At 69.6% G+C, this 56,486-nt stretch carries 50 protein-coding genes and 1 pseudogene (2 of these 51 cut by a window edge); 27 read left to right on the forward strand and 24 right to left on the reverse strand.

The window, feature by feature from the left end:
- The 3 genes in view from ACEN9G_RS25890 to ACEN9G_RS25900 are tightly spaced (at most 9 nt apart) and all read left to right on the forward strand, a layout consistent with a single transcriptional unit that may run on beyond the window.
- Positions 1-816, forward strand: the 3' portion of a protein-coding gene (locus ACEN9G_RS25890; protein ID WP_413385726.1) for a PilW family protein. 354 nt of this gene lie to the left of the window's left edge; the window shows 816 of its 1,170 coding nt (coding positions 355-1,170); its start codon lies off the left edge, out of view; the stop codon is at positions 814-816.
- A complete protein-coding gene (locus ACEN9G_RS25895) occupies positions 813-1,400 on the forward strand; it encodes a pilus assembly PilX family protein (RefSeq protein WP_413343209.1) in 588 nt (195 codons plus the stop codon). The genes ACEN9G_RS25890 and ACEN9G_RS25895 overlap by 4 nt, the downstream gene beginning before the upstream one ends.
- A gap of 9 nt (positions 1,401-1,409) precedes the next feature.
- Positions 1,410-6,065: a PilC/PilY family type IV pilus protein gene (locus tag ACEN9G_RS25900; protein ID WP_413343207.1), complete on the forward strand. Its 4,656-nt coding sequence runs from the start codon at positions 1,410-1,412 to the stop codon at positions 6,063-6,065.
- A gap of 6 nt (positions 6,066-6,071) precedes the next feature.
- Here the strand turns inward: ACEN9G_RS25900 and ACEN9G_RS25905 are convergent, their stop codons facing one another.
- Positions 6,072-6,815 (reverse strand): DUF3108 domain-containing protein, encoded by a 744-nt coding sequence (locus tag ACEN9G_RS25905; RefSeq protein WP_483127187.1) that lies wholly within the window; start codon positions 6,813-6,815, stop codon positions 6,072-6,074.
- 309 nt (positions 6,816-7,124) lie between these two features.
- Positions 7,125-7,484 carry a MarR family transcriptional regulator gene (locus tag ACEN9G_RS25910; RefSeq protein WP_075791842.1) on the reverse strand — a complete coding sequence of 120 codons (360 nt, stop codon included), beginning with the start codon at positions 7,482-7,484 and terminating at the stop codon, positions 7,125-7,127.
- 51 nt (positions 7,485-7,535) lie between these two features.
- Between ACEN9G_RS25910 and ACEN9G_RS25915 the strand changes: the two genes are divergently transcribed.
- The 8 genes and pseudogenes from ACEN9G_RS25915 (at position 7,536) to ACEN9G_RS25950 (ending at position 16,950) form a co-directional block, all read left to right on the forward strand.
- Positions 7,536-8,144, forward strand: a complete 609-nt coding sequence (locus ACEN9G_RS25915; protein ID WP_413345036.1) for a hypothetical protein — start codon at positions 7,536-7,538, stop codon at positions 8,142-8,144.
- A 138-nt stretch (positions 8,145-8,282) separates the two neighbouring features.
- Positions 8,283-9,332: an NAD(P)-dependent alcohol dehydrogenase gene (locus ACEN9G_RS25920; protein ID WP_413345034.1), complete on the forward strand. Its 1,050-nt coding sequence runs from the start codon at positions 8,283-8,285 to the stop codon at positions 9,330-9,332.
- Positions 9,332-10,516: an MFS transporter gene (locus ACEN9G_RS25925; protein WP_483127188.1), complete on the forward strand. Its 1,185-nt coding sequence runs from the start codon at positions 9,332-9,334 to the stop codon at positions 10,514-10,516. Before ACEN9G_RS25920 ends, ACEN9G_RS25925 begins: the two co-directional genes overlap by 1 nt.
- 20 nt (positions 10,517-10,536) lie before the next feature.
- Positions 10,537-11,427 (forward strand): LysR family transcriptional regulator, encoded by an 891-nt coding sequence (locus tag ACEN9G_RS25930; protein ID WP_413345654.1) that lies wholly within the window; start codon positions 10,537-10,539, stop codon positions 11,425-11,427.
- A 137-nt stretch (positions 11,428-11,564) separates the two neighbouring features.
- Positions 11,565-13,343, forward strand: a complete 1,779-nt coding sequence (gene dxs / locus ACEN9G_RS25935; RefSeq protein WP_483127189.1) for a 1-deoxy-D-xylulose-5-phosphate synthase — start codon at positions 11,565-11,567, stop codon at positions 13,341-13,343.
- Between the two features lie 13 nt (positions 13,344-13,356).
- Positions 13,357-14,205 carry a presqualene diphosphate synthase HpnD gene (gene hpnD / locus ACEN9G_RS25940; protein ID WP_483127190.1) on the forward strand — a complete coding sequence of 283 codons (849 nt, stop codon included), beginning with the start codon at positions 13,357-13,359 and terminating at the stop codon, positions 14,203-14,205.
- A 14-nt stretch (positions 14,206-14,219) separates the two neighbouring features.
- Positions 14,220-16,215 (forward strand): annotated as a pseudogene (shc, locus tag ACEN9G_RS25945) (squalene--hopene cyclase).
- A gap of 129 nt (positions 16,216-16,344) precedes the next feature.
- On the forward strand, positions 16,345-16,950 hold the full coding sequence (locus ACEN9G_RS25950; RefSeq protein WP_483127192.1) for a phosphorylase family protein: 606 nt from the start codon (positions 16,345-16,347) through the stop codon (positions 16,948-16,950).
- Here the strand turns inward: ACEN9G_RS25950 and ACEN9G_RS25955 are convergent.
- Together ACEN9G_RS25955 and hpnN are read right to left on the reverse strand one after the other, a co-directional pair.
- A complete protein-coding gene (locus ACEN9G_RS25955; RefSeq protein ID WP_413346095.1) occupies positions 16,908-17,657 on the reverse strand; it encodes an MlaA family lipoprotein in 750 nt (249 codons plus the stop codon). The genes ACEN9G_RS25950 and ACEN9G_RS25955 overlap by 43 nt on opposite strands.
- Positions 17,654-20,281, reverse strand: coding sequence for a hopanoid transporter HpnN (gene hpnN / locus ACEN9G_RS25960; protein WP_483127193.1), 2,628 nt, complete (start codon positions 20,279-20,281; stop codon positions 17,654-17,656). The genes ACEN9G_RS25955 and hpnN overlap by 4 nt, the downstream gene beginning before the upstream one ends.
- Before the next feature lie 113 nt (positions 20,282-20,394).
- On the opposite strand from hpnN, the gene ACEN9G_RS25965 reads away from it, so the two are divergent.
- On the forward strand, positions 20,395-21,009 hold the full coding sequence (locus ACEN9G_RS25965) for an MlaC/ttg2D family ABC transporter substrate-binding protein (RefSeq protein ID WP_413346022.1): 615 nt from the start codon (positions 20,395-20,397) through the stop codon (positions 21,007-21,009).
- On the opposite strand, the gene ACEN9G_RS25970 is transcribed toward ACEN9G_RS25965, so the two are convergent.
- From ACEN9G_RS25970 to ispH, 6 genes are read right to left on the reverse strand one after another with little or no spacing between them, the layout of a single operon-like run.
- Positions 20,991-22,016, reverse strand: a complete 1,026-nt coding sequence (locus ACEN9G_RS25970; RefSeq protein WP_483127194.1) for a lysylphosphatidylglycerol synthase domain-containing protein — start codon at positions 22,014-22,016, stop codon at positions 20,991-20,993. The two genes, ACEN9G_RS25965 and ACEN9G_RS25970, sit on opposite strands and share 19 nt — an antisense overlap.
- Positions 22,013-22,900: a hopanoid biosynthesis-associated protein HpnK gene (gene hpnK / locus ACEN9G_RS25975; RefSeq protein WP_483127195.1), complete on the reverse strand. Its 888-nt coding sequence runs from the start codon at positions 22,898-22,900 to the stop codon at positions 22,013-22,015. The genes ACEN9G_RS25970 and hpnK overlap by 4 nt, the downstream gene beginning before the upstream one ends.
- Entirely contained in the window at positions 22,897-24,327 is a 1,431-nt protein-coding gene (hpnJ, locus tag ACEN9G_RS25980) for a hopanoid biosynthesis associated radical SAM protein HpnJ (RefSeq protein WP_495605568.1), read from the reverse strand. Before hpnJ ends, hpnK begins: the two co-directional genes overlap by 4 nt.
- Positions 24,328-24,362: 35 nt before the next feature.
- On the reverse strand, positions 24,363-25,541 hold the full coding sequence (hpnI, locus tag ACEN9G_RS25985; RefSeq protein WP_483127750.1) for a bacteriohopanetetrol glucosamine biosynthesis glycosyltransferase HpnI: 1,179 nt from the start codon (positions 25,539-25,541) through the stop codon (positions 24,363-24,365).
- On the reverse strand, positions 25,541-26,683 hold the full coding sequence (hpnH, locus tag ACEN9G_RS25990; protein WP_413344566.1) for an adenosyl-hopene transferase HpnH: 1,143 nt from the start codon (positions 26,681-26,683) through the stop codon (positions 25,541-25,543). The genes hpnI and hpnH overlap by 1 nt, the downstream gene beginning before the upstream one ends.
- A 16-nt stretch (positions 26,684-26,699) precedes the next feature.
- On the reverse strand, positions 26,700-27,644 hold the full coding sequence (ispH, locus tag ACEN9G_RS25995) for a 4-hydroxy-3-methylbut-2-enyl diphosphate reductase (RefSeq protein ID WP_413344565.1): 945 nt from the start codon (positions 27,642-27,644) through the stop codon (positions 26,700-26,702).
- Between the two features lie 143 nt (positions 27,645-27,787).
- Between ispH and hpnA the strand changes: the two genes are divergently transcribed.
- Positions 27,788-28,792 (forward strand): hopanoid-associated sugar epimerase, encoded by a 1,005-nt coding sequence (gene hpnA / locus ACEN9G_RS26000; protein ID WP_483127196.1) that lies wholly within the window; start codon positions 27,788-27,790, stop codon positions 28,790-28,792.
- A 106-nt stretch (positions 28,793-28,898) separates the two neighbouring features.
- Here the strand turns inward: hpnA and ACEN9G_RS26005 are convergent, their stop codons facing one another.
- From ACEN9G_RS26005 to ACEN9G_RS26015, 3 genes are read right to left on the reverse strand one after another with little or no spacing between them, the layout of a single operon-like run.
- Positions 28,899-29,348 (reverse strand): hypothetical protein, encoded by a 450-nt coding sequence (locus ACEN9G_RS26005; RefSeq protein ID WP_413345315.1) that lies wholly within the window; start codon positions 29,346-29,348, stop codon positions 28,899-28,901.
- Positions 29,349-29,406: 58 nt separating this feature from the next.
- Positions 29,407-30,405 (reverse strand): ferritin-like domain-containing protein, encoded by a 999-nt coding sequence (locus ACEN9G_RS26010; protein WP_413345318.1) that lies wholly within the window; start codon positions 30,403-30,405, stop codon positions 29,407-29,409.
- 43 nt (positions 30,406-30,448) lie between these two features.
- A complete protein-coding gene (locus ACEN9G_RS26015) occupies positions 30,449-31,237 on the reverse strand; it encodes a helix-turn-helix transcriptional regulator (protein WP_483127197.1) in 789 nt (262 codons plus the stop codon).
- A 99-nt stretch (positions 31,238-31,336) separates the two neighbouring features.
- Here ACEN9G_RS26015 and ACEN9G_RS26020 point away from each other — a divergent pair, with 99 nt between their 5' ends.
- Positions 31,337-32,098: a class I SAM-dependent methyltransferase gene (locus ACEN9G_RS26020; RefSeq protein ID WP_413345621.1), complete on the forward strand. Its 762-nt coding sequence runs from the start codon at positions 31,337-31,339 to the stop codon at positions 32,096-32,098.
- Here ACEN9G_RS26020 and ACEN9G_RS26025 read toward each other — a convergent pair.
- The 5 genes from ACEN9G_RS26025 to ACEN9G_RS26045 form a co-directional block, all read right to left on the reverse strand.
- A complete protein-coding gene (locus ACEN9G_RS26025) occupies positions 32,095-32,889 on the reverse strand; it encodes an ABC transporter permease (RefSeq protein ID WP_413345619.1) in 795 nt (264 codons plus the stop codon). The genes ACEN9G_RS26020 and ACEN9G_RS26025 overlap by 4 nt on opposite strands.
- Positions 32,886-33,506 carry an ABC transporter ATP-binding protein gene (locus ACEN9G_RS26030; RefSeq protein ID WP_483127198.1) on the reverse strand — a complete coding sequence of 207 codons (621 nt, stop codon included), beginning with the start codon at positions 33,504-33,506 and terminating at the stop codon, positions 32,886-32,888. Before ACEN9G_RS26030 ends, ACEN9G_RS26025 begins: the two co-directional genes overlap by 4 nt.
- Entirely contained in the window at positions 33,494-33,754 is a 261-nt protein-coding gene (locus ACEN9G_RS26035; RefSeq protein WP_413344194.1) for a hypothetical protein, read from the reverse strand. The genes ACEN9G_RS26030 and ACEN9G_RS26035 overlap by 13 nt, the downstream gene beginning before the upstream one ends.
- A gap of 70 nt (positions 33,755-33,824) precedes the next feature.
- Positions 33,825-34,370: a DNA-binding protein gene (locus ACEN9G_RS26040; RefSeq protein ID WP_413344196.1), complete on the reverse strand. Its 546-nt coding sequence runs from the start codon at positions 34,368-34,370 to the stop codon at positions 33,825-33,827.
- 25 nt (positions 34,371-34,395) lie between these two features.
- Complete coding sequence (locus tag ACEN9G_RS26045; protein WP_413344198.1) at positions 34,396-35,604, reverse strand: cation:proton antiporter; 1,209 nt, start codon at positions 35,602-35,604, stop codon at positions 34,396-34,398.
- 166 nt (positions 35,605-35,770) lie between these two features.
- Between ACEN9G_RS26045 and ACEN9G_RS26050 the strand changes: the two genes are divergently transcribed.
- The 9 genes from ACEN9G_RS26050 (at position 35,771) to ACEN9G_RS26090 (ending at position 47,041) form a co-directional block, all read left to right on the forward strand.
- Complete coding sequence (locus tag ACEN9G_RS26050; RefSeq protein ID WP_413344200.1) at positions 35,771-37,360, forward strand: AAA family ATPase; 1,590 nt, start codon at positions 35,771-35,773, stop codon at positions 37,358-37,360.
- Positions 37,357-38,316 carry a hypothetical protein gene (locus ACEN9G_RS26055; RefSeq protein WP_483127199.1) on the forward strand — a complete coding sequence of 320 codons (960 nt, stop codon included), beginning with the start codon at positions 37,357-37,359 and terminating at the stop codon, positions 38,314-38,316. The genes ACEN9G_RS26050 and ACEN9G_RS26055 overlap by 4 nt, the downstream gene beginning before the upstream one ends.
- A complete protein-coding gene (locus ACEN9G_RS26060) occupies positions 38,316-40,100 on the forward strand; it encodes a VWA domain-containing protein (protein WP_483127200.1) in 1,785 nt (594 codons plus the stop codon). Before ACEN9G_RS26055 ends, ACEN9G_RS26060 begins: the two co-directional genes overlap by 1 nt.
- A gap of 159 nt (positions 40,101-40,259) precedes the next feature.
- Positions 40,260-40,652 (forward strand): hypothetical protein, encoded by a 393-nt coding sequence (locus ACEN9G_RS26065; RefSeq protein ID WP_495605475.1) that lies wholly within the window; start codon positions 40,260-40,262, stop codon positions 40,650-40,652.
- Positions 40,649-41,965 carry a capsule biosynthesis protein CapK gene (locus ACEN9G_RS26070; RefSeq protein ID WP_413345152.1) on the forward strand — a complete coding sequence of 439 codons (1,317 nt, stop codon included), beginning with the start codon at positions 40,649-40,651 and terminating at the stop codon, positions 41,963-41,965. The genes ACEN9G_RS26065 and ACEN9G_RS26070 overlap by 4 nt, the downstream gene beginning before the upstream one ends.
- Entirely contained in the window at positions 41,958-43,025 is a 1,068-nt protein-coding gene (locus ACEN9G_RS26075; protein ID WP_413345150.1) for an AAA family ATPase, read from the forward strand. Before ACEN9G_RS26070 ends, ACEN9G_RS26075 begins: the two co-directional genes overlap by 8 nt.
- Positions 43,026-43,187: 162 nt before the next feature.
- Entirely contained in the window at positions 43,188-44,027 is an 840-nt protein-coding gene (locus ACEN9G_RS26080; protein WP_483127202.1) for a creatininase family protein, read from the forward strand.
- 156 nt (positions 44,028-44,183) lie between these two features.
- Positions 44,184-45,302 (forward strand): YncE family protein, encoded by a 1,119-nt coding sequence (locus tag ACEN9G_RS26085; RefSeq protein ID WP_413344908.1) that lies wholly within the window; start codon positions 44,184-44,186, stop codon positions 45,300-45,302.
- A 146-nt stretch (positions 45,303-45,448) separates the two neighbouring features.
- Positions 45,449-47,041: a methyl-accepting chemotaxis protein gene (locus tag ACEN9G_RS26090; RefSeq protein WP_483127203.1), complete on the forward strand. Its 1,593-nt coding sequence runs from the start codon at positions 45,449-45,451 to the stop codon at positions 47,039-47,041.
- Positions 47,042-47,062: 21 nt separating this feature from the next.
- Here the strand turns inward: ACEN9G_RS26090 and ACEN9G_RS26095 are convergent, their stop codons facing one another.
- Positions 47,063-48,238, reverse strand: coding sequence for a PEP-CTERM sorting domain-containing protein (locus tag ACEN9G_RS26095; RefSeq protein WP_483127204.1), 1,176 nt, complete (start codon positions 48,236-48,238; stop codon positions 47,063-47,065).
- A gap of 210 nt (positions 48,239-48,448) precedes the next feature.
- Positions 48,449-48,874: a hypothetical protein gene (locus ACEN9G_RS26100; protein ID WP_483127205.1), complete on the reverse strand. Its 426-nt coding sequence runs from the start codon at positions 48,872-48,874 to the stop codon at positions 48,449-48,451.
- Positions 48,875-49,243: 369 nt separating this feature from the next.
- Between ACEN9G_RS26100 and ACEN9G_RS26105 the strand changes: the two genes are divergently transcribed.
- Together ACEN9G_RS26105 and ACEN9G_RS26110 are read left to right on the forward strand one after the other, a co-directional pair.
- Positions 49,244-49,465: a hypothetical protein gene (locus ACEN9G_RS26105; RefSeq protein ID WP_413339532.1), complete on the forward strand. Its 222-nt coding sequence runs from the start codon at positions 49,244-49,246 to the stop codon at positions 49,463-49,465.
- Between the two features lie 89 nt (positions 49,466-49,554).
- Positions 49,555-50,838: a glycoside hydrolase family 28 protein gene (locus ACEN9G_RS26110; RefSeq protein ID WP_413339533.1), complete on the forward strand. Its 1,284-nt coding sequence runs from the start codon at positions 49,555-49,557 to the stop codon at positions 50,836-50,838.
- Between the two features lie 19 nt (positions 50,839-50,857).
- Here the strand turns inward: ACEN9G_RS26110 and gudD are convergent, their stop codons facing one another.
- Both gudD and ACEN9G_RS26120 read right to left on the reverse strand, forming a co-directional pair.
- Complete coding sequence (gudD, locus tag ACEN9G_RS26115; protein WP_413339534.1) at positions 50,858-52,198, reverse strand: glucarate dehydratase; 1,341 nt, start codon at positions 52,196-52,198, stop codon at positions 50,858-50,860.
- Positions 52,199-52,297: 99 nt separating this feature from the next.
- Entirely contained in the window at positions 52,298-53,182 is an 885-nt protein-coding gene (locus ACEN9G_RS26120; RefSeq protein WP_413339535.1) for a LysR family transcriptional regulator, read from the reverse strand.
- Between the two features lie 111 nt (positions 53,183-53,293).
- On the opposite strand from ACEN9G_RS26120, the gene ACEN9G_RS26125 reads away from it, so the two are divergent.
- Positions 53,294-54,034, forward strand: a complete 741-nt coding sequence (locus tag ACEN9G_RS26125; protein ID WP_413339537.1) for an SDR family NAD(P)-dependent oxidoreductase — start codon at positions 53,294-53,296, stop codon at positions 54,032-54,034.
- A gap of 46 nt (positions 54,035-54,080) precedes the next feature.
- Here the strand turns inward: ACEN9G_RS26125 and ACEN9G_RS26130 are convergent, their stop codons facing one another.
- Together ACEN9G_RS26130 and ACEN9G_RS26135 are read right to left on the reverse strand one after the other, a co-directional pair.
- Positions 54,081-55,379, reverse strand: a complete 1,299-nt coding sequence (locus tag ACEN9G_RS26130) for an NAD(P)/FAD-dependent oxidoreductase (RefSeq protein WP_413339538.1) — start codon at positions 55,377-55,379, stop codon at positions 54,081-54,083.
- 109 nt (positions 55,380-55,488) lie between these two features.
- Positions 55,489-55,902 carry an HAD family hydrolase gene (locus ACEN9G_RS26135; protein WP_413339539.1) on the reverse strand — a complete coding sequence of 138 codons (414 nt, stop codon included), beginning with the start codon at positions 55,900-55,902 and terminating at the stop codon, positions 55,489-55,491.
- 106 nt (positions 55,903-56,008) lie between these two features.
- Between ACEN9G_RS26135 and ACEN9G_RS26140 the strand changes: the two genes are divergently transcribed.
- Positions 56,009-56,486, forward strand: partial view of a LysR family transcriptional regulator gene (locus tag ACEN9G_RS26140; RefSeq protein WP_056124866.1) — the 5' portion only. It continues 455 nt past the right edge of the window; 478 of the gene's 933 nt are visible here — the first part of the coding sequence; the start codon lies at positions 56,009-56,011; its stop codon lies beyond the right edge, outside the window.

The raw sequence follows: 56,486 nt of genomic DNA on the forward strand, positions 1-56,486 counted from the left end.
GACCGGATCTCGTTCTATGCCGGCACGTCGGTCGGCGGCACGCCCACGCTGCGTCTGACCAGCGACGCTGCGGCCGGCGCCACGCAGCTCGACGTGGACCGCATCGTGTACGGTTTCAGCCAGGGCGACGTGCTCGTCGTCGCGCCCGAGCAGCCGGGTGCCGACTGCCGTCTCGTCCAGCGTTCCGACAACGACCAGACGGCCACGCGCGTCCTGCTGGCGTCCGGCGGCGGCATGCGCTTTAACGACAACACGTCGACGGCCACGTTCAAGGGCTACGCCGCGCGCGTGTTCGACCTCGGCCCGGCCGGGAACCTGGCGTTTCGCTCGTGGTCAGTGGCGGACGGCTACCTGCAGCTGCAGGCGGCGGCGCCGGTGGACGCGGCGGGGCAGCCGTCGACCGTGGCCGAGGACATCGTCTCCATCAAGGCCCAGTACGGCATCGACACCCGCACGGGGAGCGCGTTCCTGCCGCAGAACGGCTTGCAGGTGAACCGCTGGACGGCCACGATGATCGATGCGGACGGTTCGGGCACGGTGGGCGACGCGGGCGACTGGCAACACATCGCCGCCGTGCGCCTGGCCGTCGTCGCGCGCAGCAAGGCCGTCGAGCACCCTGCCGCCGGCGCGGCCTGCACGACCACGACGGCGCAACCGGTCGTATTCTCGAGCGCCGCGCCTGCCGGCGTGGCCGGCGTGCCCATTACGGTGAACGTCGCCGTGACCGGCGATCCGCTCGACTGGCGCTGCTACCGCTACCGCGTGTTCGAGACCGTGGCCACGCTGCGCAATGCGGGATGGAGGCCGAATCCATGAGAACGCGGCCGAACCTGCGGGCCCACGGCATGGCGCTGCCTGTCGTGCTGATCATCCTCGCCGTGATGCTGCTGGGGAGCGTGTACCTGCTCCGCTCCGTCAACTCCACCGCGCTCACGACCGGCAATCTCGCCTACGACACCACCCTGAGCCGCGAAGCCGACCTGGGCTTGCACACGGCGTTTGCCTGGCTGAGCCAGACCGCGCAGACCAACAAGGCGGCGCTGAACCAGGACGACGCGGCCAGCGGCTACGTGGCCACGTGGGACGCCGCCAGCCAGGCGCGCGACGCCGCATTCTGGAACGGCAGCCGCACCATCACCGGCGACGACGGCACGAGCATCGAATACGTGATCCACCGCCTGTGCGCGTCGGCCGGCGCGTACAGCGGCACGAACCGCTGCATGCAGACGGCCGCCAATACGGCGACGGCGGGCAGCACGGTGGCGATGGGCGACAGCCTGGCCTCCGACGCGCCGTCGTATGCGGGTACGCCCCAGCTGCATTACGTGATCACGGCACGCATCACCGGCGGCCGCGGAGCCAACGTGACCAACCAGATGATCGTCCTGATCGGCGCCTGACCTACCATCATGAATAAACTCCTCGTCATCCTGGGCTTCGTTGCCCTGACGCTGGCCGGCACCGCCGGCGCGGCCGTGACCAGCATTGCCCAGCTTCCGCTCCTCAACGTCGACGGCACCGGTAACGTCAAGCCGAACCTGATGCTGCTGTACGATAACTCGGGCTCGATGGCGAGCGCCTTCACGCCGGACTATATCGACGACAGCACGACGTGCCGCTCGCGCGCGCTGATGACGGGCGGGACCCGCGGCTGCACGGTCGGGCACCCGCCATTCAACAGCGCGGACTTCAACCGCCAGTACTACGACCCGAAGGTGCGCTACACGCCGCCGGTGCGCGCGGACGGCACCTCGTACACATCGATGACGCGCAGCGCAACCAGCGACTGGACGTCCGTGACGACGGACGGCTTCGGCGTAAACCGACGCGACCTGCTGGGGAACAGCGCCGCCAGCACGAACCTCGCGACCGGATTCCCCGACCTGCGCTGGTGCGACTCGAACAGTGCCAATTGCGTCTACAACTCGGCCACGTACACGTATCCGAACGATGTGCGCTATACCGCGAAGGCGTACACGACCAACCCCTACTACTATACGATCAACGTTGCCGAGTACTGCACGACCGCCGCGCTGACGACGTGCGTGACGACCGCAGTGGGCGCACCGGCACCCAACGGTTATCCGTTCCCTGCCAGGGTGCGCTGGTGCGACAGCACCGCGCTCACCAACTGCCAGGCGAAATACGTCGGCAACTTCAAATACCCGCGTTTCTCGAATCCGAACGGCGGCGTCGTCGCCGCTTATGGCACGATCACGATCGGCACGTCGGCCTCGAACGGTGCCATCACGATCAATGGCGTGTCGGTCGCCGAGTCGGGGGGCAACGTCGTCATCACGAACAACGCGGTGACTGCCGCGTCGGGCACCAATACGGTCGGCAAGCAGCAGACGGTAGCGACCGCGCTCGCCGCGTCGATCATCGCGAAGACCGGGCTGACGAACCAGTACCTCGCCTGCGTGCGCACGCCGGCGTCGGGCTACGGCGTGCCGGCCTGCTCGACCTACGGCATCACGCTCGGCACCGACAACGTCGTGGCCGTGATCCCGATCGACTGCGCCAGCGGCACGAGCGGCAAATCCATGGGCGTCTGCTCGGTCCTGACGGACAGCAGCCGTTCCGGCTGGGCCATCACGGTGGACGCGCCGGCGGCCATCGTCCAGGCCGCGCAGCCGGCAACGGCCCTCATCACGGTGTCCGGCACGGCCAGCAATAGCAAGAATTCCAGCAGCCGCACCGTGCTTGCCGGCGGCACGAAGCTGGGCAGCAAGACCATCATCGCATCCGACATGACGTTCGGCAGAGGAGCGAGCAATACTGCGGTCGCTTCGGCCATCGCGGGTGCGATCGGCACGCAGGGCACCATCACGGCTTACGCCGGCGGAAACGCCGTCACGACGGCCTGCGCGGGCAAGGGCGCCGCCACGGTCTGCGTGGCCGACACGGGCGCCAGCGCGGGCGGTGCCGCGATCACGATGGGGGCGCTCACCAACAACGGCGGCAACATCAGCTTCGCGCTGACGCCGGCGTCGGCGCCCGTGCCCGCCGTGTACGACACGATGCCGGTAACGACGACACCGCTGGGCAGCGGGGCCGCCGTATTCGTGCGCACGGACATCGTGCCCACCGTGACGAGCTACCCGAAGGCGGCCGGCCGCACCGACTGCGCCGGCGACACCTGCACGTACGACGAGGAGATGACGAACTTCGCCAACTGGTATGCCTACTACAAGACGCGCAACCAGATGATGAAAACCGCCGTCGGTCTCGCGTTCCAGGCGCTGACGTCGAACTACAACGTCGGCATCGTCGCGCTGTCCGCCGCTGCGGCCGAGGGCACGATGACGGCGCCCCAGCAATTCACGGGCGACGCGCGCACGACGTGGTACTCGACCCTGTACGCGATGGACGGCAGCCAGTCGACGCCGCTGCGCCCGGCGCTGCACGCGATCGGCAAGATGTACGCCAACCTGAGTCCCTACGTGGCCGCGGCCGGATCGGAAGTGGTGCAGTACCCGTGCCAGCAGAATTTCACGTTCATCACGACCGACGGATACTGGAACGGCGGGGCCGCGTCCACGGTCGTCAACAACGACAACGTCGAAAGCACGGCGCGCTTCTGCACGCGCGGCACCGGCTGCTACGATCCGAGCGCCCAGAGCTACAACACGCTGGCCGACGTCGCGCTGTACTGGTACAACGGCGGCTCGAACACGGCCTCGTCGTCGCTGCGCTCGGCGCTGGAAGACTGGACGAAACCTGGTCTCGTACCCGCGCAGGCGGGAGAAAACAGCCGCCTGCACATGAATACCTATGCGCTCGGCCTGGGCGTGGACGGCGTCATGAACTACGAGCCGAAGTACGATTCGGCGCCGGTGCCGGGCGGCGATTTCTACAACCTGATTACCGGCGCGGCGACCGGCTGCCCGTGGAACGGCAACGGCGCGTACGTCTGGCCGGATCCGAAGACGAGCGACTCCAGCGGCTCGGCCGCCTACCAGTCGCGCGTGGACGACCTGTGGCATGCCGCCATCAATGGCCACGGCCACTATTTCAGCGCGTCCGATCCGACCCAGGTCGTCCAGGGCCTGTCCTCGGCGCTGTCGGCGATCCAGGTGCGCATCGGCGCCGCGTCGGCGGCCGCGACGTCCACGCCGAACATCTCGCAGCAGGACAACGACATCTTTTCGTCCACGTTCACGACCGTGCGCTGGTACGGCGAACTGTCGGACCGCAAGATTGATCCGATTACCGGCGCGGTCTCGACGACGGCCGCGTGGACGTCGTCGGACACGGTCGGCCGCCTCGTCGGAGACAGCAGCGATATACGCACGATCTGGATGCAGGACACCGTGAACGGCGGCCTGAAGCCGTTTACCTACGCGAACCTGACGGCGACCGAGAAAACCTGGTTCGACAACAAGTGCACGGGGCTGGCCCAGTGCGCCAGCCTGTCGGCGACCGACCGCGCCACCGTCAACGCCGGCGCCAACATCGTCGACTGGCTGCGCGGGCAGCAGCAGTACGCGGACGGGACGGTCCTGCGCGCGTACTCGCGCACCGACCACAACCCGCCCGGCCTGACGACGACGATCCCGATCGTGCTGGGCGACATCGCTTCTTCGAAACCGGCCTACCTGCGCGATCCGCGCAAGGGCTATTCCATCGCGGGCTATGCCGATTACAAGGCCGCCAACGCGACGCGCTCCCCGACCGTGTTCGTGGCCGCGAACGATGGGATGCTGCACGCTTTCGATGCGGCGGCTGGCTCCGAACTGTGGGCCTACGCGCCGCGCATCACGATGAAGAAACTGTACCTGCAGGCCGGCACGACCTACGGCACCAACCACCAGTTCACGACGGACGGCGCACCCGAGGTGGCCGACGTCAAGATCGACGGCACGTGGCGCGCCGTGCTGGTGGCCGGCCTGAACGCGGGCGGCCGCGGCTACTACGCGCTGGATGTCACCGATCCCGCGCATCCGCATGCCTTGTGGGAATTATGCGCCGATCCGGCCGTGTGCAGCGGTACGGCGTACGACGCCGACATCGGCCTGACGTTCGGGAACCCGCAGTTCGGCACGTGGAAGGACAGCGGCGGGACCGAACACTGGGTCGTGTTTCTCACGTCGGGCTACAACAACGTGCCGGGCACCGACGGCGTGAACGGCGGCAGCGGCGCGGGCTACCTGTATGTGGTCGACGTCGCCACGGGCCAGGTGCTGAACAAGGCCAGTACGGGCAGCGGCGACACGACCACGCCGTCCGGCTTTACGCGCATCACGGCGATTACCGCGAACCCGCTGACCGATCCGCTCGTGACATATGTGTACGGGGGCGACAACCAGGGCAAGATGTACCGCTTCGACTACACTGCGGGCGGCGCGCCGGTGGTGGTTCGGATGGCCGATGCCGGCAGCGCGCAGCCCGTGACTTCGCGGCCGGAGATCACGCAGTGCCAGGCGAACGGCACGGATGCGCAGGGCAATACGACGACGGCCGTCCGCACGATGGTCGTGTACGGGACGGGGCGGCTGCTGGACCTGACCGACATCGCGAATACCGACACGCAGAGCGTTTACGTCCTGAAGGATACGGGCACGGGTATCTCCGCCGTGGACTGGCGCACCGCCACGAAGATGGCGCAGATGCGCCTGACGAAGAGCGCGGCCGGCGGCGGCGACACATACGCCATCAGTGGCACGACCGTCAACTGGGGGACCCAGGCGGGCTGGTACATGGACCTGGACCAGAACAGCGGCGAGCGCGTCAACCTGGACCCGAAAGTCGTTTCCGGCACGCTCAACGTGGTGGCCAACCTGCCGACGTCGTCGTCCGCCTGTTCGGTCGGCGGTACGAGCAATCTGTACCAGCTCGACGTCTGCACGGCGCAGCCGTTGCTGGTCGATTCCAGCAACCAGCCCATCGTGGGCCGCGCCCTGTCGAATACGTCGGCGGCCGTCGGCTTCATCATCGTGCGGCTGCCGAACGGCGCGCTGAAGCTGATCGCGACGACTGCGGACGGCAAGAACACGCCGTTCGATCTGCCGGCCGCCACGGCGCAAGCCGCACGCAAGGCCGGCTGGCGGCGCGTGCGCGACTGAGCCGCGTTACGGCAGCGCGGGGGCGGAGTCCAGCGCCGACAGCGTTTGCGTGGCGCTTCCGCCCGCATCTTCCACGCGCAGGCGCACGGGCAGCCAGTTTCGCTCCGGTGCGAGCCAGATGTCCAGCCGTGCCATGCCGGGAGCGGCCAGTTCCGCGAGATGCCAGGCCGCGAGCGTACCGATGCCAGTCGCGACATCTTCCCGGCCCAGCACCTTGAACCGCGCGATGCGCAGGTCGCGCGCGCCGGCCACGACGACGTCGAGCGTGTCGCGGACCTGGTCCGGTTCCGCAAGGCCGATGCCGGCGAGCTGCATCAGCAACGATGCGCGGTCCTGGATACCGACGTTGTCCGGACTTTCGGCGCCGGTTGCGCGGAACAGCACGCGGTGGCCGTCGGCGTCGAATTCCGTCACGAGCGGACCCGCGTCCGTTTCCTCCAGCGCGCGCCGCGGTGCGATGCCGGCGTCGCCGCTCGCCCCTTCGCTGTGCAGGCGTCCGAGGGCGCCGTCCAGGTCGAGTGCGTACCGGTCGCCATCCGTGCGCCAGGTCAGGCGCGCCGGGCCGGCCGGCGCCGGGACGCCGCCCGCCGGCTGGCGCACGAGGTCGTAGGTGAGCTGGACCGGGGCGGGCAGGCGGACGCGGTAACGGCCCGGCATCTGCAGCAGCGGCGGCCCGGTGTCGGACGGCGCGGCGGATACGGTGCCCGGCGCATCCGGGGCTGGACGTTGCGCGTCGGCGGGTGGTGGCACGGGCGTGGCTGCCGACGGCTGCGCGGGTCGCGGGCGTGCCGGTGCTGCGACGGCTGCCGGTGCCGCGGGGGATGGGGAAGTCGGCGCGGCCAGGGCGGGGACCGGAGCAGTCGGCGCGAGCCTTACGCTGAGTCTGCTTTCAGCCGCGGCCGGCGTGGCCGGGAACTCTCCGCGACCGCGCGCGGCGAGCAACTTCAGCAGTGCGAGGTGCGCTGCCGCGGAACACACGCACAGAACCAGCAAACGCCGGTGCCGGGACAGGAAGGCAAGCTTCATGCCGCTAGTGTAGCAGTGCGCTGGTGGCCTTCCTCAACCCGTCTTCTCGACTGCCTTGACCATGCACTTCGACAGCTTGTCGAAGTGCGCCAGCGCCGCCTGCGTGAGCGTTACCTGCTTGCGCCTCGTGTCCTCGGTATCGGTCAGCATGATCCAGCCCTTCTCGCGCATCGACGTCAGGCGGCTGTGGACGGTGGCCGGCGCACCGAGTTCCTTCTTGGCCATCATGTCGCGCACACACAGGCGCTCGCCGTCCTGCATGGCGCGCGCGACGGTGCCGAGGATGCGTTCTTCCAGCGGGTCGAGCGAGGGCAGGGACGGCAGCCCGCGCAAGGCTTCCGCGAGTTGCAGAAAGCGCAGATAGATGTCGGCGGGACGGGTGGATTTGCTCATGCGCAGATTATAATGCGATAGCCACGCGAACTCCATCACCTACAAACCCTCATGTCATCCCCTTTAACTCCTGGTAACCACGCTGGACCGGGCGTATCCGACCGCGCCCGCGTCGCCTGCGCGAGCGTCGTCGGCTCGGTGGTGTTCTATCTGCTGCTGGCGCGGTTGCAGGACTGGGTGTTCCCCAACGTCGAGTTCATGCGCGGGGTCGGCTGGATCTACCTGCCGGCGGGCGCACGGCTGCTGTGCCCGTTGCTGCTGGGCTTGCCCGGCGCCGTCGGCGTCCTGGTGGGGTCGTGGTGCGAATGCTTCTTCCACCTGTATCCGGACGATCCCGTGCGCTCCTTCGCCGGCGGCATCAGCTCGGCGCTCGCGCCCTACCTGGTGTACCTGTTCGCGCTGCGGGTGCTGGGCATGCAGGCGTCGCTGGCCAACCTGACGTCGCGCCGCCTGCTGCTGCTCGTGCCGCTGTTCGGCGTGGCCAGCCCGCTGATGCACCACCTGTGGTTCTGGATGCATGGCGACCACGTCGACCTGGCGCAGGGCTTCGCCGTCATGGCGGCCGGCGACATGCTGGGCGCGCTGGTGGTCCTGTACGCCCTGAAGGGCATGCTGGGGCTGCTGCCGGCGCCGGCACCCCGCCGGGAGGATCTTTCATGACGCGACGGACATGATTCCGCCGCGGATTCATGAATCCCATTCATAAGGTCAAGCAATCCCCGCCGGTCCCGCGCGGCAGGTTTGCCGTTACCATCGTCGTCCCGCGATGCAAACGACAACCTTACGAAAGGATCATCCATGACCGTCAAGGCCTATGGCGCCCATGCCGCCGACAAACCGCTCGAATCCCTGGACATCGCCCGCCGCGCGCCGGGTCCGCACGACGTGCAGATCGAGATCGCCTATTGCGGCGTGTGCCACTCCGACCTGCATACGGTGAAAGCCGAGTGGGCCGGCACCCTGTATCCGTGCGTGCCGGGCCATGAGATCGTCGGCAGGGTCTCCGCCGTCGGCGCCCACGTGAAGGATTTCCGGGAAGGTGACCTGGTGGGCGTCGGCTGCATGGTCGACAGTTGCCGGCACTGCACGGACTGCGAGGAGGGCCTCGAAAACTATTGCGACGGCATGGTCGGCACGTACAACGGCCCGACCGCGGACGCACCCGGCCACACCTTGGGCGGCTATTCCGAGCGCATCGTCGTGCACGAGCGCTACGTGCTGCGCGTGCGCCACCCCGAAGCGCAGCTCGCCGCGGTCGCGCCGCTGCTGTGCGCCGGCATCACGACGTACTCGCCGCTGCGCCACTGGAACGCGGGCCCGGGCAAGACCGTGGGCGTCGTCGGCATCGGCGGCCTGGGCCACATGGGCATCAAGCTGGCCCGCGCGATGGGCGCGCACGTCGTCGCCTTCACGACGTCCGAATCGAAGCGCGCGGATGCCGAGGCGCTGGGCGCGCACGAGGTGGTCGTGTCGCGCGATGCCGATGCGATGGCCGCGCGGGCGAACAGCCTGGACCTGATCGTCAACACGGTCGCCGCGCCGCACGACCTGGACGCCTGCCTGAACCTCCTGAAACGCGACGGCACGATGGTGCTGGTCGGCGCGCCCGCGACGCCGCACCCGTCGCCGCAGGTGTTCAACCTGATCATGAAGCGCCGCGCGCTGGCCGGCTCGATGATCGGCGGGATCGCGGAAACGCAGGAGATGCTGGACTTCTGCGCGCAGCACGGCATCGTCGCGGACATCGAGATGATCCGCGCCGACGAGATCAATGCCGCGTACGAACGCATGCTCAAGGGCGACGTGAAGTACCGCTTCGTGATCGACAACGCGACGCTGGCCGCCTGATGCAGCCACAAGTCTCATCGCTCCCGAACGGCGTCGCGCAGGACGCGCAAGCCGCATGGGGCGCCGTGTTCGCGCTGGCACTGGCCGCGTTCGCGCTCGTCGCGTCCGAGTTCATGCCGGTCAGCCTGCTCAGTCCCATCGCGTCGGACCTGCGCATCAGCGAAGGCCAGGCGGGGCTGGCGATAGGCGTGTCCGGCGCGTTCGCCCTCGTGACGAGCCTGTGCGTCGCGCGCCTGGCCGGACGCCTCGACCGCAAGGTGCTGCTGCTCGGCCTCACGTTGATGATGATCGTGTCCGGCACCATCGCCGCGTTCGCGCCGAACTACGCCGTGTTCATGGCGGGGCGGGCGTGCATCGGCGTGGCGATCGGCGGGTTCTGGTCGATGTCGGCGGCGACCGCGATGCGGCTCGTGCCGGACCACCTCGTGCCGCGCGCGCTGGCCATCGTCAACGGCGGTAACGCGCTGGCGACCGTCGTCGCGGCGCCCGCCGGCAGCTTCCTCGGCGCGCTGGTCGGCTGGCGCGGCGCGTTCTTCGCGATCGTGCCTGTCGCGGCGCTGGCATTCGCGTGGAAGTTCGTGAGCCTGCCCGCTTTGCCCGCGGCATCGGACGCGACATCCGGCAGCGTGTTCGCGCTGCTGAAGCGCCCGGCCGTCGCGTACGGCATGGCGGGCGTCAGCCTGTTCTTCATGGGGCAGTTCGCGCTGTTCACGTATCTGCGGCCGTTCCTCGAAACGGTCACGCACGTGAGCGCGACGACGCTGACCGGCATGCTGCTGGCGATCGGCATCGCGGGCTTCATCGGCACGACGTGCATCGGCGCGGTCCTCGACAACCACCTGTACCGCACGCTGGCCGTCATCCCGCTCGTGCTGGCCGTGCTGGCCGGCGCGCTGGTGGCATTCGGCGGGTCGACGCCCATCGTCGCGATGCTGCTTGCCGTGTGGGGCCTCGTCGCGACGGCGGCGCCGGTAGGCTGGTGGACGTGGCTCGCGCGCACCTTGCCGGACGATGCGGAGGCGGGCGGGGGCCTGATCGTGGCCGTCGTCCAGCTGGCGATCGGCCTCGGTGCCACGTTGGGCGGCGTGCTGTTCGACGCCTGGGGCTTCCGCGCGACGTTCGGGTTGGCCGCGCTGCTGCTCGTCATCGCCGCGGCGCTGGCCCGCAAGGCCGCGCGCGCTTAGTTCAAGCGTAGAATCACGGCATGGCACGCGATAATCTCAGCGACATCCTCGTCTTCCTCGCGGTCGCGCGCGAACGCAGTTTTACGCGCGCGGCGGTCAAGCTGGGCATGACGCAGTCCGCGCTTAGCCATACGATCCGCGCGCTGGAAGCGAGACTGGGCGTGCGGCTGCTGACGCGCACGACGCGCAGCGTGTCGCCCACCGAGGCCGGCGAACGGCTGTTGCAGAATGTGGCACCGCGGCTGGAAGAGATCGACGCGGAGATCGCCGCCGTCAGCGAGCTCGGTGACCGGCCCGCCGGCACCGTCCGCATCACGGCCACGGACCACGTCATCGACAACGTGCTGTGGCCGCGCCTGGCCGCCGTGCTGCCGCAGTACCCGGACATCCACCTGGAGATCAGTTCCGAATACCGCATGGTGGACGTGGCGGCCGAACGCTACGACATCGGCGTGCGCTGGGGCGACCAGGTCGAGAAGGACATGATCGCCGTGCGCCTCACGCCCGACACGCAGACGATGATCGTCGGCGCACCCGAGTACTTCGCGCACCGTCCCGTGCCCGCGTCCATCGACGACCTCATGAAGCACGAATGCATCCGCCTGCGCCTCGCCGGCGGCGGCGTCTACGCGTGGGAGATGCTCGATCGCGGCGCAGCCGTCGACGTGCGCGTGCGCGGACGCTACACGTTCAACGGCGTGTACCAGATGCTGAACGCGGCGCTGTCCGGCTGCGGCCTCGCCTACATGACCGAAGACGTGGCGGTACCGCACCTGCGGGCCGGCCGCCTCGTCAGCGTGATGGCGGACTTCTGCCCCAAATTCCCCGGCCTGCATGCGTACTATCCGAGCCGCCGCCACGCGTCGCGCGCACTGGCCGTCGTGCTCGATGCGATCCGCCACAAAGGCTGATTTCTGCCGGGATTTTTCGTGCGTACCATATCTCCGAAGAGGCCGGCGCACGGTTGAAGCGAATACCTGAACGGATGGCCGGGATGTTCTAGAATGGGTCGCCTGCGGTGCCTGTCGCACGCCGCATGGAGGACCGCATGGACCTGCTCGAGGCAATCAACGATCCCGCCGCCTTGCGTGCGCTACCCCGCGCACGCCTGGAGACGCTGGCGCGCCAGTTGCGCCGCTTCCTGCTCGACACGGTAGCGCGCACCGGCGGCCATCTCGCGTCGAACCTGGGGACCGTGGAACTGACGATCGCGCTGCACTATGTGTTCGCCACGCCGCGCGACCGCATCGTGTGGGACGTCGGCCACCAGAGCTATGGCCACAAGGTGTTGACGGGCCGGCGCGCGCAGATGCACACCCTGCGCCAGGCGGGCGGCCTCTCGGGCTTCCCGCGCCGCTGCGAGAGCGTGCACGATTGCTTCGGCACGGCCCACTCGTCGACCGCATTGTCCGCCGCGCTCGGCATGGCGCTGGCCGCCAGACTGCAGGGCGACGACCGCCATGCCGTGGCCGTCTGCGGCGACGGCGCGCTGTCCGCCGGGATGGCGTTCGAGGCGTTGAACAACGCCGGCGTCGATCCGTCGCTGCGCCTGCTCGTCGTCGTCAACCACAACGGCATGTCCATTTCGCCCGCCGTGGGCGCGCTGGACCGGCATCTGTCCGATCTCGCCACCGGCCGCGTGCGCAGCGGCGCATCGCTGTTCGAGGCGCTCGGTTGCGCGTATGCCGGTCCGGTGGACGGCCATGATCTCGACGCGCTGATCCCCGCGCTGGAGGCCGCCCGGGGGCGTCCGGGTCCGCAGGTGCTGCACGTCGTCACGCGCAAGGGGAAGGGCTATGCGCGCGCGGAGGCCGCGCCCACGCTGTACCACGGCACCGGGCGCTTCGACCCCGCGCAGGGCGTGGCGGACGGCGCCCGCGGCCGGCCGGCGTACACGGACGTGTTCGGCGACTGGCTGTGCGACATGGCCGCGCACGACCCGCGCCTCGTCGGCATCACGCCCGCCATGCGCGAAGGGTCCGGCCTCGTGCGCTTCGCCCGGCGCTTCCCCGACCGCTACGTGGACGTCGGCATCGCGGAGCAGCACGCGCTGACGTTCGCGGGCGGCCTCGCCGTCGAAGGCATGAAGCCCGTCGTCGCGATCTATTCCACCTTCTTGCAACGTGCCTACGACCAGTTGATCCACGACGTCGCGCGGCAGAACCTCGACGTGACGTTCGCGCTCGACCGCGCCGGCCTCGTCGGCGCGGACGGCGCCACCCATGCGGGCAACTACGATATCGCCTACCTGCGCTGCGTGCCGAACATGGTCTTGATGGCGGCGTCCGACGAGGCCGAGTGCCGGCGCATGCTGACGACCGCCTACCGCCATCCGGGGCCGGCGGCCGTGCGTTATCCGCGCGGGCCGGGCCCCGGGATCGTACCGGCGGCCGAGCTGGACACCATTCCGTTCGGCCGCGGCGAGGTGCGCCGGCGCGGGGCCGGCATCGCGATCCTTGCCTTCGGCCCGATGCTGGCGCCGAGCCTCGAGGCGGGCGCGGAACTGGGCGCGACGGTCGCCAACATGCGGTTCGTGAAGCCGCTCGACGCGGACCTCGTGGCGGCACTGGCGCGCGACCATGCGCAACTCGTGACGGTGGAGGAGGGCGCCGTCATGGGCGGCGCGGGCGCGGCCGTCGCGGAGGCGCTGGCCGCGGCCAGCCTCCAGCGCCCGCTGTTGATGCTGGGCCTGCCGGACCTGTTCATCGAGCATGGCGACCCCGCCGCGCTGCTGGGTGCCGCAGGGCTCGACGCGGCCGGCATCGCCGGCGCCATCCGCCAGCGATATCGTGCCGATGCTCCTTTGCTCGTAGCGAATAGTAGTTAGCGAGAGGTACCCCATGCTTCCCGAGACGGATGCGCTCACCGTGCCGGACCACACGCCGGCCAGTTCGTTCGGCCTGGCCATGCGCGTGCTGCCGGCGCCGCGGCGGGCCGCGATGTTCGGCATCTATGCATTCTGCCGCGCCGTCGACGACATTGCCGACGGCGCGGCGCCGCCCCGTGAACGCCGCGCCGCGCTGGAGCGGTGGCGCGCCGACGTCGACGCCGCGTATGACGCCGGCGGATCCCCGCGCCTGCGCGCGCTGGCGCCGCACATCGCCGCGTACGGCCTCGCGCGAGCCGACTTCCACGCGGTGATCGACGGCATGCTGATGGATGCGGAGGACCGGCCCATCTGCGCGCCGCCCGCCGACACGCTCGACCTGTACTGCGACCGCGTGGCCGCCGCCGTGGGGCGCCTGTCCGTGCGCGTGTTCGGCCTGCCGGCGGACGACGGCATCCTGCTTGCCCACCACCTGGGCCGCGCGCTGCAGCTGACGAACATCCTGCGCGACATCGACGAAGACGCCGCCATCGGCCGTGCCTACGTGCCGCGCGAACTGCTGCTCGCGGCCGGGGTCGAGCCGCGCGTGTGCGCCGCCGGCGCGGACGACATCGCCGCGCATCCGGCGCTGCCCCGTGCATGCGCGGACCTCGCCGCGCAGGCGCGCCGGCATTTCGCTGCGTCCGACTTCGTGCTGCGCCGCCACCGGGGCAGCGCTGGGCGGGCGCCGCGCCTGATGGGGGCCGTCTACGCGGCGCTGCTCGAACGGCTCGCCGCGCGCGGGTGGAGCCGGCCGCGCACGCCGGTCCGGCTGGGCCGGCTGGCCAAGGTCGGCATCCTCGTGCGGCACGCGCTGCTGTAGCCACGGGGGATGCCATGCACGACTCGTCATTCCGGTCCACGGCGCCGGCCGGCGCCATCGAGGCGGAACGCACCATCGGCAGGCGCGCGCGGCTGGAGACGGCCATCGACGCGGCGCTCACGGCGGTACTGGCCGACCAGCGCGGCGACGGCCACTGGGTCTACGAACTGGAAGCGGACGTCACCATCCCCGCCGAATACGTGTTGCTGGTGCACTATCTTGGCGAGACGCCGAATAGGGACCTGGAACGCAAGATCGGAACGTATCTGCGCCGCCGCCAGGGCGAGCATGGCGGGTGGCCGCTGTTCCACGGCGGCGCCTTCGACCCGAGCGCAAGCGTCAAGTCGTATTTCGCGCTGAAGATGACCGGCGATCCGCCCGACGCGCCGCACATGGCGCGGGCACGCACTGCGATCCGGGAGCACGGCGGTGCCGAGCGCAGCAATGTGTTCACGCGCATGCTGCTCGCGCTGTTCGGCGAGATGCCGTGGTCGGCGGTGCCCGTGATGCCGGTGGAGATCGCGCTGCTGCCGCGCTGGTCGCCGTTCCACCTGTCCAAGGTCTCGTACTGGACCCGCACCGTGCTGACGCCGCTGCTCGTGCTGGGCGCTCTGCGGCCGCGGGCGCGCAATCCCCTTGGTGTGGGCGTCGGCGAGTTGTTCCTCGCGCCGCCGGAGAACCTCGGGCTGGCGCCGCGCGCGCCGCACCAGGACCGCGTGTGGTTCGCGCTGTTCCGCACGCTGGAGTCGCAGATGCGGCTGCTGGCGCCGCCGCAGGCGCGCGGTGGAGCAGGCGGCCGCGTTCGTGCGCGCGCGCCTGAACGGCGAGCACGGCTTGGGCGCCATCTTTCCCGCGATGGTCAATGCCGTGCAGATGCTGGACGTGCTCGGCTCGCCGCCGGACGCGCCCGAGGCGTCCGCCGCGCGCCGCGCCATCGACCGGCTGCTCGTCGACCACGGCGCCGAGGCCTATTGCCAGCCGTGCCTGTCGCCAGTGTGGGACACGGCGCTGATGTGCCACGCACTGCTGGAAGCGGGCACGCCGGCCGCATTGTCTGCCGCACGCCGTGGCCTCGACTGGCTGCTGCCGCTGCAGATCCTCGACCGGTCGGGCGACTGGGCGGCACGGCGGCCGGACGTGCGCCCCGGCGGCTGGGCGTTCCAGTACGAAAACGCCTGCTATCCCGACGTCGACGACACGGCGGTCGTCGCGATGGCCATGCACCGGGCCGCGCACCTCGAACCGTGGCCGCTGCCGGACCGGTATGCAGACGCCGTCGCCCGCGCCCGTGAGTGGATCGTCGGCATGCAGGGCAGGGGTGGCGGCTGGGGCGCCTTCGAGGCCGACAACACCCACTACTACCTGAACCACATCCCGTTTGCCGACCACGGCGCGCTGCTGGATCCGCCGACGGCCGACGTGTCCGCGCGCTGCCTGTCGATGCTGGCCCAGCTCGAGCCCGGCGCCTGCGCGCGGCGCCGCGCGCCGGCCGCGCGGGCGCTCGGTTGGCTGCTGCGCCGCCAGGAAGCGAATGGCAGCTGGTACGGACGCTGGGGCGTGAATTATGTCTACGGCACGTGGTGCGCGCTGTGCGCCCTCGCGGCGGCCGGCCTGCCGCCGGAGGCGCCGCCTGTCGCGCGCGCCGCCCGCTGGCTCGCCTACGTGCAGAATCCGGATGGCGGCTGGGGCGAAGGCGGCGACAGCTACCGGCTCGACCACGCGGGCCACGCGTGGGCGCCGTCGACGGCATCGCAGACGGCGTGGGCGCTGCTGGGCCTGATGGCGGCGGGCGCCGTCGAGACGCGGGCCGTCACGCGCGGCATCGCCTGGCTCGTCGACCACCAGCGCGGGGATGGCCTGTGGGACGAGCCGCAGCACACGGCCACGGGCTTCCCCCGCGTGTTCTACCTGCGCTACCACGGTTACGCCAGGTATTTTCCGTTGTGGGCGCTGGCCCGCTACCGCAACCTGCGGGCCGGCGGCAGCGGCCGGGTCGCGTTCGGGATGTAGACCGTGCCTTCGGCGCCGTGCGTGCTCGCCGTCTGCGGCATGCCGTTCGAGGCGGCGATCGCGGACGGGCCCGGCGTCGCCAGCGTGTGCGGGCCCGGGCCGTGGCGGGTGGCGCAACGGCTGCACGGGATGCTGGAGGGACCCGGTCAGGCGCGACCCGGTCAGGAGCGACCCGCTGGCTGGGCTGGCATCATCAGCTTCGGCTGTGCGGGCGGCCTGGACCCGGACCTCGCGTGCGGCGACTGCGTGGTGGCCACGGCCGTGCTGACGCCGGACGGCCTCGTCGCGACGGACCCGGACTGGTCGCGCGCCTTGCTGGACCGGCTGCCCGGTGCCCGTCCCGGGCTGCTCGCGGGCGCGGACGCGCCGCTCGCCACGCCGGTCGCCAAGGCCGCGCTGTGGCGTGACGCGGGTGCCGCCGCCGTCGACATGGAAACGCATGCTGCCGCGCTGGCCGCGAGGCGGCACGGCCTGCCGTTCGCGGCTTGCCGCGTCGTGCTCGATCCGGCTCGGCGCACCGTGCCCGCGGCCGCGCTGGCCGGCCTGGACACGGGCGGCATCTGGCCCGTGTTGCGCGCTCTGGCCCGTGCACCGGGGCAGGTCGCCTCCGTGTGCGTGCTGGCGGGCGAGGCGTGGGTGGCGCGGCGTGCCCTGCAGCGGGCGCGTGCGCGGCTCGGGGCGGGGCTGGGGTGTCATTGTTCGCCGTCCTCTTTGCCGCCATCTTCCTTGTTGTAATCCGGCAGCGGCCCTTCCTTGCCCTCGTCGAGCAGCGAGCGGCGGCGGCCCAGGTAGGCGTCGCGCACGAACAGATAGCGGTCGAGCGCGGCCTGCTCCAGCAGATTGGTCGCGTTCAGGTAACGGGCCCGCGTGCTGACGAAGTCGACGCCCCACAGCGTGTTGCGCGAGGCCGGCTTCGCGTAGGTGATGGGCGAGGCGTACTGGTCGACGCCGAAGCCCGCCGCGTCGCGGAACGTGCTCGGACCGAACAGGGGCAGCACGAGATAGGGGCCGGCCGGCACCCCGTAGTGGCCCAGCGTGAGGCCGAAGTCCTGGTTGCGCTTGGCGATGCCGGCAGGCGTGGCGATGTCGAGCACGCCCAGCAGACCGAACGTGGAATTCACAGCGACGCGCATCAGGTCGTTCATGCCGTCCATCAGGCGCAGCTGGGCGAAATCGTTGAGCATCACGGGGACATCGCCCAGGTTGGAAAAGAAATTGTCCACACCGGTGCGGACGAAGCGCGGCACGGTGCGGTTGTACGTGCGCGCGACCGGTTGCGCGATGTGGCGGTCGAGCGTGTCGTTGAAGCGGAACGTGGCGCGGTTGAGCGGTTCCAGCGGATCGGCCGGATCGCGCCCGGGGCCCGTGGCGCAGCCGGACAGGAGCGCGAGGGGCGTGAGCAGCAGGGCGGCAACGATCCGCCGCGGCGGCGGGTGGGTCATGGCGGACCTCGTTCGGCAGGTGCCGGGGCACGGGGCTGCCCCAGCAGGACGGGCTGGAAGAACACGGCGCCGATCAGGGTGCAGACCAGTGCCAGCACCAGCAGCTTGCCCATGCTCGCGGTGCCGGGATGGTGCGACAGCCACAGGCTGCCGAACGCGGTGCCGGTGGTCGCCGCGCTCAGGACGATGGCTTGCGTCAGCGGATGCTCCAGCCGGGCCGGCTGCCCGGCGCGCCACGCCATGATGTAATAGATTTTGAAAGCGACGCCGACGCCCAGCAGCAGCGGCAGCGCGATGATGTTCGCGAAATTCAGGTGGATGCGCAGCAGCACGCAGGCCTCCAGCGTGACAAGGCTCGACACGAGCAGCGGCACCATCGTCAGCAGCACATCGCCCACGCGCCGGAACGCGATCCACAACAGCAGCGCGATGGTCGCGATGGCCAGCAGCGCCGCCTGCACGAACGCGGCGATGATCAGGTCGGCCGCGTGGCGCACGGAGATCGGGCCGCCGGCCGCATCCGGTGCGATGCGCAGGACGGCATCGGCAAAGCGGCCCAGCCGGCTGTCGTCGCCGAGGCTCGTCCCCGTGGGCCGCTTCGGACTGATGTCGACCAGCGCGCGGCCGTCGGGCGCGATCCAGTTGCGGCGCATCGCGGCGGGCAGGGTCGCCAATGTGATGGGTTCCGGCCGGAGGGCCAGCCGCAGGGCGTCCAGCGCGAGCCGCAGCGTACCCGCCAGCGCCTGGTCGGCGCGGTCGCGGGCGTCCGGTCCCGCGCGCGCCAGGGCAGCGAGCGCCCGCGCGAGCCGCGACGCCTCGGCCGCACCGGGACCTGGATGATCGAGCGCCGCATTGTGCAGCGCTTGCGCGGCCGTGCGCAGCGCCGCCGTGCGCTGCGCATCCGACGCCGGCGCGACAGCCGGTGCCGCTGCGGGCCGCTCCAGCACGGGCAGCAGGCGGGCGGCCGCGGCCGCGATGGCATCCAGTTTTTCCGGCTGGCGGTCGGGCACGAGGCTGGCGGCCGTCAGCGCATGGGCCACGTCGGGCAGGCGTTCCAGGCGGGCCGCCAGGGCCGCGGCCCGTGCCAGCGACGGGGCGAGCACCTGCACGTTGTCGAGTCCGATGTCGGTGCCGCGCGCGAGCGACGTCAGCGTGGCCATCGATTCGCTGCCGGGATTCTTGAGGTGCAGCGGATCGAAGTCGAATTCGAGGCGCCACAGCAGCGGAATGCCGGCCGCGACGAGCGCCAGCGTGGCCGCGAGCACGGTCCTGCGGTGGGTCTGCAGCGCATGGTCGATGCCGGCGAGCCACGGGTAGCCGGGCGCGAGCGCCCCCGCCGGCGGATCGGTGATGCGGATCAGTGCGGGCAGCACGGTCAGGCAGGCGGGCAGGGCGACGCACAGGATGCCGACGCCCGCGATCTGCCCCAGCTCGGCCACGCCGCGGTACGCGGTGGGGAGGAACGCGAGGAAGCCGAACGCCGTGGCCGTCGCCGCGAGCGTGAGCGGCAGCGCGAGCGCGCGCGCCGTCGCCAGCAGGGCCGTGCCGGTGCCGGGCCGGACGCGCCGCAGTTCGCGGAAGCGCATGCCGAACTGGATGCCGAAATCGATGCCGAGCCCGACGAACAGGATCGCGAACGCGATGGAGATCAGGTTCAGCGCACCCACCATCATGAGCCCCAGCGCGGCCGTGAGCGCGAGGCCGCCCAGCATCGTGATGCACAGTGCCAGCACGAGCGGGGTCGAACGCACCGCGCGCCACAGCAGCACGAGCACGATCGCGACGGGGATGCTGCCGACGAGCGGCGACCCTTCCTGCAGTGAGGCGAACTCGTCGTCCGACAGGGGCACCGGCCCCGTCAGCGAGACGTGCGCGCCATAGCGTTCGGCCAGGCGCAGGTCGGCGGCGGCCGCGCGGATCGCGTCGCTGGACGCGGCGCCGGGCAGCAGGGCGGCGTAGTCCAGCACCGGGCGGACTTCCACGAGGCCGGGTTCGGCCGCCACACCGGCGGTGGCGAGATCCTGCCAGGACAGCGCGGTGTTTCTTCCCGCGAGGACGCCCTCGACCGTGGCGGCGCTGCGCGCCAGCAGCGGCGCCATCTGCGCGAGCGTGACCTGGCCCGTCAGCAGCGGCGTGCCCAGCGTGACGGCCAGCAGGTTCGCGACGCCCCGCAGGGACGGGTCGCGCGCGAGCGCACCGAGCAGGGGCCGTGCATCGACGAGGCGCGCCGCCAGGTCGCGGACCTCGTGCGCGTCGAGGTACAGCAGGCCGTTGCGGCGGAAGAATTCGGCGCCCGCGCCGAGGTCCACCGCGCGGAACAGGGCGGGCCGCCGGCGCAGGCGGTCGGCCAGTTCGCGCGCCGCCTGCGCCGCGAACTCGGGCGCGGGCGCACGGATGACGGCCAGGGTGGTGTCGCCCCGGTTCGGGAACGCGGCGGCGATGGCGGCGTCGCGCCGGGCCCATGGCGCATTCGCGTCAATCAACTGCCCGACGTCCGTATTGATCGCGAAATGGCGTGCCACATAAAGCCCGGATCCAAGTACCAGCAGCGCAAACGCCCCGAGCACCGCCCATGGGTGGCGACACGACAGGTGGACGAGCCTGGCAATCTGGTGGGTCAGCATGGTGTGCCCATTAGAACGGATGCGGTGCGGGTGACCGTATGATCTGGCGCAGCCGTGCGCGGGAACACGGACGGCCGGGAGATGGTCATATGGATGTGCCGATCGAGGATCCCATGAAACCGTCCTTATTTGTGTTTGCCCTGGTCTGTGCCATGCCGCCGCCGGCCTGTGGCCAGCAGGTGGCGGAGCGTACGCCGGAGCAAACATTGAGGAGCACGATCGACAAGGTCATGAGCGCCATCCGCAGCGATCCCGGCGCGCGCGCAGGCGACCCCGAACGAACCCTCGAGATCGTCCGCCGCGACTTCCTGCCGTCCACGGACTTCATGCTGACGACCCAGTACGCGGTGGGCAGCGCGTGGGCACGGGCGACGCCGGCCCAGCGCGAGGCGCTGTTCCGCGAATTCCAGACCTTGCTGGCGCGCACCTACGCGATCCAGCTGACGCAGATCCAGCAGGAGAACACGCAGTTCCGCTACGCCCCCGCGACCCGTTCCGCCGCGAACGCCACCGATGCCGTCGTGAAGACGACCGTGGTCACGGGCGCCGACGCGATGCCGATCGACTACCGGATGCACAAGACGTCCGCCGGCTGGAAAATCTACGACATCAACATGATGGGTGCGTGGATGATCCAGGTGTATCGCCAGCAGTTCGCCGCGCGCCTGGCGACGGAGGGCGTCGACGGCCTCATCCGATACCTGGCGGCTCATAATCGTGGTCCCTGAGCGCGGTCGCCGAACGGACGCAGGCGGCGCATTTCGAACCAGTGCCACGAGACGAGAGCCGGCACGCCGGTCGCGAGCTCGCGCATCCGTTTGACGAGCGCCAGCGACAGCGCCACATCCCCGCCCACGCCGGCCAGCTGGCCGAACAGCAGCACAGCGGCTTCCTGCACGCCCAGGCCGGCGGGCACCATGAAGCCGGCGTGGCGGACGGCTTGTGTCAGCGCCTCGATGGCGAGCGCGGCCTGCAAGCCGACGGGGTGGCCGAGCAGGGACAGCGCGTACCACGTTTCGAACGTGCCCAGCACGTTGGCCAGCAGCGACCACATCCCGGCGCGGGCGAGACGGCCTCGTTGCCGGAACAGGCGCACGACGGCCGCGTCGATGCCCGCGCCGTCCAGGTGCAATGCGATGACGTTCTGCGGCCCGAGCAGGCGCAGTACCCAGCGCTCCAGCCGCGCGAACGGCGCGCCGTGGCGGAGCAGCCACCAGGCGAGCACGGGCAGCGGTAGCGACAGCAGCAGCGCCGCCACGACGATCCCGACGAGGCCGGGCCCGGCCGCCAGCGTCAACATCAACAGCGCGCCGGTGCCGCAGAACAGGTAGAGCACGACGATCGTCAGCACCACTTCCACGACGACACTGGCCGCGACGCCGGCCGTGTCGGGCACCCGCAGGCCCGCGAGCCGTACGCCGGCGACTTCGCCGCCGATGTTTGCCACCGGCAGCAGCCGGTTGACGGCCTCGCGTACGAATGCCACCCACAACAGGAACAGCGGCCCGGCGGCGCGCCCGGGGTCGAACGGCGCGAGCAGGATGCGCCATGCGCGCACGTCGAACAGCTGCGTGACGACTCTTGCCGGCACGACGAGCAGCAGCGCCCAGCCGGCCCGCTCGAATGCGGCCACGATGCCGGTCCAGCCTTCGGCAGCGACGAGCGCCGCCACCAGCGCGAGCCCGGCGAGCGATGCCGTCCAGGCCAGCCGGCCCATCGTGCGGGTGTGGTTCATGGGCTGCTGCGGTTGTCCGCCCCGTCGCCTGTTGCGGCGACAAGGTCGGCGAATCCACCGAAGCGCCACCCCTGCGCGCCCAGGGCGCCGCACACCGCACGCACTTGCGGCGAGAGGAGTGCCGCGAACTCGTCGGCGTGGCGGTAGCCGCGCATCGATGGCGCGATCGCCGCGCCCGACGCGAGCGCCGGATGCAGGTACAGCTCGCCGATGCCGGACGGCGGCAGGTTGCACAGTGCATCCAGCAGGGCCGCCTCGTCGAAGCGCCCGGACTGGCGGATGCCGGCCACGTAGTCGTTGTGGCCGATGCGGGCGGCGTCCAGCCTGGCTTCGAGCAGCGCCAGCCAGGGCCGCAGCCAAACGTGGGGTGCTTCCCCCGGCGGCCCCGTCTCGCGCGGCAACCTGACGGCTTGCAGCCCGAACGCGCGGCCGATATCGAGGATGAGCGTCAGGATCGTCGGGTGCAAATGAAAATGCTTGTGCGCGTTGACGTGGTCCAGCGGCAGGCCGCTGGCGGCGAACGCGTCGAACTGGGCGCGGATCTCCAGCGCCAGCTGGCGGCGTACCCGCGGCAGGCAGAAGTACCGTGCGCCGTCGCGTGCCATGCGCCCCCCGAAGCGGCCCTGCGCGTCGACGAGGTCGGGGATGTCCCGCGGCGGCAGCACGGACGCGCCGTCGGCCAGGACGAGGTGCAGGCCCACCCGCAGTCCCGGCAACCCGCGCGCGCGCGCGATCGCATCCTCGGCGGCCGGCGCGCCCACCATCAGGCTGGCCGCGGTCAGGATGCCTTCCCGATGCGCGCGCTCGACGGCCGCGTTCACGCTCGGGTGCAGGCCGAAGTCGTCGGCCGTGACGATGAGGCCCCGTCCAAACGGCGCGCTCATGAATGGGACGCGCCGTGGGCGCGCAGGAAGTGGAAGAATTCGACGCCTTCGCGCAGGCGGCGCCGGGTCATGTCCCAGCTCTGCAGCATCTCGCCGACGATTTCCCAGATCTTCGAAGGCCGGAAATAAAAACTGCGATAAAACTGTTCCACGCCGTGATAGATCTCGTCGCTCGACAGGTGCGGATAGCTGAGCGCGGCCAGTTGCACGCCGCTGCCGTCGACGAGCGGGATGGTCTTGTGGGCCGGTAGCCAGTCGTTCTCCAGAGCCTGTTCGTACAACCGGGTACCCGGGTACGGCGCCGCCAGCGAGACCTGGATCGTGTGCGGGTTGATTTCCTTGGCGAAGGCGATCGATTTCGCGATCGTCTCCCGTGTCTCGCCGGGCAGCCCGAGGATGAACGTGCCGTGGACGGTGATGCCGAGCGCGCGGCAGTCGGCGGCGAAGCGCCGCGCGATGTCGGTTCGCAAGCCCTTCCTGATGTTCAGGAGGATCTGGTCGTCGCCGGATTCGTAGCCCACGAGCAGTAGCCGCAAGCCGTTTTCCTTCATGATCTTGAGCGTCGAATAGGGCACGTTCGCCTTCGCATTGCACGACCATGTCACGCCCAGCTTGCCAAGACCCCGCGCGATCTCCTCGGCGCGGGGGCGGACGTCGGTGAACGTGTCGTCGTCGAACATGATTTCCTTCACTTCCGGCATGTTCTCGCGGATCCATCGGACCTCGGCGAGCACGTTTTCCGCCGACCGGGTGCGGTAGCGGTGGCCGCCGACGGTCTGCGGCCACAAGCAGAACGTGCAGCGCGAGCGGCAGCCGCGGCCCGTGTACAGCGACACGTACGGATAGTTCAGGTAGCCGATAAAGTAATTGCGGATGTTCAGGTCGCGCCGGTAGACGGGCGCGACGAACGGCAGCGCGTCCATGTCTTCGATGATCGCGCGCGGCGGGTTCTGCCGGATGGCACCGCCGGCATCGCGCCAGCTGATGCCGTCGATGTCCGCGAGCGGCCCGCCGACGGCGACGTCGCGGCAGGTGTAGTCGAATTCCTCGCGCGCGACGAAATCGACGGCAGCGGCCGCCCGCAGCGATCCGCCCGGATCGACGGCGACCTTGGCGCCCACCATGCCGATGCGTATCGCGGGATGCGTTTCCCTGAGCATCCCGGCGAAGCGTACGTCGCCCGGAAACGAGGGTGTGCTCGTGTGGATGATCACGAGGTCGTAGTCGCGGGCGATGTCCAGCGTCTGCGCCACGGAGAGCCCGTCCGCGGGCGCGTCGAGCAGCCGGCTGCCGGGCACGAGGGCGGCGGGCTGGGCCAGCCAGGTCGGATACCAGAACGAGCGGATTTCGCGCTTCGCCTGGTAGCGCGAGCCGGCGCCGCCGTCGAAACCGTCGAACGACGGCGCCTGCAGGAACAGGGTCTTCAGCATTGCGGTATGCATCGCGGTGGTGTCCATGATCGCTATCGCCAGGATGGCCGGTCATGCGACGCGGGCACACCGCTGGGCCGGCCGGGGCCCGCCGCCCGGCCCGTATCGATGGGCAGGCGGTGCCGCCGCCAGTGCGTCGTCGTACCGGCAAAGGCGCTCGCCCACTCCAGCATGAGCAGGCAGTCGCGCAGCGGGGCGAGCCAGGCGTGACCGGGTGCGGGGATGTCCGGCGCCGGCCTCCGCCAGTGCAGGCCGAGGCGTGCCGCCGCGCCGCACAGTGCCGGCGCCATGTTCCACGCTGTCGGCGCGAGCCACAGCCCGAGCGCCAGCATCGGCAGGGTGAAGGTGATGAAGGACAGCGCGTAGCCGAGCGGATTGAGCGAGCGGATCGTCTGCATCCAGCGCCGCTCTCTCGACCACAGCGCGCGCAGGCCGGTTTCCGTCACGTCGGTCCCCACGTTCACGTCGGCCAGCACCGTCTCCAGGCCCAGACCGCGCACGAGTTCGCCGAGCCGGTAGTCGTCGGCCAGGCGGTTCTTCAGCACCTCGACCCCGCCAACGGCCGCGAGCGTCGCCGCGCGCACCGCGATCGTCGCCCCGAACGCGAAGGCGCTGGTGCCGCCGCTGCTCGCGACCCGCACGGAGGGGGCGAACCAGGTGTCGATGAAGAGTGCGCCGATCCGCGGCCAGACACCGTCCAGCGGCCGGCCGTGGTACAGGCAGGTGACGATGCCGACCTGCGGCTCGGCCAGCGGCGCCGTCACGCGGGCGACGTACTCGGGCCCGACGCCGATGTCGCTGTCGGCCAGCACGAGCCAGGGATGGCGTGCAGCCGGCATCATGTTGATGAGGTTGCTCACCTTGAGGTTGCTGCCGTGGATGCGCGGATCGACGACGAGCCGCATGTCGACGGCGGGGAAGCGCCGGGCGAGGCGTTCGACGACGGCGATGGCCGGGTCGGCGGGATCGCGGACCCCGAACACGAGCTGGACATGCGGGTGCGTCTGGCCGCACAGGCCGGCGAGATTCTCTTCCAGCCGGGGCTCGGCACCGCACAGGGGCTTGAGCACGGTGACAGGCGTCCACACGGGTGGCCGGTGCGCGCGCGCGACGCGGATGCGGATGCGGCCACGGCAGAGCAGCGCCGCCACCGCGTAAAGCGTGGCCAGCACCGTCAGCGCCGAGCCGGCCAGCGTGACAAAAGACGGCATCATCGGGCTCCTCCATTCAGCCCGGCCTTGCGGCCCCGGATCTCGTCGAGACGGATGGCGACCTGTTGCGCATGCACGTGTTGGGCGGGCCGCTGTCCGCCCAGCGGAATGTCGGGTGCCATCGGCCCGTCGGTGGCGACGCCCCGCAGCGCGACGCGGGCGGCCGCGACAGGATGGGCGAGCGTATCCCGCACGGCGCTCGCCTCGTAGCCGCTGTGCACCATGCAATCCGCACATTTCTCGTAGCGTCCCGTGCCGTAGGCCTCCCAGTCGGTGTCGTCCATCAGTTCCCGGAACGATGCGGCATAGCCTTCGCCGAGCAGGTAGCACGGACGCTGCCAGCCGAATACGGTCCGCGTGGGATTGCCCCATGGGGTGCAATGATAGGTCTGGTTCCCCGCGAGGAAGTCGAGGAACAGGCTGGACTGGCTGAACGCCCAGCGCCGCCCCCCTGCGCCGCGCGCGAGTATGTCCCGGAACAATTGCCTCGTCCGGTTGCGCGTGAGGAAATGCTGCTGTTCGGGTGCGCGTTCGTAGGCATAGCCCGGGGACACGGTGATGCCGTCGACCTCCATCGTCTTCAACGTATCGAAGAAGCTTGCCACCCGCTCCGGACGGGCATCGTCGAACAGCGTGCAGTTGACGTTGACGTGGAAGCCCGCCGCCTTGGCACGCCGGATCGCGGCCACGGCACGCCGGTACACGCCCGGGCGGCAGACCGAGCGGTCGTGCATGCCCTCGTCGCCGTCGAGGTGCACGGACCATGTGAAGAACGGGCTCGGGCGGTACTGGTCGAGCTGCCGTTCCAGCAGCAGCGCATTCGTGCACAGGTAGACGAACTTGCGGCGTGCGACGATGCCGGCGACGATCGCGGGCATGTCCTTGTGCAGCAGCGGCTCGCCGCCCGCGATCGAGACGACGGGCGCGCCGCATTCGTCGACTGCGCCGAGGCACTCGTCCACCGACAGCCGCTGGTCGAGGATCTCGCCCGGATAATCGATCTTGCCGCAGCCCGCGCACGCCAGGTTGCAGCGGAACAGCGGCTCGAGCATCAGCGCGAGCGGATAACGTCGTTCGCCGGCGAGGTGCTTGCGCAGCACGTAGGCGCCGACGAGGACTTTCTGCAGGAGGGGAATGGCCATGCTCGTGTCCCCGTCGTCAGTGCGTGCCGGCTTCCGGTCCGTCGGCGAGCGCGCGCGGCAACCGGAATTCGATGTGTTCCTCGATCCCGTCCAGCGTCGACACCTCGATGGGCCCGAGGCAGCGCAGGGCAGCGATCACGTGCTCGACCATGGCCTCCGGTGCGGACGCGCCCGCCGTGATCCCGACCACCGCCGCGCCTGCGACCCAGGCTGGGTCGAGCTCGCTGCCGTCGGCCAGCAGCCAGGTCGGCGTGCCGGTCTCCGCGCCGATTTCGCGCAGCCGGTTCGAGTTCGAACTGTTGGGCGCCCCGACGACGAGCAGCACGTCGACCTGGCGGCACAGGTCGCGCACGGCGCGCTGGCGGTTCTGCGTGGCGTAGCAGATGTCGCGCACGTCGGGTCCGACGATGTCCGTGAAGCGCCGCCGCAGGGCCGCGATGACGCCGCGCGTGTCGTCCACGCTGAGCGTCGTCTGCGTCACGTAGGCGACCGGCGTGTCGGGCGGCAGGTCGAGGGCCTCGGCCTCGCGTGCGTCGCGCACCAGCAGCACGCGGCCGTCGATCTGCCCCATGGTCCCCTCGACCTCCGGGTGGCCGGGATGGCCGATGAGGATCACCGTCCGGCCGCCGGCGGCATACTGGCGCCCCTGGATGTGGACCTTGGCGACGAGCGGGCAGGTCGCGTCCAGCACCCGCAGGGCGCGCGCGCCGGCATCGGCCTCGACCGTGCGCGCCACGCCGTGCGCACTGAAGATCGTCACCGCCTGCGGCGGCACTTCGTCCAGGTCTTCGACGAACACGGCGCCCTTGGCGCGCAGGCCGTCGACCACCGCCTTGTTGTGGACGATTTCGTGGCGCACGTACACGGGCGCGCCATGCCGTTCGAGCGCGCGCTCGACGATCTCGATGGCTCGGACGACGCCCGCGCAAAACCCGCGCGGCTGGGCTAGGATCACGTGCATGACGGTTCTCTGCGGTGCTTTCCGTTCGGTGCAGATTGGAGTCCCGGCCGGCGCGCAAGTTCGCACGCGGCGTTTGATCCAGATGCGTATGCACCTCGCATATGCGATTAGAATGCGCTGCAGATGAATGTTGGAAGGAGGCCATGGTGGCGCGGAGCGACCTCGTGCTGGTCACGGGCGCGGCCGGATTCGTCGGCGCCGCCGTGGCGCGCGCGGCGCTGGAACAGGGGTATGCCGTCCGTGCCCTGGTGCGCGCGAGCAGCCCGCGCCGCAATCTGGCGGGGTTGGCCGCCGAGGTCGTCGTAGGCGACATGCGCGACGCGGCGGCGGTCGGGCGCGCGCTGGCCGGCGTGCGCTTCCTGCTGCATGTCGCAGCGGATTACCGGTTGTGGGCGCCCGACCCCGGCGAGATCATGCGCAACAACCAGGAGGGAACGGCGACCGTGATGCGGGCGGCGCTGGCTGCCGGGGTCGAGCGCGCGGTCGTCACCAGCAGCGTGGCCACGTTGCGGGTGAGTCCGTCGACCGTGGCGGCCACGGAAGACGAACCGCTGGCGGAGCACGAGGCCATCGGCGTGTACAAGCGCAGCAAGGTGGCGGCCGAGCGTCTCGTCGAGCGCATGGTCGCGCAGGAAGGCTTGCCGGCCGTGATCGTCAATCCGTCGACGCCGGTGGGCGCGCGTGACGTGCGGCCGACCCCGACTGGGCGCATCATCGTCGAGGCGGCCCGCGGCCGGATGCCGGCGTTCGTCGAGACGGGGTTGAACGTCGTCGACGTCGAGGACGTGGCGCGCGGGCATCTGCTCGCCCTCACGCGTGGGCGCGTGGGCGAGCGCTACATCCTCGGCGGGCAGAACGCGATGCTGCGCGAGCTGCTGGGCGAGATCGCGCAACTCGTCGGGCGCAGGCCGCCGCGCGTCAGATTGCCGGCCGCTCCCCTGGTGCCGCTGGCGCACGCGGCCGAGGCGGTCGCGCGCCTGCGCGGGCGCGAGCCGTTCCTGACGGTGGACGGTTTGAAGATGTCGCGCAACCGGATGTTTTTTTCGTCGGACAAGGCGGAGCGGGAACTTGGCTACCGGCCGGGACCGTACATTGGCGGCGTGCAGGCGGCGGTCGCGTGGTTTGGGCGGGAAGGGTATCTCGACTAGGGCTCGACCGCGGCATGCCCTGTTCGGCCTGTTCGAAGGGCCGTCGTCGGCCAGGGCAGACGGTGATAACGACCGGGGGAAAGCGAGTCAGGGGCGGGGATTGCATTCAGTGCCACGAGCAAACGTGTACTGTCGCCGGGCCGTCCTGCTTCCATTCGCCATTGGGTGTACGCGCGAGAAAAATATGCGATGAGTGACGGCAGTCTCCGGCTCGATGGACTTTGGGATAGACACTCCCCGTCAGAAATTCGATTCGGTCGCCCTGCAGCCGGAACTGGAACACGCGGAGATAAGCCGGCGTTGAATACGCCATGTCGCGATCGGGCACGTCTGCCAGGGCGACGACGCTTCCCACGCTTCCCAAAGCGTGTCGTGCTTCTGCAGACAAGCCGTCATCGACAACAAACGTCACCGCCTCCATGCGGCTCGTCAGCCTGAGCGCAGCCTTTGCCACGGAAAGCCAATCGGCATCGGCCAGTTCCACGGATGTCCGGCCTTGCGCGGCCACCGTGCAGATTGACGCCATGAACAACAACAGCAGTACGGATTTCCTCATCTTGATCAGGTCCAGGTCGTGTTGGCCTTCAGCGGCGCATTGTCGAGCAGCATAGCACTCAGCGTGGCCAATCGAACGGTCTGGACAGCCGCAGCGCGAGCCGGGCCAGGCGCGGCACCGTGCGGGGACGCAGCAGCCGTTCGTCATAGCCCGCAAAGCGCCGGTTGTTTTCTGCAAGGCATAGCGCGAGCAGGTCACAGACGCCGACGCCATCGTCCGCCACTGATTGCGCCCCGTGCAGCGTGAAATTATTGTCCTGTGCGCGTGCGCCTCCGTCCGCGTCGACGGCGCGCGCGAGGCTGATCCGTTCCCACGCGAGGAATGCCCACACCGCGGCGACCTTCGCTTCGAAGCCCACGCGGCGCAGGAAGGACAGGCGCGCGCGGTGCCAGGCGGCCCAGTTGGCGAATAGCAGGATGTGCCGGCACTCTTCCTGCATCACGGGCTCGAACGTGTCGACGAGCGCCGGCGGGAACAGGCCGGAACGCCGCGCCAGCTCGAACAGGCCGAAGGCGAAAAAGCTGTCGATGCATTCGCTGTAGCCGGTGACAAGGTAGGCCCATTCCGGATCCCGGGGCGGGTGCTGGACGGGTTCGGGCGCGAGGTCGATGCCGTACGCCGCCACCATCCGCGCGAGCACGTCCTTGTGGCGCTGCTCTTCCCACGCGTTCAGCGCGAGGGCGTCGCGCATGGCGGGGTCGCGCAGCGTGCCGGCGTAGGCCGCCATGCGCAGGCGCGCCTTGCCTTCGGTCTGGACCGCGATGTCCCAGATCGGCAGCGCGACAATGCGGTCGCGCACTGCCGGTTCCAGCTCGGGCCAGTCCAGCACGGCGGGGCGGTAGGGGTTGAAGGTGTCGCGGAACATGCGGCACGTGGCGTCGCCGTGGCGGTCCGAGCCGGGAACCAGCGGACCGTCGTCCGGGTCGCGCCAGTGCCGCATGCGCGCGTCGGCCGCGGCGAGTTGTGCAGCGCTTTGGCCCGGTACAGGCTGCGGCGGGGGCTGGAAGCCGGGCACCAGGCCGGCAACGTCGAAGGCGTCGGTGGCATAGCCGTCCATGCATGTCTCCCAGACGTCGATCAACATCCAGGTATCGACCGGCTCAGACGGCAGAGGTTCCCGCCGCCAGGCACACCAGCTTGATCTCCATCTGCAACGCCACCAGCAACGTTGTTTGCACGAGCCTCAGTTCCCCCCTGACGGGATGCCGGAACCGCCGCTCCCCGCCTTCCCGGTGCAGCACGTCCTGCTTGTCCCAGCATTGCGCGAACAACGTGCTGTCCCGGCACAATTGTTCAACCAGCGCCTGCATGTGCCCATCCGCCGGCCGCCGGTGGAAATCGGCCCGGAATTCCGCCGCCAGCCGCCGGGCCCGTGTCTCCCAGTCGACGATGAGCTCACGCGCGGCCGGATGCAGGAAGACGTAGCGGAGCAGGTTGCGGTCGGGCGCGTCCGCGTCCAGCCAGCCGACGAACAGCGCCGCGGCGGCAACGTTCCAGGCGCGAGCCGTCCACGTATGGTCGAGCAGGTAGGCCGGCGCGGCCATCAGCCCCGGCAGCGCCAGCAGCGCCGGGGACAGGTCGTCGACGTGGTCGGGCAGGGCGCGCGGATCCTTCTTGCCGGCGAGGTCGAACAGCGACGCCCGCTCGGCCGCGGACAGCTGCAGCGCGTCGGCCAGCCGCGACAGCGCGGCGACGGAAGGCTGCACGGCGCGGCCCTGTTCCAGCCACGTGATCCACGTGACGCCGAGGCCGGCTGCGTCCGCGAGTTCCTCGCGCCGCAAGCCGGGCGTGCGCCGGCGCGTGCCGGGCCGGGCGGGCGTCAGGCGCGCGCGGTGGGCGCGGATGAAGGCGCCGAGCATCTGGCGCTGGTGCTGTTGCGTGCCGGTCATGGTGCTCCTTATACCAGGATAAACAGGCTCCTTGTAACAGGAAAACGCCTCGCAGACAATAAGTGGACCATGAGCCAACGATCAAACCCAGGAGCCAACATGCACAACCACGATGCCACCGTCCTCGAACAATACGATTCCCGCGCCGAGGCCTATCTCGCCAGCGCCGTGCACGCCGCCGGCGCGGACCTGGAGCGGATGGCGGACCTGATCGGCCACCGTCCCGATGCCGTCGCGCTGGACATGGGCTGCGGCGGCGGCCATGTGGCGTTCCGCATGGCGGGCCAGGTCGGCAAGGTCGTCGCATACGACCTGTCCGCCGCGATGCTTGACACCGTCGCCGCGGAAGCGCGCCGGCGCGGCCTGGACAATCTCGTCATGAAGCAGGGCGCGGCGGAAGCGCTGCCCTGTCCCGATGCGTCGTTCGACATCGTCGCCACCCGCTACAGCGCGCACCACTGGGGCGCGTTCCGCGACGGACTCGCGCAGATGCGCCGCGTCGTGAAGCCGGATGGTCTGGGGTTGTTCATGGACGTCGTCTCCCCCGGCGTGCCATTGCTGGACACATGGCTGCAGACGCTCGAGCTGCTGCGCGATCCATCCCACGTGCGCAACGCGTCGGTGGCGGAATGGCAGACGACGCTGGCGGCCGTCGGCTTCGCGGTCGACGACGTGGTCACGTACAGGCTGCGGCTGGAATTCGCGTCGTGGATCGCGCGGATGCGCACGCCCGACGTCCACGTGGCCGCGATCCGCTCGCTGCACACGCGCGCCGCGAGCGAAGTGAGGGATTATTTCCAGATCGGGGAGGACGGCAGCTTCACGGTCGACACGGCCCTGATCGTGGCCCGTCCGGTTTAAGCGCGCAAACGGTCGACGCGCAGCCGTTGGCGGTCGTCGCTGAGGGCCCGCACGGCCAGCATGGCGGCGCCGACGGACGCCAGGCCGCTTGCGCCGGCCAGCAGGAACATCAGCAGGATCTGGTATTTGACGGCCTCGATCGGGTCCATGCCCGCGAGCAGCTGGCCCGTCATGATGCCGGGCAGGGTGATGATGCCGGCGGCCGACATCTGGTTCGCGACGGGAATCATGCCGCGCCGCGTCGCGTTGCGCACGAGCGGGCCGATGGCTTCGCGCAGCGGCGTGCCGAGGGCGAGCCGCGCTTCGATGCGGGCGCGCTCGCGCACGACGCCGTCGAGGATGCCGTCCAGCGCGAGGCTGGCGGCGTTCAGCACGCTGCCGAGGACGATGCCCATCAGCGGGATCGCGTAGCGCGGTTCGTACCACGGTGTCGGGCGCACGGCCGTCGTCAGCGCCAGCAGCACGGTCGCGACACCGGTGCAGGACACGACGGCGGCGCTGATCCGGTAGTTCGCGTGGCGCTTCAGGCGCTGCTTCGGCCGGGTCGCCACTTCGCGCGCGGCGGCGGCGATCATGAACACGACGATGGCCAGCGTGGCCGCCGCGGAGCTCGTGGCGAACACGTGGCGCAGCACGAGGCCGACGATGGTCAGCTGCGCCACCATGCGCACGGCCGCGACGAGGATCTGGCGGTGCAGTCCGAGGCCCAGTGCGAGCGACAGCGCGGCGTCCAGCAATATCAGGATAGCGGCGGCAAGCAGATCCCAGGTGCCCAGGTGAATCGCGTTCATGTCGTCGTCAGCTTTCCCTGTTCGAGCCGGAAGATGCGCTGCGCGAGGCGGCGCGCCTGTTCGCCCGCGTGCGTGACGATCAATATCGCCATGCCGGCCGCCAGCCGTGCGCGCAGCAGCGCCTCCACGCGCGCGACGGCGTCGGGATCGAGGGCGGCCGTCGGTTCGTCGAGCAGCAGCACGCGCGGACGCCGGGCCAGCGAGCGGACGAGGGCGAGGCGCTGGCGTTCGCCGGTCGACAGGCGTTCGATTTCCGTGTCCAGCAGCGCAGGGGACAGGCCCAGCGCGGCCAGTGTGGCGTCGACGAAGTCGCGGTCCGCGGCGGCGAAATGCGCGCCGGCCGTCGCTTCCCACCACGCGGGTTCGGCCGCCTGGTAGACGACGGCGGCGCGCCAGTCGGGCGCGGACATCGACGACGCCGGCCGCCCGTCCAGCAGGGCGCCGCCGTCGTGCGGATCGAGGTCGGCCAGCATGCGCAGCAGGACGCTCTTGCCGGCGCCGGACGGTCCCTGGATCGCGATGCATTCGCCCGCGTGCACGTCGAACGTGAACGGTCCGCCGAACGGCGAACGCAGGTCGCGTGCCGACAGCAGGACGGTCGCGCTCAACCCAGCCATGCGCGCAGCATGTCCGCGCTTTGCGTCATGCCGGATTTCAGGCGGCGCTCGGCCTCTACGGCGCATTGTTCGGGCGTGCCGGCGCCCTGGTCGGACGCCTTCATCGCCATGGCCCTCGCGGCGATCCCGAAGGCGAGGATCGCTTCGTCCCAGGTGAGGCCCGAGGCCAGCGCGTGTTCGACGACGTGCGCCGTCAATGCGCCGAGCCGGTCGACCCGCGCACGGTCCATGTTGTCCAGTTTTAGCATCGCTCGTTCTCCATGGCTATCGTTTGCCACGTTGTAGCATGTCCGCGGCGGGGCGTCCGTGCGGTGGCGATCACGAACGGGCGGCGGCGCGGATCAGGTCGAAGGGGGAGATGTCGCGCACGGTCGAGCGCGAGTTCAGCAGGCTGTTGTCGAAATGGCCGAAGCCGCCCGGCACGCGGGCCCGGTCCTGCCAGTGGCGCAGGGGCGTCTCGTCGGCGCCGAACTGCGCCTCCAGCTCCAGCTGTTTGACGCGGGCGGTCAGGGTGGCGACGGTGCTGCGCAGTTCCGCCAGTTCGTGGTCGCGCTCGAGCAAGGCCTGGTCGTGGGCGGCGCGCAGCTGGCGCATGCGCTCGTCGAAGCCGGCGTGCAGGCGGTCGGCCACTTCGTCGACGAGGGCGTGCAGGACGCGGCCCGTGTCTTCGCGGCGCATGCCCGGCACGGCGTCCGCGCCGCCGTCTTCGGCGCGCAGCTCCTTCAGGTATTTGTGGATGGTCGACTTGGAGCCGCTGTCGCCGAGCGCATGGCGCACCGCGTCGACGGAGGGATGACGGCCCTCCGCCACCAGCCGGTCGCGGGCTTCCCTGACCTGCGATTTCGTGAGTCCGCTGCGCGCCATGAATACTCCACTTCGTTCGATCCGATCAGGAACTGGCCTGATTCACCAGTCCGCGGTGCCGCACGCGATGCAGTTTCGGATGCACGACCGGGACGGTCAGCATTGTACTGCCGACGGCCATCAAAAGGAGCGCGGTGAACGTTTCGCTCGTGATGATCTGCTTGTCGAGGAGGATGTTGGCGAAGATGATCTCGATGAGGCCCTTCGTCTGCAGCAGCCAGCCGATGATGGATGCCTCGCCGTCCTTCCATTTCAGGACCTTGCCGGCGATGTGGGCGCCGGCCAGCTTGCCGCCGACGGACGCGAACAGCAGCAGGCCGCCCGCGAAGAACACCGCATGGCCGCCCAGGTCCCACTTGGTGCGCAGGCCGGTGCTGAGGAAGAAGACGGGCATCAGCGTGAGCAGCACGTTCCTGAAGAGGGCATCGAGGTGTTCCTGCTCGAACCAGTCCGCGTCCATCACGACGCCGGCCAGGAACGCGCCCACCATGAAGTGCAGGCCGGCCCAGTCGGCGCCGAACGCGCAGGCGATCAGCCAGATCATCGCCACATACCAGCGGTCGGTCTGGCCCAGGCGCGCCATCAGGCGGCGGAACACGAACGTCAGCACGGTGAACGCGACGAGGAAGCCGAGTTGGCGGCCGATGCGTTCGAAGTCCAGCATGATGATGGCGAGGACGCCCCAGATCGCGACGTCGTCCAGGCTCGCATAGCGCAGGATGCGCTGGCCCATCGGCTGGCGCAGGAAATCGAGTTTTTCCATCAGCAGCACGAGGATCGGCAGCGCGGTCACGGCGCAGGCCATGCCCGTGCCCAGCGTGAACTGCCACGGCGCCGCCTGCGCGCCCATCCAGCCCGGATACGACATCAGCAGCGCGGCGGCCGCGCAGCCGAACAGCAGGGGCGTGCCCAGCGCCAGGCCGGCCGTCGTCGCGCTCTCGCGGCGGTAGGTCCAGACCTTCTTCAGGTCGAGCTCGACGCCGGCCAGCATCACGAACAGCATCACGCCCCACTGCGCGATGCCGTTCAGCGTCTTCACGACGTCCGGGTTGAACACGAACTTGTGGTACGCCGGGAAGGCCGCGCCCAGCACGCCGGGGCCCAGCACCACGCCCATGATGATCTGGACGATGACCAGGGGCGCGACGTAATCCGTGCGGCCCAGGCGCCAGATGGCGTACGGGACGACGAAGATGATCAGCATCGCAAGCAGGAAGGTTTCGGTTGTGCTCATGGGTCTCCTTGTTGTATTACGTAATTATGTAACATCATCCTAGCGAGAACTTGAACAAATGAAAAGGATTTCATGAAACCTTGCTTAGTCGACAATTTGTTGTCATAACATAAGAAAATCGTTACGATTCTGCGACGCGCCCAGCCGCGCCAACGACGAGGAACCCGTGGCATTCGACTTTTTCCGCAAGATTTCCCGCGCACCGACGCATCCCCGCACGGTGTCCCGGCCGCGCGAATTCGACGTCGCCGACCTGTACCGGGGACCGGTCGCCGCGGACGGCGGCACCGACGGCGCGGACGACATGGCGGGGCAGCTGGACGAGAAGCTGCGCCAGGCCTACTTCTGGATCGTCAACAAGGCGATCATCAGCCCGCACTACGACATCGAATTCAACGAGGGCCCGCCGCAGACGTTCACGGTGGGCGACAGCCGCCGCACCCTGACCTTGCCGTCGGGGCAGAGCTATTCCAGCTTCGTGCTGCTGCCGCTGCTGACGTTCGCCACGCGCCGCAAATGCCTGTTCGTCGGCGGCCCGGGGCGCGGCAAGACGGCCAGCGCGGTGCTGATGGGCGTGCTGTCCGGCGCCAGCGTGCGCGACGTGCGGCGCGCCATGCAGCACGGCCATCCGCAGATGACGATCGCCGACCTGCTCGGCAATCCGCTGCCGGCGGACCTCGTCAACGCGCAGGACATGGCGCAGATCCGCATCGCGTGGCGCGCGTGGCTGGGTATGCGCGTCAAGATCGTCGACGAGTACAACCGGATCCCCACGCGCACGCAGAGCGCGCTGCTCACCGTCATGGGCGACAACTACGCGGAAGTGCTGAACCAGGTGTACGAATGCCCGGAGTCGGCGTGGTACCTGACCGCCAACGACGAGCAGGGCGGCGGCACGTACGAGGTGATCGAGGCGCTGCGCGACCGCATCGACGTCGTCGTGCAGGCCCTCGCGTTCAACCCGCGCTTCCTCGACGAGCTGCTCGTGCGGATCGAGGAAGACGTGCGGCCGGAAGAACTCATGCCGCGCGAACTGGTGTTCACGGACGAGGAAGTCGACCGCATGGGCCGCGCGATCCGCGCCGTCGAGGTGCCGGTCGACGTGCGCCGCCGGGTGGAATTCTTCGCCAGCCAGTTCGAGCTGGCCGAGATGGCCGGCGGCCAGTTCGAATACATGACGAAGGACACGGCGCGCCTGTCCGGCATCGCGTGGCACGAGCTGGCGGCGCTCGACAACGGGCGCGACCGCATGAAGGACCTGGGCTGCCAGACCCTGAACGGCCTCTCCGTGCGCAATCTCATGACCTTGCTGCTGTTCGCCAAGGCGCTCGCCTGGTTCCGCGGCAATCCGCAGGTGGAGCTGGACGACGTGCGCCAGATCCTGCCGTTCGTCCTGCACGACAAGCTGCGGCCCGACCCGGACGCGCCGTTCTTCGCGCTGCCCGAAAATGGCCCGTACCGGTCCGACCGCGTGAGCTGGCTGCGCCGCCTGTTCGACCTGGCGAGCGCGGAATACGCGCGCCTCGATCTCGACCGCAACGATGCCGTCGGCGAGATGGCGCACGAATTCGCGCAGGGACTGGACGGCGTGTCGGAGCGCGAGACGCGCGCGCGGCTCGTGCGCATCGAAAAGCTGATCGGCGAGCGGGTCAAGGGCCGCAAGCTGTACGGCCACCTGTACGACGACCTGCTGAAACTGAAATACCTGCACCAGCGCTACACGAACTACCTGGCCTGGCTGCGCGCGCAGGCATGATCTCGTCTGCCTTCGCCGCCGCGCTGGCCGCCGGCCGCAACGCGTTCAACCAGCGCGTGCGCGACGCGCAGCGGCATTATCCGGCGTTCCGCACCGACGTCCTGCAGCGCTTCCTGGCGGATGAAGTCGACGGCGTCGTCGCGGCCGTCGATCCCGCCCGTGCCGGCGCGGTCGCGGACGCCGCGGTCGACGTCGCGCTGGCACTCGTCGGCCGCGCCCTCGTCGGCCCGGCCGCGCGCGCGGGCACGCCGGCCGCCGTGTGGCGCACGCTGTTGCCCCGGTACGCGGACCTCGTCGCGAAGTATCCGGACACGGTGCCGGCCATGCTCACGAACGCGGCCATCCACCTGGACACGCTGCCGGGCGTGCGCGGCGCGGACTGGATCGCGCAGCTGGCCGCGCTCGCGCCGCGCACCGCCACCGTGGACGAATTGCGTGTCGTTGGCCAGGTGGCCGCATGGCGCGCGGGCGCGGCGCATTTCCGGGCCGGCGCCATCGCCGCCGCGGACGCGCTGCCGGCCGCGCTGGCGCTGGCGCCGTTCGGCGCGCACGATGACGATGCGTGGCCGGACCTGCGCGCGCGTATCGCAGCCGATCCCTGGTGGGCGGCCGACGGTGCCGACGTCGCGGCGGGCCACGAAGTGGGCGGATTCACGGGCTTCGGCGGCGCGTTCGCCGCACCGCCGGAGGTGCGCGCGGGCGCAGACGGCTTCGTCGTGCGGGCAGGGGAGCGCTGTCACCTGCTGCTGGCCGACGCGTACGGCGCCGTGCTGCTGGCCGCCACGCCCGGCGAGTTCGACCGGGCGGTGCCCGGCGGCGCGCTGCAGGTCGATGCGCGGCGCATCGCGCCCGACCTGCCGGCGGACGGCCTGGCCGTGTGCGCGAGCGGCGCCACGCTGGCGCTGACGTCGCCGTACACGCACGCGATCCGCGTCCTGCCCCGGGAGCCGCGTTGATGGCGGCCGACATGCGGCAGTTGACGGCACGCTGGCACGCCGCCTGGCCGCAGGCGCTGGCCGCGTGGAGCCGCTACACGCACCTGCACGACCCGCGCCTGTGCGCCAGCACGCTCGCGGCGGCGAAGGAGGGCCTGCGCGGCAGCTTCGCGATGATCCGCCTCGCCGACCAGAGCGTCGTGATCGACCTGGAAGCCGTGCGCAAGTATGGGCTCGACGATTACGCCGTCGAGATCCTCGCCCACGAGATCGGCCACCACGTGCTCGCACCCGGCAACGCGACGGACCACATGCGCATGCTGGCGCGCATCCGGCGCGGGCTGCCCAGCCTGGAGGAGCAGGCGCCGCTCGTCGCGAACCTGTACACGGACCTGTGCATCAACGACAGGCTGCAGCGCCAGTGCGGCCTGCGCATGGCCGACATCTATCGCGCGCTGGCCCGCGCCAGCACGCCGCGCAACCCGATGTGGACGTTCTACATGCGCCTGTACGAGCACCTGTGGCAGCTCGGGCGCGGCACGCTGGCGGGAGAAAGCGTCACGGAAGCGATCGATGCGGACGCGTGGCTGGGCGCGCGCCTCGTGCGCGCCTACGCGGACGACTGGATGACGGGCGCCGGCCGCTTCGCCGCGCTCGTGCTGCCGTACATCGCGGACGACGCCGGCCGCCTGGCCGCGCTGCGCGCCCTGCACGACACGGAGACCGCGGCGGCCGGCTGTGCGCCCGGCGCCGTGCACGAGGTCGAGGATGGCGAAGCGGATGCGGCGCTGCACCCGGCGCACGACCCGCGCGTGACCGGCGAGGACGGCGAGGACGGCGTACCGGCCGAAGCGCCGCCCGCGCACGGGCCGGGCCAGGCCCGCGAGCCGTTCGAATACGGTGCGATCCTGAAGGGGGCCGGCATCGCGCTCACCGACCACGAGATCGCGATGCGCTACTACCGCGAACGCGCGCAGCCTTACCTGATCCCGTTCCCGCGCCGGCGCGCGCCGAAAGCGGGCGAGCCGCGCATCGCCGCCGTCGAACCGTGGGACATCGGCGAGCCGCTCGACCGCATCGACTGGCTGCAAAGCCTGATGCTGAGTCCCCGGCCGATCCCCGGCGTGACGACGGTGCAGCGCGGCGTCGAGACGGACGCCGGCACCGAGGAAACGCCCATGCCCGTCGACCTGGACCTGTACGTCGACAGCTCGGGCTCGATGCCGGATCCGCAGGTGGCGACGTCGTATCTCGCGCTGGCCGGCGCCATCGTCGCGCTGTCGGCGCTGCGCGCGGGCGCGTCCGTGCAGGCCACGCTGTGGAGCGGCACGGGCCAGGTGACGGTCACGAACGGCTTCGTGCGCGACGCGGACGCCGTGCTGCGCGTGATCACGGGCTGCTTTGGCGGCGCCACCGCGTTCCCGATCCACCGCCTGTGCGACACGTATGCGGCCGGTCCGCGCCGCCGGCCCACCCACATCCTGATGATTTCCGACGCCGGGATCGACACGATGTTCGCCGACGACGAGCGGGGCAACAGCGGCTGGGACGTCGCGGCGACGGCGCTGCGCCATGCGCGCGCGGGTGGCACGATGGCCCTGAACATTCCCGAACATTGGCCGGCGCTGGCGTCGGCGCTGGCGCAGTCGAGGTATGCGGACCCGTGGAAGACGCTCGTGCGCGCCCGCGACGAACAGCGCTGGGACGTGCATGCCGTCGCCGACATGGCGCAGCTGGTCGCGTTCGCGGCCGCGTTCAGCCGGCGCCGCTGGGCCGACGCGGCGGGCGGGGGAGGATCGCGGTGAGCGTGGAAGGTCCGGACCTGGAGAGCCTCGTGCGCCGTCTTGCCGGGACGCCGCCCGAGTTCACCGACGAGCCGCGGATCGGCGGCAGCGGCCGCGTCGCGGTGGCCGCCGTCGTGAACGACCTGCTGTACCTGCACGGCGCCCTTCGAAGGCGGCAGCGTGCGCGCCGACCGCAACCGCCTCGCGCTCGTCCTCATCATCGCGTGGCTGCTGGCCGACGACGGCCTGCGCGCGCTGGATCCGGGGCAGCCCGCGCTGCTGGACACGCTGGCCGGCGTGGCGCGGGAGCTGGCGGCCGTGCCGGCGCACCGCTACGTCGACGATGCCGAGCGGCGCGAGGAACTGGCGCGCACGGTCCTCGCGCGGCTCGGCTGCCACCCGTACGGCGAAACGCCGGAACAGGCGGCCGACCGCCTCGCCGCCGTCAGCGCCGCGGAGCGCCGCCGCCTGCTCGACGCGAGCCGTGCCGCCGAGCGGCGCGCGCGCGAGATCCGGGAGGCGCTGGTGCGCAAGGCCGCCGAGGAATCGGCCGACAAATGGACACGGGAATGAGCGACGACGGCCTGGACGCGGAACGCTTCCCGACGCTGACGGCGCATGGCCGGCGCATGCTCGACTTCATGCGCGACCACCCGCACGCGCCCGTGTACCGCAACCGCAGCGGCAACCGCCTGCTCGCGCACGAGGTGGCGGCGCAGCGCGCGTACGAGGCCGAGGTGGCGGCGGCGACTGTCGGCTGGGAGCCCGGCACATTGCCGGACTGGGTGATGCCGTTCGTGGCCGAGACGTTCGCCACCGTGCCGCATTACCGCGCGCTCGGCTCGGCACCACGCCGCTTCGGCGATATCGCGCCCGTGTCGCGCGCCGATTTCGCCGCCGACGTGGCGCAATTCGTGCCCGACCACGTGTCCCTCGACCGCATGATGCACTTCCGGACGACGGGCACGACGGGCCATCCCCTGCTGATCCCGTCGCACCCCATCGTGGCCGCGCGCTACGCCGCCTTCCACAAGCGCGCGCTGCGCCGCGTGGGCATCGTGCCGGCGTACGGCCGGGGCCAGGTCGGCGTCGTCCTGCTGGGCTACCAGCGCCAGTGCTTCACCTATGTGTCGGTGTCGCCCGCGATGGACGAATCCGGCCTCGCCAAGATCAACCTGCACCCGGACGACTGGCGGGATCCGGACGACCGCGCCCGCTATCTCGATGCGCTGGCGCCGGAAATCGTCGCGGGCGACCCGATCTCGTTCGCCGAATACCTCACCTTGCCGTTGAAGACGCGGCCGCGCGCCCTGATCTCCGTGTCGATGCTGCTGCTGCCCGGCCTGCGCGCGCGGCTCGAGGAACGCTTCGGCTGCCCCGTGCTGGACATCTATTCCCTGAACGAAGTGGGGCCGGTCGGCGTGTTCGATGCGGCCGCCGGCGGCCACGTGCTGCTGCAGCCGCGGCTCTACGTCGAGATCCTCGACACGGGCGAGATCGCGGTCACGGGCGGCTTCAACTTTTGCCTGCCCCTGCTGCGTTACCGGACCGGCGACTTCGGCGCGCTCGCCCACGGTCCCGCCGGCCCCGTGCTCACCGGACTGTCCGGACGGCGGCCGGTGCGCTATCTTGCGCGCGGCGCGTGGATCAACAACATCGACGTGACGCACGCGCTGCTGCCGTTTCCGCTCCCGCACTTCAACGTGCACCAGCGAAGCGACGCCGCCGTCGTGCTGCGGCTCGCGCCGGGCGGGATGCCGTGGGCGGACGCCGCGCGCGCCGCGCTGGCGCGGCTGTTCGGCGCATCCGTCGACGTCGAGCTGCTGGATGCGGACGGCAAGACGCTGCAGTACACATCCGACCTGGCGGGGGCGCACGATGGCTGAGCCGATCGACAAGCGTTTTGCACGCGGCCTCGTCGTCGGCAAGTTCGCGCCGCTGCACCGGGGCCACATGCACCTGATCCAGAGCGCCATCGACGCCTGCGCCGAGGTCCTCGTCATCAGCTACACGAAGCCCGAGTTCGCGGGCCACGGTCCCGCGGCGCGCGCTGCATGGTTGCAGGCCGTGTTCCCGCAGGTGCGCAGCCTCGTGGTGGACGATGCGTGGCTGGCCGACTGGTCGCGGACGCACGGCCTGCGCGAACGCCGGCGCCTGCCGCACAACGACGACCATGCGGACGTGCACCGCGCATTCACGGCCTGGCTGTGCACGGCGATCTGCGGGACGACCGTGGATGCCGTGTTCACGAGCGAGGATTACGGCGACGGCTTTGCCGCGGCCCTGTCGGCGCATTTCGGCGCCCGCGCGCGCCGGCCGCACGAGGTGCGCCACGTGTGCGTCGACCGCGCGCGCGTGACGGTCCCCGTCTCCGGCACGCGCATCCGGACCGACCTGCACCGGCACCGCGCCTTCCTGCATCCGGAGGTGTATGCGACGTTCGTGCGCCGGGTGTGCCTGCTGGGCGGCGAATCGAGCGGCAAGACGACCCTGGCCCGGGCGCTGGCGCGGGACCTCGGCACCGTGTGGGTGCCCGAGGTCGGGCGCGAACTGTGGGAGGAGCGGGGCGGGCGGCTGGACTACGCCGACATGCGGCGCATCGCCGAGCGCCAGGTGGCGCGCGAAGACGCGCTGCTGCGCGACGCCACGCGCTGGCTGATCTGCGACGGCAGCGCGCTGACGACCGTGTTCTATAGCCTCGATGGTTACGGCCGTGTCGACCCGGCCGTGCGGATCCTGGCCGAGCTGCCGTATGCGCACACGTTCCTGTGCGCGCCGGATTTTCCGTTCGTGCAGGATGGCACGCGGCGCGACGCGGCGTTCCGCGCGCGCCAGTTCCGCTGGCATGCGCGGGTGCTGGAGGCGCGGGGTGTTCCGTACGTGCTGCTCGAAGGGCCCGTCGCGCAGCGGGTCGCAACGGTGCGGGCCACGCTCGCGGCGTCGTGAGCCCGCTCCTACGCGGCCGCGTCGCCAGAAAGCAACGTGAACCCGCCGCCGCGACGGATAAGCCAACTGTAATGCTCCGGTAATAAAAAATCCCGGTCCGCGTTCCGTCCCGCCGTCTAGGATGCTCTACAATAGTTGTAAAGCATCAGGAACACGGATCACATGCTTCACCTGCACACATCGGTCGTCCGCCGCGCGCTGGCGATCGCGGGCCTGACCCTACCGTTGGCAGTACCCGCATTCGCCGGCGTCTACCTCGAAGAGATGACGTCGCCGGAACTGCGCGACCGCATCGCGGCCGGCACCACGACGGCCCTCGTGCCCATCGGCGGCACCGAGCAGAGCGGCCCGCACATCGTCCTCGGCAAGCACAACGTCCGCGCCCGCGTGCTGGCGGGACGCATCGCCGCCAAACTCGGCGACGCCGTCGTCGCGCCCGTCGTGGCCTACGTGCCGGAAGGGGCGATCGCGCCGCCGGCCGCGCACATGCGCTTCGCCGGCACGATCTCGATCCCGGACGCCGCGTTCGAGGCGCTGCTGGAAGCCACCGCGAAGAGCCTGTGCCGGCACGGCATCCGCGACGTGTTCTTTTTGGGCGACCACGGCGGCTACCAGGCGAATGAAGCCAGGGCCGCCGCGCGGGTAAATCGAGGCAACGGCGGCGCCGGCGGCTGCCGCGCCCATGCGCTGGGCGCCTATTACGATGCCGCCACGACGACGTTCAACGCCGACCTGAAGCAGCGCGGCTTCACGGACGCCGAGATCGGCACGCACGCGGGCCTCGCCGACACGGCGCTGTCGCTGGCCGTCGACCCGGCACTCGTGCGTTCCGCCCAGATCGCGGCCGGCGCGCGCGGCGGCGTGGGCGCGGGCGTGCATGGCGATCCGACCCGTGCCACGGCGGACCTGGGCCGCATCGGCGCCGGGCGCATCGTCGATGCGTCCGTCGCGGCGATCCGTGCCGCCCGCGAACCGTCTTCGAATTCCTCCCGTCGAAAGTAAAGAGTCATCGTGTCCTCCAAAACCACCATCGGTGCCGTCCTGGCCCTGGCCGTCGTGGCTGGCGGCGTCGTCGCGTCGCGCTTCGTCGATGCGACCGCGACCGCGTCCGCGCCTGCGCCCGCCATCAAATCTCCAGCCGTGGTCTCCGTGCCCGGCATGCCCCGCGTCGTCGATCCGCACAACGTCTACAGCGAGATCAGGCAGCTGAGCCCCGCAGTGAAAGGCGACCTGGAACGCGTGTACGTGCCGAACCTGCGCTCGAACGACGTCTACGTCATCGATCCGGCGACGCTGAAGGTCGTCGACCGCTTCAAGGTGGGCCGCAGCCCGCAGCACGTGATCCCGTCGTGGGACCTGCGCACGCTGTGGGTCGCGAACAACGCCGAGCGCACGGGCGACGGCAGCCTGACGCCGATCGATCCGCGCACCGGCAAGCCCGGCGCGAACGTGCCCGTCGACGATCCGTACAACATGTATTTCACGCCGGACGGCAGGTCGGCGATCGTCGTCGCGGAAGCGCGCCACCGCCTCGACTTCCGCGATCCGCACACGATGGCGATGCAGTACGCGATCGAGGTGCCCAAATGCGGCGGCATCAACCATGCCGAGTTCTCGATCGACGGCCGCTATGCGCTGTTCACGTGCGAATTTGACGGCAGCCTCGCGAAGATCGACCTCGTGGAGCGCAAGGTGCTCGGCTACCTGAAGCTGACGATGCCGTCCACGCGCTTCCGCGAAGGCGTCGACCCGACGGCGCCGGGCGCCAGCGAGATCTGCACGTCGAAGAAAGGCATGCCGCAGGACGTGCGCATCGCACCGGACGGCAAGCGCTTCTACGTCGCCGACATGGACGCGGACGGCGTGCACGTCGTCGACGGCGACAACCTGACGCAGATCGGCTTCATCCCCGTCGGCCTCGGCACGCACGGCCTGTACCCTAGCCGCGATGGCAAGTTCCTGTACATCGCGAGCCGCGGCACGCACCGCATCCACGGCAAGCCGAAGGGCAAGGGCAGCGTGGCCGTGCTGGACTTCGCCACGGGCAAGATCGTCGCCAACTGGCCCGTGCCGGGCGGCGGCAGCCCGGACATGGGCAACGTCAGCGCGGACGGCAAGTGGCTCTGGCTGTCGGGCCGGTTCGACGACGTCGTCTATCGCATCGACACGAATACGGGCGCCATGCAAAAGGTGAAGGTCGGCGGCGAACCGCATGGCCTGACGGTCTGGCCGCAACCTGGCCGCTACTCGCTGGGCCACACGGGCAACCTGCGCTGATCCGCGCGCAGGTGGTGCCAGTCTGACAACGCTACGTTGCGGATTGGCGACGGCGGGACGGAATCTGATTAATTGGTGTCTAGGTCATTTCCGCTAGGCATTAATGGTTTCTATAATTAATCAGATCCACTAACGTCCCGCCCATCATGCTAAAAAATATCACCATCAAAGCGCGCCTCATCTTCGTGATCGCGCTCCTCGGCCTGGAACTGATCGTGGGTGCCACGGTCGGCCTGGTCAGCCTCGGCCAGGCCAACGGCCAGATGCAATCCATGTATTCCGACGGACTCGTCTGTGTGGGCGAGCTCGACAAGATCGTCCGCGCCATGGACGAGAACCAGGTCAACCTGGCGCGCGCCCTGACGGCCGAACCGGGCAAGGTCGCCGGCCTCGTCGACGACATCGCGCGCAATGATGCAGTCATCGACACGCAGTGGAAGGCGTACATGGCCACGGCGATGTCCGGCCATGAACAACAGGAAGCCCAGCGCTTCATGCAGCTCAAGACGAAGTTCCTCGACGAGGCCCTGCGACCGATCGTCGCCGCCGTGCGTGCCGGCGACACGGCGCGCGGCACGGCGCTCGTGCACGGCCCGATGGGCGAGCTGTTCCGCCCCGTGAAGGCGTCGATCGACGCGCTGATCAAGATCCAGCTGGACGAGGCGGCCGCTGCGAACCAGCGCGCGCAAACGATGTACGAGATCGTGCGCTTCGTCTGCCTGTCCGGCATGGTGCTGGGCCTGATCCTGGCCGGCTTCGTGGGCGCCATGCTGATCAAGAGCATCGTGCGACCGCTGGACAAGGCCGTGCGCATCGCCGGCGCCGTCGCCGACGGCGACCTGACGCAGGACATCCCGGTCCGCGGCCGCGACGAGACGGGTCAACTGATGCGCGCGCTGAGCGAGATGAACGCGGGCCTCGCGCGCATCGTGGGCCGCGTGCGCGCGTCGACCGATACCATCGCTTCGGCCTCGGGCCAGATCGCGAGCGGCAACCTGGACCTGTCGGAGCGCACGGAGCAGCAGGCCGCGTCGCTGGAACGCACGGCCACGTCGATGGAACAGCTGACGTCCACCGTGCGCCAGAACGCGGACAACGCGCGCCAGGCGAACACGTTGGCGCAGTCGGCGTCGGACGTGGCGGCCAAGGGCGGCACGGTGGTGACGCAGGTCGTTGCGACGATGGGCGCGATCAACACGTCGGCGACCCGCATCGCGGACATCATCGGCGTCATCGACGGCATCGCGTTCCAGACGAATATCCTCGCGCTCAACGCGGCTGTCGAGGCGGCGAGGGCGGGCGAGCAGGGCCGCGGCTTCGCCGTCGTGGCATCGGAAGTGAGGAATCTGGCGCAGCGCAGCGCCGCCGCCGCGAAGGAAATCAAGGCGCTCATCGACGACTCGGTGCAGAAGGTGCACCACGGCTCGGAGCTGGTCGATCAGGCCGGCGCGACGATGGGCGAGATCGTCGGCAGCATCAACCGCGTGACGGACATCATGTCGGAGATCATGGCGGCCAGCGAAGAGCAGTCGTCCGGCATCGAGGAGGTGAATCGCGCCATCGTCCAGATGGACCAGGCCACGCAGCAGAACGCGGCCCTCGTCGAGCAGGCGTCGGCGGCCGCGCAGCAGCTGCGCGAGGAAGCCGACGGCCTGGCGCTGGCGGTCGGCGCGTTCCGCCTGAACGTCCAGGCCGGTGCCGCCGCGCGCCCGGCGCCCGCGCAGCTCGCGCTGCGCTGACCGCCCGGGCGCCGCCGCGGATCAGGACTTGCCGCGCTTGCGTGCCGCCGCGAGGCCGGCGGCGCCCAGGCCCAGCAGCATCAGCGACGCCGGCTCCGGCACCTGGCCGCCGGCGGTGTCGGCCGCGCGCTGGATGACGTTCGCCGTCAGGTTCAGCGTCAGGTTATAGCCCTTGCCCAGGGTGTCGGACGCGTAGGTGCCGTCCGGCGTCGCGTCGGCCAGGGTCAGCTGGTAGGTTGCCATGTTCTTGCCCAGGACGGTCGCGAGGAACGATGCCGTGTAGCCGTTGGAACCGCCCTGCACCAGGTTGTCGAACAGGGCCAGGCTGGTGCCGAACACGTTGTTCGCGTCGGTCTCGGCCACGTTGGTCAGCTTCAGGCCCACGCGGTCGTTAGCGGCCAGGTTGGCGATCGAAAAGTCCTTGGCCTTCACCGTGTCGTTCAGGTAGACGTCGCCGAAATCCAGCGTCAGCGACGTCACCGCCGACTTGCCGTCGAACGACTGGGCCGCGTGCAGCAGGTAGCTGTAGGTTGCGCTCAGGTCGCCTTTCCAGTTGATCGTCGACGTGGTCGTCGCGTCGCCGGAGAACTGGTTCGACGTCGTCTCGGCCGTGTTCGAGACGGCCAGCAAATCGGCGAGGAAGCTGCCGCTGCCGTTGCCGACGTACGCGTTCAGCGAGGTGCCGGCGACCGCCGTGTTCCGGTCCACGTTCGTGAGGCTGATGCCGTCGTTGCAAGCCGATTTGATCTTGTCCTTGAGCGTGCAGGAATCGGGCTTGCCGAGTGCCGCGCTCGCGCCGACGACGCCGGTCGGAATGCCGAGTGCCACCGAGCTGCTGCCCGTGCCCTCGGCCTTGTACGTGCCGGTGTCGTTCGCGTTGGTGCCGCCCTTCGCGACGGTGACGCTGGTCGTCTGCCAGTAGGTCGACTGCAGGTTGACGGTCGCGCCCGTCAAAACGCCCTTGCTCTTGTCGAACAGGGCGACCGTGGCTTTCTTGTCCGTATCCATGTTCGTGTTCGCCTTGATGCTAGTCGAGCCGTCCGTGCCGGCCTTCTGCCCGCCGAGCGTGTCGGTGATCACGTTGTTCACGTCGAATGCGGTCGTCTTGGTCGTGTCCAGAAGCGTCGCGTGGGCGAGGGTCGGGACCAGGGCGCTCATGGCGGCGAGCACGGCAGCATTCAGTGTAGTCTTCAGCATGTTGTTTCCTTTGGGTTGATCAACGATGAGGATGTCTTGTGACACTTTTTCTTTTACTCATCGTATTTACGCAAGGAACGTGCCAAAAACTATAACCATCTGTTCTGCAAGGAAATCCATTTTGAACAAAAATCAATGTCGCGGTGCTATGTAAAGATTCTCGACAGAAATAAAAGTTTCCTGAGGAAACATCGTGACATTGATCGTTGTCTAATGCAGCTGGGCGGGCACAGGTTGCGGCCGCGTACCCGGCGGCGGTGCGTGGCGCCTGGCGGCGGCGACCTCCGTGCCGGCATCCCACGGCAGCGACAGCACGGCCTCCAGCGCATCGGCGACCTGGCGGCCGAGGCCGACATCGCCGCCCTCGATCTGGGGCAGCGTGCGGTGCAGGGCGCACAGCACGACGGCGTAGTCGGCACGGCGCGGGTGCAGCGCGGCGTCGCCGAGCCGTTCCAGCAGTGCTTCCTCGCGGCGGAAATCGGCTTCGACGGCCGCCACGACGGCGGAGAAATCCTGGACGAAGACGTCGTCCGGTTGCGCCTGCAGGGCGGCGACGCGGGCACACAGGCGCGCCCGGCTCGTGCGCAGGGCCGCGCAAGCCGCGAGCGGATCGGCGTCGGGATGATGGAAATGCATGATCTACCTCACTCTCGTCGATGATGACGAGCAGTGTCCGGGCGACGCGGGGTTTTTCGTTTGATCTGCCTCAAGAGGCAGGGATTCCGGCTCCGGTAAATCGGCGCCGCACCGTCTCAGTGCGCGAGGAGGAGCGGCACGCGGAACCTTGCCGGCAGCTCGCGGGTGACGCCGCCGACCATCCATTCGCGGTAGTGGCTGTGGCCATACGCGCTTGATTCTAAGCACAGCCTTTAAGCATAGTTCAGACAGGCGGAACCGCAAATTGATTCCGTCAATGCCGTACCGCCGCGCGATCGAAAAAATCATCGGCAGAGCGCGCCGCACAAGCATATGCTTAAGTTGCATATACATATAGCGGAGACAACGATGAAATTCGGAATGCAACCAAGCCGCGTCAAAGCTCACCTGCACCTGTCGCACATCCACCGCCCGCATTTCCACATGCCGCACATGATGCACCGCGACTGGCATGCGTTCGAGCCTGTGCTGCGCGTCGCGCAGATCATCCTGCTGGTCGTGCTGGCCCTGCCGTTCGCGCAATTCGTCGCGAAAACGATCGTGTGGGCGTTCAGGTCGCTGTTCGGGTGAATCGATCAGCGAATCGATCAGCGAATTGAGCCGCGCAAACGGCGCGGCTGCTTTAGCATGAACCGGATCTGACCACGATCCGGACCACCATGCCATTGCCTTCTTCCGCCCGTCGCCGTTTCACCCTCCCGTTGTTGTCCGTTCCGCTCTGGTGCCATGCCGCGCCGGACGGCCGTCATCTGTCCATTCTCGACACCGGTGCCGTCGCCGACGGCGCCACGGTCAATACGCGCGCCATCCAGGCCGCCATCGACCGGCTGGCCGGGCAGGGCGGCGGCACCGTCGTCGTGCCCGCGGGCGTGTACGTCAGCGGTGCGCTGTTCCTCAAGCCAGGTGTCCACCTGCACCTCGACAAGGGCGCCGTGCTGCGCTGCTCGACGGACATGCGGCACTTCCCCGTCCAGCGCACGCGCATCGAGGGTCACTTCGAAGAACGCTTCAATCCCGGCCTGGTCAATGCGTCCGGCTGCGACGGCCTGACGATCACGGGCGAAGGTACGCTCGACGGCGCCGGCCGCCCGATCTGGGACCAGTTCTGGAAACTGCGCAACGCGTCGAAGGAGAAGGGCAACTTCCGCAACCTGGACGTGCCGCGCGCCCGGCTGGCGGTCATCGAAGGCTCGCGCGGCGTGACGATCGCCGGCATCACGTTCAAGGATTCGCAGTTCTGGAACCTGCACCTGTACCGCTGCCGCGACGTGGTCGTGAAAAACGCGAGCTTCGAAGTGCCGGACGATTACGTGCAGGCGCCCAGCACGGACGGCATCGATATCGACAGCTGCCAGGACGTACTCGTCGACGGCTGCCGCTTTTCCGTGACGGACGACTGCATCGCCGCGAAGGGCACGAAGGGGCCGCATGCGCTCGCGGACAAGAACAGTCCGCCGACGGAACGCATCCGCGTGCGCAACTGCACGTTCCGGCGCGGCCATGCGCTGTTCACGTGCGGCAGCGAGGCGACCGTCGTGCGCGACGTCGTCGTCGAACGTTGCCGCGTGCAGGACGTGGGCGCCATCGCGCATCTGAAGCTGCGGCCGGACACGCCGCAGCGCTACGAGGCCATTACGTTCCGCGACCTCGTGCTGGATTCCGGCAAGGGCGAGATCGTGGCGATCCGCCCGTGGAGCCAGTATTACGACCTGCAGGGCGAGGCGCCGCCGCATTCGTACGTTCGCGGCCTCGTGCTGGACGGCCTGCACGGCCGCTTCGGCGCGTTCGGCATCGTGGCGCCGAACCCCGGCCAGACCGACATCGCCGGGCTCGTGCTGCGGAATATAAATGTGCAACTAACCGACGAGCGGCTGCAGGTAAAAGACGCGGGCAAGCCGGTGGTGGAGAACGTCGTGGTCAACGGCAAGCCCTGGGTCGTGTAGGGCCTGCCGGCGTCCGGTTTCAACGTACCAGGCAGGGGCGTTTGTTGTCGAACTTCCAGCCCGGGATCAGGAACTGCATCGCGACGGCGTCGTCGCGCGCGCCCAGGCCCATGTTTTTATACGCCTGGTGGGCTTGTTCCAGTTCCGCTTCGTCCAGTTCGATGCCCAGGCCCGGTTTCGCCGGAACGTGCACGAGGCCGCCCTCGATCTTCAGCGGTTCCTTCGTCAGGCGCTGGCCGTCCTGCCAGATCCAGTGCGTGTCGATCGCGGTGACCTTGCCCGGCGCCGCCGCGCCCACGTGCGTGAACATGGCGAGCGAGATGTCGAAGTGGTTGTTCGAGTGCGAACCCCACGTCAGGCCGAACATCTGGCACAGCTGCGCCACGCGCACGGCGCCCTGCATCGTCCAGAAGTGCGGGTCGGCGAGCGGGATGTCGACGGATTGCAGCTGGATCGAGTGGGCCATCTGGCGCCAGTCCGTCGCGACCATGTTGGTCGCGGTCGGCAGGCCGGTGGCGCGGCGGAATTCGGCCATCACTTCGCGGCCGGAGAAGCCGTTCTCGGCGCCGCACGGGTCTTCCGCGTACGCGAGGATGCCGTGCTTGTCGCGGCACACGCGGATCGCTTCGGCCAGCGACCAGGCGCCGTTCGGATCGAGCGTGATGCGCGCGTCCGGGAAGCGCTCGTGCATCGCGATCACGGCATCCATCTCGTCGTCGGCCGGCAGCACGCCGCCCTTCAGCTTGAAATCGTTGAAGCCGTAGCGCTCGCGCGCGGCCTCGCACAGGCGCACGACGGCGTCCGGCGTCAGCGCTTCTTCATTGCGCAGCCGGAACCAGTCGTTGCCGGCATCCAGCTCGGCGCGGTAGGGGAGGTCGGTCTTGCTGCGGTCGCCCACGTAGAACAGGTAGCCCAGCATCTCGACGGCGTTGCGCTGCATGCCTTCGCCCAGCAGTGCCGCGACCGGCACGCCCACGAACTGGCCCAGCAGGTCGAGCAGCGCGGATTCCACCGCCGTGACGGCGTGGATCGTCGTGCGCAGGTCGAACGTCTGCTGGCCGCGGCCGCCCGCGTCGCGGTCGGCGAACGCGGTGCGCATCGCGTTCAGGACGTTGTTGTACTCGCCCAGCGTCTTGCCGACGACGAGCGGGCGCGCGTCTTCGATGGTCTGGCGGATCTTTTCGCCGCCCGGCACCTCGCCGAGGCCCGTGTTGCCCGCACTGTCCTTGAGGATGACGATGTTGCGGGTGAACCAGGGGCCGTGGGCGCCGGAGAGGTTCAGCAGCATGCTGTCCTGGCCGGCGACGGGGACGACGCGCAGTTCGGTGACGACAGGGGCGCTGGTAACGATGGTGGTCATGTTGGCTGTATCGGTAGGGGGACAAATCGTGCCCCATGATATCTTTCGATCGATTCAGCAGCAAACCAAATTAGGATGGCAAGTATCCAGAAATTGAATTTATTGCGTCCGAAACGTCGGCAAAACCTCGTCCAGGAACAGTTGCAGCACCGGGTTGTCGTGGTTGCGGCGATAAGTACATACCGTTTCGACGGGCTCGGTGGCCATCCGCCGCATGACGATGCCGTCGAATTTCAGGCGGGCGGCCCCTTCCGCGATGAGGGCGGCGCCGATCCCCGCGCGGACGAGCGCCAGCATCGTGTGCACCTGGCCGATGTGCTCGACGATGTCCGGCACGACGCCGGCGCGGGCGAAGCGCTCGCTGAGCATCTGGTAGAAGGGCCGCGCCTCGTACGGCGAATACATGACGAACGGCCGGCCGTGCAGGTCGGCCAGCGCGGGTTCCAGGGGCCACTGGTCGGCGTCGCGTTCGTGGATGGCCAGCATCAGGGACTCCGTTGCGATCAGCTGGCTGTCCAGGTCCGCACTGACGGGGTGCGGGCGCATCAGGCCCAGGTCCAGCTCGCCCGCGTTCAGCGCTTCCACCTGGGCCGTGCTGACGAGTTCCTTCAACGTCAGTGTCACGCCCGGCGACCGTTCGCGCAGGCGGCGGACGACTTCCGGCAGCAGGCTGTAGCCGGACGCGGACGTGAAGCCGATGGCGATGCTGCCCTGTTCGCCCTTCGCGGCGCGGCGGGCGGCAAACATCGCTTCCTCGGCGATCCGGAGGATGCGTGCCGCTTCCGGGAAAAACGCCTTGCCGGCGGCCGTCAGCCGGACCGTGCGGCTGTTGCGCTCCAGGAGCTGGGCGCCGACGTGGTGTTCCAGCAGGCGGATCTGGCGGCTCAGCGGCGGCTGCGTCATGTTCAGGCGCTCCGCGGCGCGGCTGAAATGCAATTCTTCGGCGACGGCGACGAAGCAGCGGAGCTGGCTGATCTCGAACATGGATGTCCTGGGCGATGGTTGGGGCGAGCGCAATTATGACCGATGCGCCGCCCATCCGGCCGCCCGTGGTATCGTCGGGCAGTGTCAAGGACATGCACAGGAGGGAACGTCATGGGTTTCGACCAGCGCAGCGCCATCGTCACCGGCGCATCCGGCGGCATCGGCCGGGCCACCGTGCGGCGCCTGCTGCAGGACGGGGCTGCCGTGATGCTCGCGGGCCTCCACCTGGACCGCCTCGACGCCACGCGCGCCGACCTCGGCAAGGAATTCGACCCCGCGCACATGGCCACCATCGCCTGCGACGTGTCGCGCGAAGACCAGGTCATTGCCGCCGTCGACGCGACGATCAGGCAGTTCGGCGGCTGGGACTACGTCGTCAACAACGCGGGCACGATGCTCTTCAAACCGATCGAGGAGCAGACGGAGCAGGACTGGCGCGGCATCCTCGACGTGGACCTGCTGGGCGCCTTCTTCTTCACCAAGCAGGCTTTCCTGCGCATGCGCCGGGGCGGCGCCATCGTCAACGTCTCCAGCGTCCACGCCGTCGAGACGGAACCCCTCGTCGCGCCGTATGCGGCGGCGAAGGCGGCGCTGCTGTCGCTCACGCGTTCGGCCGCGCTGGAAGGCAAGGCCAAGGGCATCCGCGTGAACGCCGTGCTGCCGGGCGCCGTCGACACGCCCATGTTGTGGGATAACCCGAACGTGAAGGCCGGCGTCGAAGTCATCGACAAGGCCGACGTCGGGGCGCCCGAGGACCTCGCCGCCGCCATCGCGTTCCTGCTCACGGACGAGGCCCGCTTCGTCGACGGCGCGTCGCTGCGGGTCGATGGCGCGCGGCTGGCGCGCCTGTAGCCGCGCCGCAAGTGGTAGGGTGGGCACCCCGTGCCCACGCGTAACATTAATGCCAGCGTACCGGCATCAGCATCTTCGACCGGAACCAGCGCGCCAGCAGGTTGCCGCACATCCGCACCAGGCCCAGATGGCCCATCACGTGGCGCTGGTACGTGAGACCGTACATGGCCAGCGCGAACGGCCCTTTCACATGCAGGTGGCGGTTGCCGATCGCGCGGCGCAGGATGCCGACCGCGCCCGCCCGTCCCAGCGACACGAGCGTGCCGTAGTCGCGGTACTGGAAGCCCGGCAGCGTGTCCGGCACCTTGTGCGCCAGCAGCGTCGCCAGGTAGATCGCCTGCTGGCGCGCGGCCTGGGCGCTGGGCGGGGCCATCGCCGTCTTGTCCGGATTGAGCAGGGTGCAGCAATCGCCCATCGCGTGGATCTCGGGATCGGTCACGCTGCGCAGCCGGCTGTCCACGACCACCTGGTCGTTGCGGTTCAGCGCCACGTTCAGGCCCGTGCTGAAGCGCGGACCCTTCACGCCGGCCGCCCACACGGTGATCGCGGCGGGGAAGACGCGGCCGTCCGTCGTCGTCACTGCGTCCTCGCGCACTTCGGCGATCGCGGTGTCGGTGCAGATCTCGATGCCCATCGCGCGCAGCTTGCGCACGGCCAGGTTCGACGCTTCGGCGTCCAGCGACGGCAGCACCTGCGACCCACGCTCGACGATGCGGATGTGCACCTGGTGCGGCGACTCGAGACCCGCGAGGCCGTAGTGGGCCAGTGTATCGACCGTGTGGCGCAGGTCCGCCGCGAGTTCGATGCCGGTCGGGCCGGCGCCGACGATGACGATGTCCAGCAGCGGCGCGCCGGCATCCGTGCGGGCATTGCGGCGCCGTCCCGCCTGGGCGCACAGGCCGAGGAAGCGCTGGCGGAACGCTTCCGCGCCTTTCACGCTGTCGAGCGCGAGGCAGTGTTCCTGCGCGCCGGGGATGCCGAAGAAGTTCGTGACGGAGCCGTAGGCCAGCACGAGTCGTTCGTAATCGATGACGGTGTGGGCATCGGGCGCATCATCGAAACGGCTGCGCACGGTCAGGGTGCGGTGGGCGCGGTCGACGTCGACGACTTCGCCGCAGACGAACGTGAAGTGGTTGTCGATGGCCTGGCGCGCATAGTCGATCATGTGGTCGGCCGGGTCGATGGTGCCGGCGGCGACCGCGTGCAGCAGGGGTTTCCAGAAGTGGGTGGGGGCGCTGTCGATGAGGATCACGCGCTCCCGGTGGCGGGCGCCAAGGCGGCGTCCCAGGCGGGTGGCGAGTTCGAGGCCGGCGACGCCGCCTCCGACGATGACGATGGACTGCATGGTGTGCTCCCTTCTTTTTTCGAATCGATGCGGCACCGGGGGCTCCCCGCGCCGCGCCGCGTTCGCGCATCCGGCGGGAGCAGCGCCCGCGGATGCCGGGAAGACTGCTTTAGTGGGCCATGGTCTGCATTGCTACCTTGCGCATGTCCTTGCGCAAAACGGTCGCCTTGGGCGTGCGTACGCCGATGCGCGCGGTGCGGGCGGCGGCGATGGCGCGCGGCGACGTCGTCACGGCCAGCGCGGCGTCTGGCTGTACGCCCAGCTGGTCCAGGACCACGGAATACGGGGCCTTGTGGCCGCGCGCTTCGAAATCGGCGCCCGTCAGCACGACGGAAAAGATGTGGTGCGCGGTGTCGCCGAAGCGGCGGCGCAGCTGTTCGCCCGCCTCCTGGTGCGGCAGTTCGGAGATCAGGGCGCACGGCAGGCCGTCTTCGATCGCCTGGTCCAGCAGGCGCTCGGCGTCGGCCGGGACGCCGGTGGAACGGAATGCGGATAAGTCGAAGATGAACGCTTGTGCCGTCATGATGATCTCCTTTTGCAGGTCGTTGTCGCTTGAATTGTTTTTACTATACGGCTGGGCGGGATAAAATAAAAATAAATCTTTTTTAGAATTCGATAAGGTATAGCTTATGTATCCAGCCAGCTTCAAACAACTGCAGGCGCTGATGCTCGTGGCGCGTCACCAGAGCGTGTCGCGCGCGGCCGAGGCGATGCACGTGACGCAGCCGGCCGTGTCGCTGCACCTGAAACTGCTGGAGGAAGCGGCCGGCGTGCCGCTCACGCGCCGCCAGGGCCGCAACATCCAGATGACGGCCGCGGGCGAGCTGCTGGTGGGGTACGCGGAACGCATCCTGGGCCTGTGGGAAGAGGCGGGCGACGAGATCGCGGCGCTGAAGGGCGTCACGTCCGGTACGCTGCGCATCGGCGCGGTGATGACGGCGGAGCACCTGCTTCCGCCGATGCTGGTGCGCTTCACGACGGGCCGCCCGCACGTGCGCATCAAGCTGCAGGTGGGCTCGCGCCCGGAGGTGATCGGCATGCTGTCGCGCGACGAAATCGACCTCGCCATCATGGGCACGCCGCCGCGCGAATTCCCGACGAGCGCGA

The organism is Massilia sp. Masssp94 (genome assembly GCF_059491305.1).

Excerpts from the sequence above, each read along its gene's own strand:
- ACEN9G_RS25950 (WP_483127192.1), top strand. The coding sequence starts at position 16,345 with ATGCTGGAGGGACCCGGTCAGGCGCGACCCGGTCAGGAGCGACCCGCT.
- ACEN9G_RS26090 (WP_483127203.1), top strand. The coding sequence starts at position 45,449 with ATGCTAAAAAATATCACCATCAAAGCGCGCCTCATCTTCGTGATCGCG.
- ACEN9G_RS26035 (WP_413344194.1), bottom strand. The coding sequence starts at position 33,754 with ATGCTAAAACTGGACAACATGGACCGTGCGCGGGTCGACCGGCTCGGC.
- hpnD (WP_483127190.1), top strand. The coding sequence starts at position 13,357 with ATGCTTCCCGAGACGGATGCGCTCACCGTGCCGGACCACACGCCGGCC.
- ACEN9G_RS26025 (WP_413345619.1), bottom strand. The coding sequence starts at position 32,889 with ATGAACGCGATTCACCTGGGCACCTGGGATCTGCTTGCCGCCGCTATC.
- ACEN9G_RS26135 (WP_413339539.1), bottom strand. The coding sequence starts at position 55,902 with ATGACGGCACAAGCGTTCATCTTCGACTTATCCGCATTCCGTTCCACC.
- hpnH (WP_413344566.1), bottom strand. The coding sequence starts at position 26,683 with ATGGCCATTCCCCTCCTGCAGAAAGTCCTCGTCGGCGCCTACGTGCTG.
- ACEN9G_RS26015 (WP_483127197.1), bottom strand. The coding sequence starts at position 31,237 with ATGACCGGCACGCAACAGCACCAGCGCCAGATGCTCGGCGCCTTCATC.
- ACEN9G_RS25955 (WP_413346095.1), bottom strand. The coding sequence starts at position 17,657 with ATGACCCACCCGCCGCCGCGGCGGATCGTTGCCGCCCTGCTGCTCACG.
- ACEN9G_RS25970 (WP_483127194.1), bottom strand. The coding sequence starts at position 22,016 with ATGAACCACACCCGCACGATGGGCCGGCTGGCCTGGACGGCATCGCTC.
- hpnI (WP_483127750.1), bottom strand. The coding sequence starts at position 25,541 with ATGCCGTCTTTTGTCACGCTGGCCGGCTCGGCGCTGACGGTGCTGGCC.
- ACEN9G_RS26095 (WP_483127204.1), bottom strand. The coding sequence starts at position 48,238 with ATGCTGAAGACTACACTGAATGCTGCCGTGCTCGCCGCCATGAGCGCC.
- hpnK (WP_483127195.1), bottom strand. The coding sequence starts at position 22,900 with ATGAGCGCGCCGTTTGGACGGGGCCTCATCGTCACGGCCGACGACTTC.
- ACEN9G_RS25925 (WP_483127188.1), top strand. The coding sequence starts at position 9,332 with ATGCAGCCACAAGTCTCATCGCTCCCGAACGGCGTCGCGCAGGACGCG.
- ACEN9G_RS26040 (WP_413344196.1), bottom strand. The coding sequence starts at position 34,370 with ATGGCGCGCAGCGGACTCACGAAATCGCAGGTCAGGGAAGCCCGCGAC.
- ACEN9G_RS25930 (WP_413345654.1), top strand. The coding sequence starts at position 10,537 with ATGGCACGCGATAATCTCAGCGACATCCTCGTCTTCCTCGCGGTCGCG.
- ACEN9G_RS26110 (WP_413339533.1), top strand. The coding sequence starts at position 49,555 with ATGCCATTGCCTTCTTCCGCCCGTCGCCGTTTCACCCTCCCGTTGTTG.
- hpnN (WP_483127193.1), bottom strand. The coding sequence starts at position 20,281 with ATGCTGACCCACCAGATTGCCAGGCTCGTCCACCTGTCGTGTCGCCAC.
- ACEN9G_RS26005 (WP_413345315.1), bottom strand. The coding sequence starts at position 29,348 with ATGAGGAAATCCGTACTGCTGTTGTTGTTCATGGCGTCAATCTGCACG.
- gudD (WP_413339534.1), bottom strand. The coding sequence starts at position 52,198 with ATGACCACCATCGTTACCAGCGCCCCTGTCGTCACCGAACTGCGCGTC.
- ACEN9G_RS26030 (WP_483127198.1), bottom strand. The coding sequence starts at position 33,506 with ATGGCTGGGTTGAGCGCGACCGTCCTGCTGTCGGCACGCGACCTGCGT.
- hpnA (WP_483127196.1), top strand. The coding sequence starts at position 27,788 with ATGGTGGCGCGGAGCGACCTCGTGCTGGTCACGGGCGCGGCCGGATTC.
- ACEN9G_RS26105 (WP_413339532.1), top strand. The coding sequence starts at position 49,244 with ATGAAATTCGGAATGCAACCAAGCCGCGTCAAAGCTCACCTGCACCTG.
- ACEN9G_RS26130 (WP_413339538.1), bottom strand. The coding sequence starts at position 55,379 with ATGCAGTCCATCGTCATCGTCGGAGGCGGCGTCGCCGGCCTCGAACTC.
- ACEN9G_RS25920 (WP_413345034.1), top strand. The coding sequence starts at position 8,283 with ATGACCGTCAAGGCCTATGGCGCCCATGCCGCCGACAAACCGCTCGAA.
- ACEN9G_RS26085 (WP_413344908.1), top strand. The coding sequence starts at position 44,184 with ATGCCCCGCGTCGTCGATCCGCACAACGTCTACAGCGAGATCAGGCAG.
- ACEN9G_RS26010 (WP_413345318.1), bottom strand. The coding sequence starts at position 30,405 with ATGGACGGCTATGCCACCGACGCCTTCGACGTTGCCGGCCTGGTGCCC.
- ACEN9G_RS26055 (WP_483127199.1), top strand. The coding sequence starts at position 37,357 with ATGATCTCGTCTGCCTTCGCCGCCGCGCTGGCCGCCGGCCGCAACGCG.
- ACEN9G_RS25965 (WP_413346022.1), top strand. The coding sequence starts at position 20,395 with ATGAAACCGTCCTTATTTGTGTTTGCCCTGGTCTGTGCCATGCCGCCG.
- ACEN9G_RS26045 (WP_413344198.1), bottom strand. The coding sequence starts at position 35,604 with ATGAGCACAACCGAAACCTTCCTGCTTGCGATGCTGATCATCTTCGTC.
- ACEN9G_RS26075 (WP_413345150.1), top strand. The coding sequence starts at position 41,958 with ATGGCTGAGCCGATCGACAAGCGTTTTGCACGCGGCCTCGTCGTCGGC.
- ispH (WP_413344565.1), bottom strand. The coding sequence starts at position 27,644 with ATGCACGTGATCCTAGCCCAGCCGCGCGGGTTTTGCGCGGGCGTCGTC.
- ACEN9G_RS25900 (WP_413343207.1), top strand. The coding sequence starts at position 1,410 with ATGAATAAACTCCTCGTCATCCTGGGCTTCGTTGCCCTGACGCTGGCC.
- ACEN9G_RS26100 (WP_483127205.1), bottom strand. The coding sequence starts at position 48,874 with ATGCATTTCCATCATCCCGACGCCGATCCGCTCGCGGCTTGCGCGGCC.
- ACEN9G_RS26120 (WP_413339535.1), bottom strand. The coding sequence starts at position 53,182 with ATGTTCGAGATCAGCCAGCTCCGCTGCTTCGTCGCCGTCGCCGAAGAA.
- ACEN9G_RS25910 (WP_075791842.1), bottom strand. The coding sequence starts at position 7,484 with ATGAGCAAATCCACCCGTCCCGCCGACATCTATCTGCGCTTTCTGCAA.
- ACEN9G_RS25895 (WP_413343209.1), top strand. The coding sequence starts at position 813 with ATGAGAACGCGGCCGAACCTGCGGGCCCACGGCATGGCGCTGCCTGTC.
- ACEN9G_RS26125 (WP_413339537.1), top strand. The coding sequence starts at position 53,294 with ATGGGTTTCGACCAGCGCAGCGCCATCGTCACCGGCGCATCCGGCGGC.
- ACEN9G_RS26080 (WP_483127202.1), top strand. The coding sequence starts at position 43,188 with ATGCTTCACCTGCACACATCGGTCGTCCGCCGCGCGCTGGCGATCGCG.
- dxs (WP_483127189.1), top strand. The coding sequence starts at position 11,565 with ATGGACCTGCTCGAGGCAATCAACGATCCCGCCGCCTTGCGTGCGCTA.
- ACEN9G_RS26020 (WP_413345621.1), top strand. The coding sequence starts at position 31,337 with ATGCACAACCACGATGCCACCGTCCTCGAACAATACGATTCCCGCGCC.
- ACEN9G_RS26070 (WP_413345152.1), top strand. The coding sequence starts at position 40,649 with ATGAGCGACGACGGCCTGGACGCGGAACGCTTCCCGACGCTGACGGCG.
- ACEN9G_RS26060 (WP_483127200.1), top strand. The coding sequence starts at position 38,316 with ATGGCGGCCGACATGCGGCAGTTGACGGCACGCTGGCACGCCGCCTGG.
- ACEN9G_RS25915 (WP_413345036.1), top strand. The coding sequence starts at position 7,536 with ATGTCATCCCCTTTAACTCCTGGTAACCACGCTGGACCGGGCGTATCC.